The 55,909-nt window shown below is 33.7% G+C and carries 64 protein-coding genes, 1 tRNA gene and 1 rRNA gene (1 of these 66 cut by a window edge); 30 read left to right on the forward strand and 36 right to left on the reverse strand.

Features of this window, described 5'->3' with window-relative positions; all coding sequences use genetic code 11:
- Positions 1-106, reverse strand: a 16S ribosomal RNA gene (locus F9279_RS17420); the annotation flags it as partial.
- A gap of 720 nt (positions 107-826) precedes the next feature.
- Here F9279_RS17420 and F9279_RS17425 point away from each other — a divergent pair.
- Together F9279_RS17425 and F9279_RS17430 are read left to right on the forward strand one after the other, a co-directional pair.
- Positions 827-1,513 carry an MgtC/SapB family protein gene (locus tag F9279_RS17425; protein WP_152115330.1) on the forward strand — a complete coding sequence of 229 codons (687 nt, stop codon included), beginning with the start codon at positions 827-829 and terminating at the stop codon, positions 1,511-1,513.
- A gap of 142 nt (positions 1,514-1,655) precedes the next feature.
- Positions 1,656-1,728, forward strand: a tRNA-Ala gene (locus tag F9279_RS17430).
- Between the two features lie 49 nt (positions 1,729-1,777).
- Here F9279_RS17430 and F9279_RS17435 read toward each other — a convergent pair.
- A complete protein-coding gene (locus tag F9279_RS17435) occupies positions 1,778-2,512 on the reverse strand; it encodes a class I SAM-dependent methyltransferase (protein WP_152115332.1) in 735 nt (244 codons plus the stop codon).
- Between the two features lie 273 nt (positions 2,513-2,785).
- On the opposite strand from F9279_RS17435, the gene F9279_RS17440 reads away from it, so the two are divergent.
- The gene (locus F9279_RS17440; protein WP_152115502.1) at positions 2,786-3,985 is read left to right on the forward strand and encodes a saccharopine dehydrogenase family protein; all 1,200 of its coding nucleotides are present in this window, start codon (positions 2,786-2,788) and stop codon (positions 3,983-3,985) included.
- A 10-nt stretch (positions 3,986-3,995) separates the two neighbouring features.
- Positions 3,996-5,135, forward strand: a complete 1,140-nt coding sequence (nspC, locus tag F9279_RS17445) for a carboxynorspermidine decarboxylase (protein ID WP_152115334.1) — start codon at positions 3,996-3,998, stop codon at positions 5,133-5,135.
- Between the two features lie 61 nt (positions 5,136-5,196).
- Here nspC and F9279_RS17450 read toward each other — a convergent pair whose 3' ends face one another.
- Positions 5,197-5,397, reverse strand: a complete 201-nt coding sequence (locus tag F9279_RS17450) for a ChaB family protein (RefSeq protein WP_152115504.1) — start codon at positions 5,395-5,397, stop codon at positions 5,197-5,199.
- Positions 5,398-5,538: 141 nt separating this feature from the next.
- Positions 5,539-5,772 (reverse strand): small acid-soluble spore protein Tlp, encoded by a 234-nt coding sequence (tlp, locus tag F9279_RS17455; RefSeq protein WP_152115336.1) that lies wholly within the window; start codon positions 5,770-5,772, stop codon positions 5,539-5,541.
- Positions 5,773-5,902: 130 nt separating this feature from the next.
- Between tlp and F9279_RS17460 the strand changes: the two genes are divergently transcribed.
- The gene (locus F9279_RS17460; RefSeq protein WP_193224616.1) at positions 5,903-6,286 is read left to right on the forward strand and encodes a FlxA-like family protein; all 384 of its coding nucleotides are present in this window, start codon (positions 5,903-5,905) and stop codon (positions 6,284-6,286) included.
- A 123-nt stretch (positions 6,287-6,409) separates the two neighbouring features.
- Here F9279_RS17460 and F9279_RS17465 read toward each other — a convergent pair whose 3' ends face one another.
- Positions 6,410-7,405, reverse strand: coding sequence for a zinc-dependent alcohol dehydrogenase family protein (locus tag F9279_RS17465; protein ID WP_152115340.1), 996 nt, complete (start codon positions 7,403-7,405; stop codon positions 6,410-6,412).
- 169 nt (positions 7,406-7,574) lie between these two features.
- Between F9279_RS17465 and F9279_RS17470 the strand changes: the two genes are divergently transcribed.
- Both F9279_RS17470 and F9279_RS17475 read left to right on the forward strand, forming a co-directional pair.
- Complete coding sequence (locus tag F9279_RS17470; RefSeq protein ID WP_152115342.1) at positions 7,575-8,357, forward strand: SDR family oxidoreductase; 783 nt, start codon at positions 7,575-7,577, stop codon at positions 8,355-8,357.
- Between the two features lie 92 nt (positions 8,358-8,449).
- Positions 8,450-9,193, forward strand: coding sequence for an NADPH-dependent oxidoreductase (locus F9279_RS17475; protein WP_152115344.1), 744 nt, complete (start codon positions 8,450-8,452; stop codon positions 9,191-9,193).
- A gap of 83 nt (positions 9,194-9,276) precedes the next feature.
- On the opposite strand, the gene F9279_RS17480 is transcribed toward F9279_RS17475, so the two are convergent.
- The 3 genes from F9279_RS17480 to F9279_RS17490 all read right to left on the reverse strand — a co-directional run bounded on the left by F9279_RS17480 (position 9,277) and on the right by F9279_RS17490 (position 11,665).
- Positions 9,277-10,509 carry a sensor histidine kinase gene (locus F9279_RS17480; protein WP_152115346.1) on the reverse strand — a complete coding sequence of 411 codons (1,233 nt, stop codon included), beginning with the start codon at positions 10,507-10,509 and terminating at the stop codon, positions 9,277-9,279.
- A 15-nt stretch (positions 10,510-10,524) separates the two neighbouring features.
- Complete coding sequence (locus tag F9279_RS17485; RefSeq protein WP_152115348.1) at positions 10,525-11,196, reverse strand: response regulator transcription factor; 672 nt, start codon at positions 11,194-11,196, stop codon at positions 10,525-10,527.
- Positions 11,197-11,320: 124 nt separating this feature from the next.
- Positions 11,321-11,665: a hypothetical protein gene (locus tag F9279_RS17490; protein ID WP_226793666.1), complete on the reverse strand. Its 345-nt coding sequence runs from the start codon at positions 11,663-11,665 to the stop codon at positions 11,321-11,323.
- 149 nt (positions 11,666-11,814) lie between these two features.
- On the opposite strand from F9279_RS17490, the gene gsiB reads away from it, so the two are divergent.
- Positions 11,815-12,183: a glucose starvation-inducible protein GsiB gene (gene gsiB, locus F9279_RS17495; RefSeq protein ID WP_152115352.1), complete on the forward strand. Its 369-nt coding sequence runs from the start codon at positions 11,815-11,817 to the stop codon at positions 12,181-12,183.
- A gap of 125 nt (positions 12,184-12,308) precedes the next feature.
- Here the strand turns inward: gsiB and F9279_RS17500 are convergent, their stop codons facing one another.
- Positions 12,309-12,920 (reverse strand): alpha/beta hydrolase, encoded by a 612-nt coding sequence (locus F9279_RS17500; RefSeq protein WP_193224621.1) that lies wholly within the window; start codon positions 12,918-12,920, stop codon positions 12,309-12,311.
- A gap of 321 nt (positions 12,921-13,241) precedes the next feature.
- Between F9279_RS17500 and F9279_RS17505 the strand changes: the two genes are divergently transcribed.
- Positions 13,242-14,147, forward strand: coding sequence for an HD domain-containing phosphohydrolase (locus tag F9279_RS17505; protein ID WP_152115355.1), 906 nt, complete (start codon positions 13,242-13,244; stop codon positions 14,145-14,147).
- Between the two features lie 15 nt (positions 14,148-14,162).
- A complete protein-coding gene (locus F9279_RS17510; protein WP_152115357.1) occupies positions 14,163-14,345 on the forward strand; it encodes a hypothetical protein in 183 nt (60 codons plus the stop codon).
- Positions 14,346-14,409: 64 nt separating this feature from the next.
- Here F9279_RS17510 and F9279_RS25755 read toward each other — a convergent pair whose 3' ends face one another.
- Positions 14,410-14,562 carry a hypothetical protein gene (locus tag F9279_RS25755; RefSeq protein ID WP_226793669.1) on the reverse strand — a complete coding sequence of 51 codons (153 nt, stop codon included), beginning with the start codon at positions 14,560-14,562 and terminating at the stop codon, positions 14,410-14,412.
- Between the two features lie 307 nt (positions 14,563-14,869).
- Complete coding sequence (ade, locus tag F9279_RS17515; RefSeq protein ID WP_152115359.1) at positions 14,870-16,600, reverse strand: adenine deaminase; 1,731 nt, start codon at positions 16,598-16,600, stop codon at positions 14,870-14,872.
- 331 nt (positions 16,601-16,931) lie between these two features.
- On the opposite strand from ade, the gene F9279_RS17520 reads away from it, so the two are divergent.
- Together F9279_RS17520 and F9279_RS17525 are read left to right on the forward strand one after the other, a co-directional pair.
- Positions 16,932-17,504 (forward strand): chromate transporter, encoded by a 573-nt coding sequence (locus tag F9279_RS17520; protein WP_264298261.1) that lies wholly within the window; start codon positions 16,932-16,934, stop codon positions 17,502-17,504.
- Positions 17,501-18,040, forward strand: coding sequence for a chromate transporter (locus tag F9279_RS17525; RefSeq protein ID WP_152115361.1), 540 nt, complete (start codon positions 17,501-17,503; stop codon positions 18,038-18,040). The genes F9279_RS17520 and F9279_RS17525 overlap by 4 nt, the downstream gene beginning before the upstream one ends.
- Before the next feature lie 226 nt (positions 18,041-18,266).
- On the opposite strand, the gene F9279_RS17530 is transcribed toward F9279_RS17525, so the two are convergent.
- The 4 genes from F9279_RS17530 to F9279_RS17545 are packed head-to-tail and all read right to left on the reverse strand — an operon-like array spanning position 18,267 to position 21,827.
- Positions 18,267-18,827 carry a 5' nucleotidase, NT5C type gene (locus F9279_RS17530; RefSeq protein ID WP_152115363.1) on the reverse strand — a complete coding sequence of 187 codons (561 nt, stop codon included), beginning with the start codon at positions 18,825-18,827 and terminating at the stop codon, positions 18,267-18,269.
- Between the two features lie 12 nt (positions 18,828-18,839).
- Positions 18,840-19,952: an FAD-dependent monooxygenase gene (locus tag F9279_RS17535; RefSeq protein ID WP_152115365.1), complete on the reverse strand. Its 1,113-nt coding sequence runs from the start codon at positions 19,950-19,952 to the stop codon at positions 18,840-18,842.
- Between the two features lie 24 nt (positions 19,953-19,976).
- Positions 19,977-21,071: a bifunctional diaminohydroxyphosphoribosylaminopyrimidine deaminase/5-amino-6-(5-phosphoribosylamino)uracil reductase RibD gene (gene ribD, locus F9279_RS17540; protein ID WP_152115367.1), complete on the reverse strand. Its 1,095-nt coding sequence runs from the start codon at positions 21,069-21,071 to the stop codon at positions 19,977-19,979.
- Between the two features lie 12 nt (positions 21,072-21,083).
- A complete protein-coding gene (locus F9279_RS17545) occupies positions 21,084-21,827 on the reverse strand; it encodes a GTP cyclohydrolase II (RefSeq protein ID WP_152115369.1) in 744 nt (247 codons plus the stop codon).
- Between the two features lie 375 nt (positions 21,828-22,202).
- Here F9279_RS17545 and F9279_RS17550 point away from each other — a divergent pair, with 375 nt between their 5' ends.
- Together F9279_RS17550 and F9279_RS17555 are read left to right on the forward strand one after the other, a co-directional pair.
- Positions 22,203-23,078 carry a TetR/AcrR family transcriptional regulator gene (locus F9279_RS17550; RefSeq protein ID WP_152115371.1) on the forward strand — a complete coding sequence of 292 codons (876 nt, stop codon included), beginning with the start codon at positions 22,203-22,205 and terminating at the stop codon, positions 23,076-23,078.
- Between the two features lie 262 nt (positions 23,079-23,340).
- Complete coding sequence (locus F9279_RS17555) at positions 23,341-24,330, forward strand: potassium channel family protein (protein WP_152115373.1); 990 nt, start codon at positions 23,341-23,343, stop codon at positions 24,328-24,330.
- Between the two features lie 198 nt (positions 24,331-24,528).
- Here the strand turns inward: F9279_RS17555 and F9279_RS17560 are convergent, their stop codons facing one another.
- From F9279_RS17560 to F9279_RS17570, 3 genes are all read right to left on the reverse strand, one after another.
- Positions 24,529-24,861: a four-helix bundle copper-binding protein gene (locus tag F9279_RS17560; protein ID WP_152115510.1), complete on the reverse strand. Its 333-nt coding sequence runs from the start codon at positions 24,859-24,861 to the stop codon at positions 24,529-24,531.
- Positions 24,862-24,993: 132 nt separating this feature from the next.
- The gene (locus F9279_RS17565) at positions 24,994-26,340 is read right to left on the reverse strand and encodes a glucose-6-phosphate isomerase (RefSeq protein ID WP_152115375.1); all 1,347 of its coding nucleotides are present in this window, start codon (positions 26,338-26,340) and stop codon (positions 24,994-24,996) included.
- A 218-nt stretch (positions 26,341-26,558) separates the two neighbouring features.
- Entirely contained in the window at positions 26,559-27,722 is a 1,164-nt protein-coding gene (locus F9279_RS17570) for an iron-containing alcohol dehydrogenase (protein ID WP_152115378.1), read from the reverse strand.
- 206 nt (positions 27,723-27,928) lie between these two features.
- On the opposite strand from F9279_RS17570, the gene F9279_RS17575 reads away from it, so the two are divergent.
- The gene (locus F9279_RS17575; RefSeq protein ID WP_152115380.1) at positions 27,929-28,162 is read left to right on the forward strand and encodes a DUF378 domain-containing protein; all 234 of its coding nucleotides are present in this window, start codon (positions 27,929-27,931) and stop codon (positions 28,160-28,162) included.
- Positions 28,163-28,345: 183 nt separating this feature from the next.
- Here F9279_RS17575 and yugI read toward each other — a convergent pair whose 3' ends face one another.
- From yugI to F9279_RS17595, 4 genes are all read right to left on the reverse strand, one after another.
- A complete protein-coding gene (yugI, locus tag F9279_RS17580; protein WP_152115381.1) occupies positions 28,346-28,750 on the reverse strand; it encodes a S1 domain-containing post-transcriptional regulator GSP13 in 405 nt (134 codons plus the stop codon).
- 255 nt (positions 28,751-29,005) lie between these two features.
- Positions 29,006-30,178 (reverse strand): aminotransferase, encoded by a 1,173-nt coding sequence (locus tag F9279_RS17585; protein WP_152115383.1) that lies wholly within the window; start codon positions 30,176-30,178, stop codon positions 29,006-29,008.
- Positions 30,178-30,678, reverse strand: coding sequence for an Lrp/AsnC family transcriptional regulator (locus F9279_RS17590; RefSeq protein WP_152115385.1), 501 nt, complete (start codon positions 30,676-30,678; stop codon positions 30,178-30,180). The genes F9279_RS17585 and F9279_RS17590 overlap by 1 nt, the downstream gene beginning before the upstream one ends.
- A gap of 239 nt (positions 30,679-30,917) precedes the next feature.
- Complete coding sequence (locus F9279_RS17595; protein WP_152115387.1) at positions 30,918-31,178, reverse strand: DUF1871 family protein; 261 nt, start codon at positions 31,176-31,178, stop codon at positions 30,918-30,920.
- A gap of 407 nt (positions 31,179-31,585) precedes the next feature.
- On the opposite strand from F9279_RS17595, the gene F9279_RS17600 reads away from it, so the two are divergent.
- Positions 31,586-32,860 carry an Nramp family divalent metal transporter gene (locus tag F9279_RS17600; RefSeq protein WP_152115389.1) on the forward strand — a complete coding sequence of 425 codons (1,275 nt, stop codon included), beginning with the start codon at positions 31,586-31,588 and terminating at the stop codon, positions 32,858-32,860.
- 165 nt (positions 32,861-33,025) lie between these two features.
- Here the strand turns inward: F9279_RS17600 and F9279_RS17605 are convergent, their stop codons facing one another.
- Positions 33,026-33,538: a superoxide dismutase family protein gene (locus F9279_RS17605; RefSeq protein WP_152115391.1), complete on the reverse strand. Its 513-nt coding sequence runs from the start codon at positions 33,536-33,538 to the stop codon at positions 33,026-33,028.
- Positions 33,539-33,695: 157 nt separating this feature from the next.
- Between F9279_RS17605 and F9279_RS17610 the strand changes: the two genes are divergently transcribed.
- Positions 33,696-34,121 (forward strand): kinase-associated lipoprotein B, encoded by a 426-nt coding sequence (locus F9279_RS17610; RefSeq protein WP_152115393.1) that lies wholly within the window; start codon positions 33,696-33,698, stop codon positions 34,119-34,121.
- Positions 34,122-34,286: 165 nt separating this feature from the next.
- Here the strand turns inward: F9279_RS17610 and kapD are convergent, their stop codons facing one another.
- Positions 34,287-34,904 (reverse strand): 3'-5' exonuclease KapD, encoded by a 618-nt coding sequence (kapD, locus tag F9279_RS17615; RefSeq protein WP_152115395.1) that lies wholly within the window; start codon positions 34,902-34,904, stop codon positions 34,287-34,289.
- 236 nt (positions 34,905-35,140) lie between these two features.
- Between kapD and F9279_RS17620 the strand changes: the two genes are divergently transcribed.
- The gene (locus F9279_RS17620) at positions 35,141-36,997 is read left to right on the forward strand and encodes a transglycosylase domain-containing protein (protein WP_152115397.1); all 1,857 of its coding nucleotides are present in this window, start codon (positions 35,141-35,143) and stop codon (positions 36,995-36,997) included.
- A gap of 199 nt (positions 36,998-37,196) precedes the next feature.
- Here F9279_RS17620 and F9279_RS17625 read toward each other — a convergent pair whose 3' ends face one another.
- Positions 37,197-37,778 (reverse strand): DUF5366 family protein, encoded by a 582-nt coding sequence (locus F9279_RS17625; protein WP_152115399.1) that lies wholly within the window; start codon positions 37,776-37,778, stop codon positions 37,197-37,199.
- 294 nt (positions 37,779-38,072) lie between these two features.
- On the opposite strand from F9279_RS17625, the gene F9279_RS17630 reads away from it, so the two are divergent.
- Together F9279_RS17630 and F9279_RS17635 are read left to right on the forward strand one after the other, a co-directional pair.
- Positions 38,073-38,249 (forward strand): asparagine synthase, encoded by a 177-nt coding sequence (locus F9279_RS17630; RefSeq protein ID WP_152115401.1) that lies wholly within the window; start codon positions 38,073-38,075, stop codon positions 38,247-38,249.
- Positions 38,250-38,384: 135 nt separating this feature from the next.
- The gene (locus tag F9279_RS17635; RefSeq protein WP_152115403.1) at positions 38,385-38,771 is read left to right on the forward strand and encodes a hypothetical protein; all 387 of its coding nucleotides are present in this window, start codon (positions 38,385-38,387) and stop codon (positions 38,769-38,771) included.
- Positions 38,772-38,870: 99 nt separating this feature from the next.
- On the opposite strand, the gene F9279_RS17640 is transcribed toward F9279_RS17635, so the two are convergent.
- The gene (locus F9279_RS17640; protein ID WP_152115405.1) at positions 38,871-39,062 is read right to left on the reverse strand and encodes a hypothetical protein; all 192 of its coding nucleotides are present in this window, start codon (positions 39,060-39,062) and stop codon (positions 38,871-38,873) included.
- A 206-nt stretch (positions 39,063-39,268) separates the two neighbouring features.
- Between F9279_RS17640 and F9279_RS17645 the strand changes: the two genes are divergently transcribed.
- The 3 genes from F9279_RS17645 to F9279_RS17655 all read left to right on the forward strand — a co-directional run bounded on the left by F9279_RS17645 (position 39,269) and on the right by F9279_RS17655 (position 41,627).
- Positions 39,269-40,036, forward strand: coding sequence for an SDR family oxidoreductase (locus tag F9279_RS17645; protein WP_152115407.1), 768 nt, complete (start codon positions 39,269-39,271; stop codon positions 40,034-40,036).
- An 81-nt stretch (positions 40,037-40,117) separates the two neighbouring features.
- Complete coding sequence (locus F9279_RS17650; RefSeq protein ID WP_152115409.1) at positions 40,118-40,612, forward strand: hypothetical protein; 495 nt, start codon at positions 40,118-40,120, stop codon at positions 40,610-40,612.
- 1 nt (position 40,613) lies between these two features.
- Entirely contained in the window at positions 40,614-41,627 is a 1,014-nt protein-coding gene (locus tag F9279_RS17655; protein ID WP_152115411.1) for an alpha/beta fold hydrolase, read from the forward strand.
- A 46-nt stretch (positions 41,628-41,673) separates the two neighbouring features.
- On the opposite strand, the gene F9279_RS17660 is transcribed toward F9279_RS17655, so the two are convergent.
- Complete coding sequence (locus tag F9279_RS17660) at positions 41,674-43,179, reverse strand: leucyl aminopeptidase (RefSeq protein WP_152115413.1); 1,506 nt, start codon at positions 43,177-43,179, stop codon at positions 41,674-41,676.
- 300 nt (positions 43,180-43,479) lie between these two features.
- On the opposite strand from F9279_RS17660, the gene F9279_RS17665 reads away from it, so the two are divergent.
- Positions 43,480-43,953, forward strand: a complete 474-nt coding sequence (locus F9279_RS17665; RefSeq protein ID WP_152115415.1) for a divergent PAP2 family protein — start codon at positions 43,480-43,482, stop codon at positions 43,951-43,953.
- A 61-nt stretch (positions 43,954-44,014) separates the two neighbouring features.
- Here the strand turns inward: F9279_RS17665 and F9279_RS17670 are convergent, their stop codons facing one another.
- Both F9279_RS17670 and F9279_RS17675 read right to left on the reverse strand, forming a co-directional pair.
- Positions 44,015-44,719, reverse strand: a complete 705-nt coding sequence (locus tag F9279_RS17670) for a 3D domain-containing protein (RefSeq protein ID WP_152115417.1) — start codon at positions 44,717-44,719, stop codon at positions 44,015-44,017.
- A 213-nt stretch (positions 44,720-44,932) separates the two neighbouring features.
- On the reverse strand, positions 44,933-45,298 hold the full coding sequence (locus F9279_RS17675) for a HesB/IscA family protein (protein ID WP_152115419.1): 366 nt from the start codon (positions 45,296-45,298) through the stop codon (positions 44,933-44,935).
- A 220-nt stretch (positions 45,299-45,518) separates the two neighbouring features.
- Between F9279_RS17675 and F9279_RS17680 the strand changes: the two genes are divergently transcribed.
- Complete coding sequence (locus tag F9279_RS17680; RefSeq protein WP_152115421.1) at positions 45,519-46,211, forward strand: DUF2225 domain-containing protein; 693 nt, start codon at positions 45,519-45,521, stop codon at positions 46,209-46,211.
- A gap of 49 nt (positions 46,212-46,260) precedes the next feature.
- On the opposite strand, the gene F9279_RS17685 is transcribed toward F9279_RS17680, so the two are convergent.
- A complete protein-coding gene (locus F9279_RS17685; protein WP_152115512.1) occupies positions 46,261-46,500 on the reverse strand; it encodes a YuzB family protein in 240 nt (79 codons plus the stop codon).
- A gap of 320 nt (positions 46,501-46,820) precedes the next feature.
- Here F9279_RS17685 and F9279_RS17690 point away from each other — a divergent pair, with 320 nt between their 5' ends.
- From F9279_RS17690 to F9279_RS17700, 3 genes are all read left to right on the forward strand, one after another.
- Positions 46,821-47,105 carry a late competence development ComFB family protein gene (locus F9279_RS17690; RefSeq protein WP_226793672.1) on the forward strand — a complete coding sequence of 95 codons (285 nt, stop codon included), beginning with the start codon at positions 46,821-46,823 and terminating at the stop codon, positions 47,103-47,105.
- A 119-nt stretch (positions 47,106-47,224) separates the two neighbouring features.
- On the forward strand, positions 47,225-47,737 hold the full coding sequence (locus tag F9279_RS17695; protein WP_152115423.1) for a GNAT family N-acetyltransferase: 513 nt from the start codon (positions 47,225-47,227) through the stop codon (positions 47,735-47,737).
- Between the two features lie 363 nt (positions 47,738-48,100).
- Positions 48,101-49,171 carry an NAD(P)/FAD-dependent oxidoreductase gene (locus tag F9279_RS17700; RefSeq protein WP_152115425.1) on the forward strand — a complete coding sequence of 357 codons (1,071 nt, stop codon included), beginning with the start codon at positions 48,101-48,103 and terminating at the stop codon, positions 49,169-49,171.
- Between the two features lie 49 nt (positions 49,172-49,220).
- Here F9279_RS17700 and F9279_RS17705 read toward each other — a convergent pair whose 3' ends face one another.
- Positions 49,221-49,544, reverse strand: a complete 324-nt coding sequence (locus F9279_RS17705) for a YuzD family protein (RefSeq protein ID WP_152115427.1) — start codon at positions 49,542-49,544, stop codon at positions 49,221-49,223.
- A 149-nt stretch (positions 49,545-49,693) separates the two neighbouring features.
- On the opposite strand from F9279_RS17705, the gene F9279_RS17710 reads away from it, so the two are divergent.
- Positions 49,694-49,930 carry a NifU family protein gene (locus tag F9279_RS17710; RefSeq protein WP_152115429.1) on the forward strand — a complete coding sequence of 79 codons (237 nt, stop codon included), beginning with the start codon at positions 49,694-49,696 and terminating at the stop codon, positions 49,928-49,930.
- 37 nt (positions 49,931-49,967) lie between these two features.
- Here the strand turns inward: F9279_RS17710 and thrB are convergent, their stop codons facing one another.
- From thrB to yutH, 4 genes are all read right to left on the reverse strand, one after another.
- A complete protein-coding gene (gene thrB / locus F9279_RS17715; RefSeq protein ID WP_152115431.1) occupies positions 49,968-50,888 on the reverse strand; it encodes a homoserine kinase in 921 nt (306 codons plus the stop codon).
- The gene (gene thrC / locus F9279_RS17720; protein WP_152115433.1) at positions 50,885-51,946 is read right to left on the reverse strand and encodes a threonine synthase; all 1,062 of its coding nucleotides are present in this window, start codon (positions 51,944-51,946) and stop codon (positions 50,885-50,887) included. Before thrC ends, thrB begins: the two co-directional genes overlap by 4 nt.
- Positions 51,946-53,241: a homoserine dehydrogenase gene (locus F9279_RS17725; protein ID WP_152115435.1), complete on the reverse strand. Its 1,296-nt coding sequence runs from the start codon at positions 53,239-53,241 to the stop codon at positions 51,946-51,948. The genes thrC and F9279_RS17725 overlap by 1 nt, the downstream gene beginning before the upstream one ends.
- A gap of 323 nt (positions 53,242-53,564) precedes the next feature.
- Positions 53,565-54,566 carry a spore coat putative kinase YutH gene (gene yutH, locus F9279_RS17730; protein ID WP_152115437.1) on the reverse strand — a complete coding sequence of 334 codons (1,002 nt, stop codon included), beginning with the start codon at positions 54,564-54,566 and terminating at the stop codon, positions 53,565-53,567.
- Between the two features lie 193 nt (positions 54,567-54,759).
- Between yutH and F9279_RS17735 the strand changes: the two genes are divergently transcribed.
- Positions 54,760-55,251, forward strand: coding sequence for a phosphatidylglycerophosphatase A (locus tag F9279_RS17735; protein ID WP_152115439.1), 492 nt, complete (start codon positions 54,760-54,762; stop codon positions 55,249-55,251).
- A gap of 64 nt (positions 55,252-55,315) precedes the next feature.
- Here the strand turns inward: F9279_RS17735 and F9279_RS17740 are convergent, their stop codons facing one another.
- Positions 55,316-55,909: the 3' portion of a TIGR01457 family HAD-type hydrolase gene (locus tag F9279_RS17740; protein WP_152115441.1), read on the reverse strand. Its footprint extends 180 nt past the window's final position; the window shows 594 of its 774 coding nt (coding positions 181-774); its start codon lies beyond the right edge, outside the window — the gene reads right to left on this strand; the stop codon is at positions 55,316-55,318.

Raw genomic sequence — 55,909 nt, forward strand, 5'->3', positions numbered from 1 at the left:
CCGTCCGCCGCTAACTTTAAAAGCAAGCTTTTAAAGTCCGCTCGACTTGCATGTATTAGGCACGCCGCCAGCGTTCGTCCTGAGCCAGGATCAAACTCTCCAATAAAGAGTAAGATTAGCTCAAATGCTAAACTCTAGCTTTTGTAATACTTGTTTCGTTCTATAAGAACGATTTATTGTTGACGTTTATTGTTCAGTTTTCAAGGAGCATTTCGTTTGTCGCCTTCGAGAAGCGACTTGATTATCATAACATTTGTTAACTTTGTTTGTCAACATGTTTTTTTGAGATAATTTTTCCGTCGTTTAGTTCAACGTTTTGTGTTGTTTCAGCGACGGATATAAATATAACAATAATTAAATCAAAGGTCAATACATTTTTAAAAAAATATTCCCCTCATTCTTCAACATACCAATAAATAGAAAGCATACCTTCTCTAACAGCTTACTTATTCAATAGTTCCAATAGATAATTATTAATAAGAACCTTTTTATCCCTTTCCATTATTCTTTCATATATAACCAAAGCTCTATCAAACTTATTCCTTCCTTAACAAAAAGAACATGCCTCCTAATTTATTTTTGATTGCTCTCCTTCTATATAAATAGCATCTTACTTCCATTATTCTTTTTTAAAATTATTAATAATAGGATTAGTAGGAAACAATAATTAAAATTGATTCATTATTTTAATTCAGATTTCATATTATTTTAGGAAATAAGTTTTTAATAATATGAAATAGGTTATATGAACATAATCGGATTCTTTTTCAGTTCCGTTTTAATCACGTGAGAAGAAATCATAATTAAAGCAGGGGATAACATTAATATGGAAATGGATTTTCTATTAAAACTAGGCATTTCTGCTGGGTTAGGACTAATTATTGGATTAGAAAGAGAAATTAAACGTAAACCAGTAGGACTAAAAACTAGTCTAGTTATAAGTATCGTAAGTTGTTTACTAACTATTATATCTATTGAAGCAGCATATAAGTTTCCAGGTAGCGATCAAGTAAATATTCAAATGGATCCATTACGATTGCCAGCTCAGATTGTCTCTGGAATTGGTTTCTTGGGAGCAGGTGTCATACTTCGTAGGGGGAACGACAGTATTTCAGGCTTAACTACAGCTGCATTAATATGGGGAGCAGGAGGAATTGGAATTGCTGTAGGTGCAGGATATTATATAGAAGCACTAACAGGAGTTACTCTCCTATTAATAAGTGTTAAATTCATCCCCTTTCTTATGAGTTTAATTGGACCACGTCAACTAAGAGAAAAAGAAATACGTGTTAAACTTAAATCTCATGAAAAAGAAAATGTCACCACTATTATTTCCGAGATAAGGAAATTAAAAACTGGTATTAAGCATCTCAGAATTAAAGATCTTGAAAATGGCGATCATTCTATATTACTCATTCTAATTGTCAATCAAAAAAGAGAAGTGACAGAGGTATATAGAGAAATATCCGAGATTAAAGGAGTAAGTGAAATTGAAATTGAAAGCATAGGTTAATTACCATGTACTTAATATAAATTCCCACATACCATTTAGTTAAATCTGATAAGCGAAAGAGAGATATCATTTTCGCTTATCACTACAAAAAACACAGCTTGAAAAATTTAACCATTCTTGTATAATAAATATATAGTAATATGGGGGCTTAGCTCAGCTGGGAGAGCGCTTGCATGGCATGCAAGAGGTCGTCGGTTCGATCCCGATAGTCTCCACTCATAGAAGAAGCACTTCAATATTGAAGTGCTTCTTCTATTTATATCACTATTGTTTGCTACATGAAAAGACAAGTACCAAGGGAATTCGTAATCGTCTATTATATTCATCCTCATTCGTGAAATACTCACGTTTAGGAACTCCTTCTCGTAAATGATTTATAGTAAACCCTACTTTAGTTAAAGTAGTAAAATATTGTTCTATTGTTCGATGGTACTTTACTACAATGCTCCCTATCCACGGCTCTTTTCTTTCACCTTCCATAAAGTAATCATCTACAATCCAATTTTCTCTTTTACTACCTGACTGTGTACTTAAAAAAGAAGAAGTAGTAAGTGGGTGTTGGACACTAAATATGAAGTTGCCATTTTCTTTAAGTGTAGTATGTATTTCGGAAAACAATGAAAAAATATCTGATACATAATGAATAGCCATTCTAGATGCTACAACATCATATCTATTTACTGGAAATTGATAACTCTCCATCGTGTCATGATGAATAAATCCATTTAAATTAGTTACATTATTTCTAGCTACATGCACCATTTTTTCCGATCCTTCTATGCCAACATAACTTCCTGCACCGTTGGTTAAAAGTTCTTTTCCGAAATGTCCATCTCCACAGCCTAAATCTAGTATATCTTTTCCTCGAAAATCTTTAAGTAAATCAAATATGATAGGACCCTCAATTGCATTATTAGGACTATCTTCTCTCTCTCTTCTACTTAAATAACGTAAGAGGAAATCTTCTTGGTCATAAGCACTTGACCCTCTATGTTCCATAAACGCTCTCCTCCTCATCTTCTTTTTACATATTCATCCATTATCATAACACACTAACAGAGTTTATTTTTTCTTCTGTCTTATACGACAACTTCCTCCCTAACCTTTCTCCAATTCTCCTTGTTTTTTTTGTTTTTTTGAGATAATAATAAGAAATAAGTAATTATTTTTATTTAAAAATTTATATTTTGTCGGATTATATGGATTATTTGTCGCACATTATGTATAATCAGCCTATTGAATTTTTTAGGTAGTATTAAGGAGGTTTTCATGTTGGGTAAAGCATTAATTATTGGTGCTGGTGGTGTTGCAAGCGTTGTAGCGCATAAATGCTGTCAAGTACCGGATGTATTCGAAGAAATTTGTATTGCTAGTAGAACTCTTTCCAAATGTGAAGCAATCAAAGATAAATTAGATGGTGGAAAAACTAAAGTATCAGTTGCGCAAGTTGATGCTGATAAAACAGAAGAAGTAATTGAATTAATCAATAGCTTTAAACCTGAATTAGTTATTAACGTAGCACTCCCTTACCAAGATTTAACAATTATGGACGCATGTCTTGCTACTGGTGTGCACTACTTAGATACTGCAAACTATGAGCCACCTGAAACAGCTAAGTTTGAATATAAATGGCAATGGGAGTACAAACAAAAATTTGAGGAAGCAGGCTTAACTGCTTTACTTGGTAGTGGTTTTGATCCAGGTGTAACTGGGGTTTTCACTGCATACGCACAAAAACATCATTTTGATGAAATTCATTATATTGATATTGTGGATGCAAACGGTGGAGATCATGGGTATCCATTTGCTACAAACTTTAACCCTGAAATCAATATTCGTGAGATAACAGCAAACGGAAGATATTGGGAAGAAGGGGAATGGGTAGAAACACCACCTCTTTCTGAGAAAAGAGAATATGATTTAGACCAAGTTGGTCCAAAAAACATTTACCTTTTATACCATGAAGAACTTGAATCCTTAGCAGTAAACATTAAAGGTCTTAAGAGAATTCGTTTTTGGATGACCTTCTCTGATAATTACTTAAATCACTTAAAGGTCCTAGAAAATGTTGGAATGACATCTATTGAACCTATTATGTATGAAGGAAAAGAAATTATTCCTTTACAATTCCTAAAGGAAATTCTTCCAGATCCAGCATCACTTGGACCTAGAACGAAAGGAAAAACAAATATTGGATGTATCATTCAAGGCGTTAAAGATGGTAAACCAAAATCTTATTACGTTTACAATATTTGTGATCACCAAGAATGCTATCGTGAAGTTGGCTCACAGGCAATTTCATACACAACTGGAGTTCCAGCAATGATAGGTGCAATGTTAATGATGAAAGGTGTTTGGAAAAAACCTGGCGTTTATAACGTAGAAGAATTTGATCCAGACCCATTTATGGACGCACTAAACAAACATGGTTTACCTTGGCAGGAGAACTTCTCTCCTACTCTTATAGATTGAGAGGAATCAAATGAAACAAATTGACTTTACAAAGGTTCCATCCCCATGTTATGTAGTGGATGAGCGTTTACTTACAAAAAATTTAGAAGTGCTAAATTCTGTTCAAGAGCGAACTGGAGCAAAAATCCTCCTAGCTCTTAAAGGATTTTCTATGCACTCTACTTTTCCCTTGGTTGGTAAATATCTAGCAGGTGTAACATCTAGTTCATTATTTGAAGCAAGATTAGGCTTCGAAAAAATGGGCAAAGAAGTACATGCATACGCACCTGCTTATGTGGATAGCGAATTTGATGAATTACTTCAATACACAGATCATATCGTATTTAATTCTTTCAACCAATGGAGTCGTTTTAAAGAGAAGGTACAAAATGCTGGCAAAAAGATAGAGGTTGGTCTTCGTATTAATCCTGAATACTCAGAAATAGAGACACAACTCTATAATCCATGTGCTCCATATTCTAGATTTGGAGTAACACTTGATAACTTTAAGCCGGGAGAATTAGACGGAATTGATGGACTTCATTTCCATACAATGTGTGAACAAAACTCCGACACATTGAAACGTACTATTGAAGTTGTCGACGCGAAATTTGGTGAACATTTGAAGAAAATGAAATGGATTAATTTTGGTGGAGGACATCATATTACTCGTCCTGACTATGATATCGAAACTCTAATTGAATCTATTCTTTTTATCAAAGAGAAATATGATATTGATGTATATCTAGAACCTGGAGAAGCTATTGCCCTTCATACTGGCTACTTAGTTTCAACAGTACTTGATATTGTTCACAATGGTATGGATATTGCTATCCTTGATACATCAGCAACATGTCATATGCCAGATGTTTTAGAAATGCCTTATCGTCCTATGATAATAGGGGCAGAAATGCCAGGGGAACAAGAATACACTTATAGACTTGGTGGTATGACCTGCCTAGCAGGAGATGTTATTGGAGATTATTCCTTCAAAGAACCTTTAAAACCAGGGGATAAAATAGTATTTACAGATATGGCTCACTATACAATGGTTAAAAATCATATGTTTAATGGCGTTAACTTACCTTCTATCGCATCTTACAATGAAGAAGAAGGCATTAAAGTTGTTAGACAGTTTGTCTTTGAAGACTATAGTAATAGACTTTCTTAAAAGAAAAGAACGCCAGTCATTTGACTAGCGTTCTTTTCTTTCCACCAAAAAACTAACTAAATTATGCTTTCTTCTCCCATTTCCCATCTTCATCTTTAGAATATGTCTTCTTTACAGCACTCCATGCTACTTTAAATGCAGTTTCTTCTTCCTCATACTCTTCTTCTGCAGAATTAAAGGCTTCTTTAAAGATTTCTTGTGCATGCTTCGGTAGGTAATCTTTTACTGTTTCAGGTAAATCATTAAGTGATTGGTATGGCATCATACAACCTCCTATTTTTCAAATTGTATTAGATTACATACCCTTCACCAAAAAGATCATAAACAAAAAGCCTTATATATGAAAAGGACATACAACAAAATCAGTCCTTTTACTTCTTAATTGGTCAGCAGTATAAATTTCTTATTGATACCCATTTTTTCTATCTGTAGCTTCATCTTTTATTTCTTCTCTAAAAGAATGGATAGAATCTTCTCTTCTACTATTTTTTTCTTTAATCATTTCTTTTTCTTCCGAACTTGCAAATTCCATTGTTTCTTCTGCTTTTTCTATATTTTCTAGTGTGTTTTGTACCATATCCTGTAATTTTTCTACATTATCTAAACGATCATCAGGGTTTGATTTATTATAGCTCATTTTATATCCTCCAACATATATGATGTGTTACCTATGTATTTTGGATGTCTTTCTTCCTTTTTATTCAGGAAACTAATAGGAATTCTTAAGTAAAAATTAAGGTTTCTTTAGTAGTATGATTTATTATTTAATGGAAGGGAAAGAAAAACGTATGATCAGTTCAATCTCAAGCAGCTCAACAAGCATTACTTCTAGTACAACAAGTAGTAGTTCATCAGATGTATCTATTCAGATAAAATCACTTGAAAGTCAGAAACAGCAATTAAAATCTCAGCAAACTCAAATTGAACAGAACAAGAATTTAAAAGAAGAGGAAAAAGAAAAACAGCTAGAGCAAATAAAAAAACAAATTTCTCAATTGGAAGAGCAAATTCAAGTACTTCAAAGCCAAAAGTCAGAATCTAGTAATCAAAGCTCTGTGTCTAAAATACAACAAGATAATGTCTCAATAAGTAAGGAAGCTTACTCATTATATAAAAACACTAAAACAGTAACTAGTGACTCAAGTAAATAATTTCATGAATATAGTATTTACATTTCAAATTAACAAAGGTTGATTGGCGTTTTTATTCGCTACAATCAACCTTTTGTTTTTCTAGATAACTTGCTACCTTTAGATAATACATACTTAATTATTCTACCATTTATTCACTAAGACAACCTTTCCAACCGCACTACCAGATGCTAAATAGTCATGTGCCTTTGCTACTTCTTCTATTGTGAATACTCGTTTATCTATTAATGGTTTTAATTTATTGTCTTCTGCAATAACTGATAATTCCTTTAATATAGCACCATGGTTGTCTCTTTTAGACTCATTTAATATCTTTAATAGCATAAAGGTTACATGAAGGGAAAGACCTTTGGCATGAAGAGGTGATAAATCATGTGTAGACCTTGCTGCAATATTTAATACTGTACCATTGATACTAGCTGCTTGAAAGGACTTGTCTAGATTATCACCACCAATTGTATCAAAAACGATTGGAAACCCCTCTCCGTTTGTATATTTTTGTACATATTCTTCCACCTTTTCTTCTTTATAGTTCAAGATGAAATTAGCTCCTAGTTTTTTTGCTATTTGTCCTTTTTCACCACTTGAAACAGTTGTATATATATCGGCACCAGCATATCTAGCTAGCTGTATAGCAATATGACCTACTCCTCCTGTTCCTCCGTGGATAAGAATTCTATCTGTCGATTTTAATTTCCCTCTCTCAAATAGTGCTTCCCATGCAGTAATTCCAACAAGAGGTAAAGCTGCCGCCTCTTCCATTGTAAGATTTTTAGGTTTTTTCGCTAATAAGCGTACATCTGCTAACATGTATTCTGCTAATGCTCCACCAGTTCCTTTAAAACCACCAGCACAACCGAACACTTCATCACCAACACAAAAATCCTTAACTCCTTCACCTACCTCTGCCACAACACCTGCTACATCACCATGTAGTACAGCAGGTAAACAAGGTGCTGCTGCTGGTACTGCACCACTTCGCACTTTGATATCAATAGGATTCACACTTGTTGCTGCTACTTCAATAAGAACATGGTTAGGCTTTAATGATGGTTTCTCTATCTCTTTTAATATAAATTCACTTGCTTCTCCAAATCCTTCTATTATCATCGCTTTCATTTATCTCAGCTCCTCTTCTCCATTGTACTAAAGTTCCAATTTTAGTCGAAGCAATAATTCTTACATCTTTATGAATTCTAATAGTACAGAAGGTTTCTTGTTAGTGCTTTATGGATATAAATATCATTAAGTACTTTACCATGCAAGAAACATAAGGAGGAGATTATACATGGAGGATTTAAAAGAAAAAGTAGCATTCATTACAGGAGCAGCATCTGGTATTGGCCAAGCTACTGCACATTCTCTTGCTTTAAAAGGCATGAAAATTGCTTTAGTAGATGTGAATAAAGAAAAACTAGAAGAAACGAAGTATTCTATTAATGAAAATGGGGGGAATGCTATTTCACTTCAAGCTAATGTTGCCGATCCTGAGTCTATTAATAATGCCATTAAAGCTACCATAGAAGAATGGAAAAGAATAGATACTGTATTCATTAACGCTGGAATTAACGGTGCCGTTTCCTCTATTGAAGACCTAACCCCATTAGAATGGGATACTACTATTGAGACAAATTTAAAAAGTACGTTCTTAACGGTTAAATATTCCATCCCTTATCTAAAGGAAAATGGTGGAAGTATTATTATTACAAGTAGTATTAATGGAAATAGAGTTTTTAAAAACTTTGGCATGTCTGCATACAGTACATCGAAAGCTGGACAAGTTGCCTTTGGAAAAATGGCAGCATTAGAATTAGCACAATTTAAAATCCGTGTAAATACAATTTGCCCTGGAGCTATTGACACAAATATTGAAAAAAATACCTTTAAAGATGAGAAGCACTTAGAAGAAATTATTATTCCAGTTGAGTATCCAGAAGGTAGTCAGCCATTGTCCCATGGATCTGGTAGTGCTAATCAAGTTGCTGATTTGGTTTGTTTTTTAAGCTCTGACTTGTCCAATCATATAACAGGTACAGAAATTTTTATTGATGGAGCAGAATCCTTACTATAAGGTGAGGAATTGATTATAAGCCACATATAAACAATCACATTGTAACTTATGCTAGAATTAAGTATTACTTATTGTTAAGGGGGAACAAGGTGATGAACGAGACAATAAAAACTTTAGCTAATCATCGCTCTTTCAGAAGCTATCAATATAAAGAGGTTACTATGGAGACGATTGAACAGATTATGCTAGCTGCACAATCAGCACCGTCATGGATTAACGGACAGCATGTTACAGCGATCCTTGTACAAGATGTAGAACGAAAAGATCGATTAGCGGAGTTATGCGGCAATCAAAAGCATATTAAAGAAGCACCAGTTTTTCTTGTGTTTTGTGCAGACTTCTATCGTGCTAACCTGGCTAGTAATTTAGAAGGTAAGGATTTTAAAGCTATTGAGGATATTGATACTCTTTTAGTTGCAGCTACAGATGTAGGATTAGCTATGCAAAACGCCATAACAGCAGCAGAATCTCTTGGACTTGGTACTGTACCTATCGGAGGTATTCGTAGAAATTCTCTGGAGGTAATTGAGTTTCTAAAATTACCAAAGTACGTTTTACCCATCTCAGGACTATGCCTTGGCTATCCAGAAGGAGATCCTGGTCTGAAACCACGTCTACCTTTACAAGCTATTTTACACGAGGAAAAATATGAACAAAACCAACAGCCCTTTTTAGAATCCTATAATCAAACCTACAAAGAATACTTAAAGGATAGAGGAGATAAAGAAGCCGATTGGACAGAGAGAATTGCTTCTTTTTATCATCAATCCTATTACCCAAGTAACGCAAAAAGTATTAAACAACAAGGATTTCTCTCTAAAGATATGAACCAATAATCATTTAGATTTCTCGATTATTAAAAATCCTAGCTTATTCTAATTGCTAAATATAGTAAGAATAAGCTAGGATTTTTAATTCTTTATTTTGGGAATGTAATTTCAAAAGAAGTTCCTTTACCTAGAATACTCTCCGCTTTAATAACTCCATCATGCTTCTCTACAATCCACTTAGCGATAGAAAGGCCTAAACCAGTTCCTTCTATGTTTGTTCTAGATTGTTCTACTTGATAAAATCGATTAAATATTTTAGATAAATCCTCTTTTGGTATACCCATTCCATTATCCTTTACTTCTATTACTACAGAGTTTGCCTTTTCTGTAGCTTGTAAAATAATTTCTCCACCCTCATCGGTAAATTTCATACTATTATCAACAAGAATAACAAGCATTTGATGAATTCTTTCCTTATCACCATTGAATGGAATTTGCTTTTTTGTCATGGAATAGATTTTTTTGCCTTGAAAGTCAGCAATATCTTCATATTGGAGCACTACTTCTTGTAATACTTCCTCAAGAGAAAACATAGTTTTTGTTATTTCTACCTGATTAGAATCTGATCGAGCTAATGTTAAAAGATTCGTAACAAGCTTACTTAAACGCCTTGTTTCTTTTGAAATGACAGAAATATCAACTGCTTTCTCCTGTACCGTTGCATCTGGCTCCCGAAATAATAAGTCAGTTCTTGATTGAATAACAGCAAGAGGGGTACGTATTTCATGAGAAGCATCCGAGACGAATTGTTGTTGAGCTTCCCAAGATCTCTGGATAGGCACTAACGCTCTCCCAGCTAACAAATAACCAGCTACTACCGCAAACAAGCTGCCTATTGCAACACCAATCGTCATTATCAAAATAAGTTGATGTAGCATACTTTCCTCTGAATCAATATTTCTAAGCAATTGAATGGTTTTTGTTTCTCCATCAATTTCAATAGTCGTGGAGATTGTTTGAAAAGTATATCCTTCTGAAGAAGTCCTTTTCTCTAGTTTATTTAATTCAATAGGACGAAATTGTTTCTCTTCACTCGTATAATCAATAATGGAATTTTCCATCATTCCTTCAATATGATCATCTTTATCCCATTGAATAAGATTTATTTGTGGTTCAAGCATTGGAGTACGATCAGAAGGAGTTCTCTCATTTCTTTCCAATACTAAGCTTATTTTCTTTATACCATTCAATAATGAATTATTAACTTCTCGGTAGGTTTGCTTTTCTGTATAATGATACACAGTAGAACCTAATACGATCATTAAAAGAATAAAAACAAGGGAGTTTAATATAGTAAGATTTATTCTAGTTTTACGAAACATGTTCCTTAATACTCCTTATACTTCCTTTAAAATGTAACCTACGCCTCTTACAGTCTGTATATCTTTGTGGTATTCAAAAGGCTCTAACTTTTTACGCAATTGATGGATAAAAACCTCCACAATGGCTATAGTTGTATCAGAATCAAATCCCCAAATACGATCAAACATTTGTTCTTTCGTTAAAATCTTACCATTATTTTGGATAAGGTACTCTAATAATTCATATTGTTTAATGGTTAATTTAATAGGTTCATTTTTCACTAGTACATCATTTTCTTTACCTGTAAGTACTATTTCTTTATATTTTAACCCCGCATCTAAATCAAGTGCTCCACTTCTTCTTAGAAGCGCTTTTATCCTTGCTAGTAACTCAGGTGCTTGAAACGGCTTAACTAGATAATCATCTCCACCATATTCCAAACCCTTTACTCGGTCTTCCAGTGAATCCTTAGCAGTTAAGAATAAGACAGGTGTATTTATCTTCTCTTTTCTAATTCGCTGTACAATTTCAAAACCATTCATATGTGGTAACATTACATCTAAAACAATTAAATCATATATATTTTGCTCAGCATAAAACATGCCATCCTCGCCATTATCTGCCGTATCAACCGTATACTCTGTTTCTAAGATGCTTTTTATGGATTCTAGTAAAGAAACATTATCTTCTACTACTAATAATTTCATCAGTTTTCTCCTTAACTACATTTCATTATATTTTATAGATGTTTAGAAAATTAAACAAGTCTATCCATATTTTAAATGGGTAGACTTAATTTTTCCTTAATGATGGAAGAATGCAAACTATCTGTTAAATGACTTCTGGTAAAAGAAAATAGTTACTCAATTTATCATTCACATGTGTTTGCCAGTGATCTAAGGGAATATTCAATTGTTTCAATACTTTATAAGCATGTACCCAAGCACTCATTTCTGCATTAACGCGATAAGACCAATCATTTAGCCAATAATCATGATCTAACTCTCCATTCCTAAAGTCGATTACATGACCAATTTCATGAGCCAACGCATATGTATTCTCTAAAGTAAACTCATAGGGAACGGTTATATGCATGTTTGTATTAAAACTAATTTTTTTCGTAGGATGATAAACCACACTACAACCTAAATCTTCTGCGACCTTAACAACCTTCATAAATTCATTTTCAGTTAGCATTCTAATAATCAAAATCCCCTTTACCAATAATTTCTATCTTTTTTTTATTTAGGACATGTTTATGTTATTAAAAATCGGCTATATAACAAATGTACAATTTATTAAAAATCTTTTAAGGAGTGATAACTATGGCAGACAACAAAATGAGTAGAGAAGAAGCAGGTAGAAAAGGCGGAAAAGCTACATCAAAAAATCACGATAAGGATTTTTATCAAGAAATTGGACAAAAAGGTGGAGAAGCCACTTCCAATAATCATGATAAAGAATTTTACCAAGAGATTGGTAAAAAAGGTGGAGAAACTACTTCAGAAAATCATGATAAGGAATACTACCAAGAAATCGGTAAAAAAGGTGGAGAAGCTACCTCTGATAATCATGACAAAGAATTTTACCAAGAAATCGGTAAAAAAGGCGGAGAAGCTACTTCCAATAACCATGACAAGGATTTCTATCAAGAAATTGGTCGAAAAGGTGGAAATTCCCGTAACGACGATTAAAAGTTAATGGAATATAGTTATAATTAAAATGACGAATGAATTGCTAGAAGAGTCTGGTTTCCACTTATTACTGGTAACCAGACTCTTCTTTATTATACGAGAAAACAACCTTTTATTCAAAAATATTATAACATTTTCTCCTGGAACCATTTTCCTGCTTCTTCTACTTCACTTCTAGTGAGTTGATGGCCATAATTTTCATAATGCACCTTAACAGCTGCTCCAGCACTTCTTAACAATTCCTCTAGCTCTTCTGTTTCCGAAACTGGACAAATAGGATCATTCTTACCTGCAGCGATAAAGACTGATAACTCATCCATTGAAGGTAGAGCTACTCCTCTTCTTGGAACCATTGGATGATGAAGCATTGCTCCTTTTAAACTATTCTCATAATGAAAAAGTAAACTAGCTGCAATATTAGCTCCATTGGAATATCCTATTGCTACTATATTCTTTCGATCAAAATCATATTCTTCTGCCGCATTATTCAAGAATTCATTTAGCTCTTTAGTTCGATAAATTAAATCTTCTTCATCAAATATTCCTTCTGACAATCTGCGGAAAAATCTTGGCATGCCATTTTCTAATACATTACCGCGTACACTTAAAATAGAGCAAGCAGGATCTATTAATTCAGCAAGAGGCAACAAATCATGCTCCGTTCCTCCCGTACCATGTAATAACAAGAAAATCGGCTTCGTTAAATCAGTACCTTTTTTAAAAATATGTTGCATCATCATTTCCCCTTCCTACCTTAAATAGATAAATTGAATATATTTAATGTTTTATCTTGAATTCGAGATAATAATACTATTTTAAAAGCTTTAAGTCAAGGAGTAGATTCTCTTGGAACATTATCCAAAAAAATCTATTATTTCCTATTATTTTCTGCTAGAATAATATTTGTAAATAATCATTACTCTCTCTTTTTTCATGCCCAAATTTTAATAGTATTTACCTATTACAATTACCTTAACTTTGAATTAAAATAACTATGATTAGATTCTTTTCTTTATGAATCTTTTTTGTTTTTTTAATACACGAGAGAGGGAAAAAAAGTGGGGATTATTAATATAGGGGATTTTATAGAAACCGTTCATTTTAAGGGACTTCAAATATCCTTAATGGCTTCAGGTGATGGCACCGAAGTTATCTATCATAAGTTACAACCAGAATCTAGTTGGGCAATGGGACCAGAGGAAGATTGGACTGGTTTAGAGTTTTTATATGTTCTATCTGGAACACTCATTTATCATACAGATAAAGAAACAATCACTTTGACATCTGGACAAGCCTTTTCAGCTGCTCCAATAAGAAGATACACTAACTTTCAATCTGTCGGAGTTAGTGAATTTATATATGTTTCTAGTCAACCAGTATTTCATCATTATAGTCATTTAACTAAAGATCTTTTAGACTTAGCCATCTCTATTGAAGAGAAAGATGGCTATACAGTTGATCATTGTGAAAGAATTAAGCACTACTCCATGTTGGTTGGTAAGGCTTTAGAATTAAGTACAAAGCAAATTACACTTTTAAATTTAGCTTCTTTCTTCCATGATGTAGGAAAAGTTAGAGTTCCTCTTGAAATTCTCCAAAAACCAGGAAAGTTAACTTCTGAGGAATGGGCAGTAATGAAAAAGCATCCTACCTTTGGAAGGCAATTGTTAGAAGAGACACATATCCCGCTCCTTACAGATATTGGTCTAATAGTGGAGCAGCATCATGAACGTTACGATGGGAAGGGGTATCCCAATTGCTTACAGAGAGAGCAAATCTCTATAGAAGCTAGTATTATTTCAGTCGTAGATTCATTTGATGCGATGACAACTGAAAGAGTTTACAAAAAAGGAATGCCACCTGAAAAGGCATTTGAAGAAATCATTAATAATAAGGGTACTATGTATCATCCATTAGTTGTTGATACTTTTATAGCATTAAAAGAAGATATTTTAAATTATTGAAAAGGGGTCAAACACATGAAGAAATTAGTATGGAGCTTTTTAGCAGTATTATTGATTACATCTGTTCAAGTGACAGCTACAGATGCAGCTGTTTTATCAAATACAAAGGAAGAAGTTAAAACACTAGCAATCAGCGAACAATCTTCCAATAATGTATTCCAAATTAGAAAAATTGTACCACCAATTCCTCAAGCATAATTATTCATAAAGCATCATTTGGATGAACATTATCCTTATGATGCTTTTTTTAATTATATGCTGTTTACCGTATATGAACCAATATCTTAATCCACCCAAGAAGTGAAATCCAGAGTGGTACACTAAGGACAATACCCCATTTTAACCCATTAAAAAAATTTGTTTGTTCCTCCATCATATCCACTCCTTTTACTAAGTAGATCTTTGTATATTTCATTATAACAGATTAGGAAAACGCTTTCATTATCTTTATTTATTGTAAGATGTATTGATGAATACGATATGTTTTAATAATATTATTAACTTATTCTTGTATTTTAAACATCTATATTTTTATTAATATTATTTTATGAGTACTGTTTGTATTTTGACATAAAAAAAGGCCCGAAAAAAATTTTTCGGGCAAAAATCTATTTTAAGAGGGGAAACTCTTAACATGTTTATATAATAACGAGTAATTATGAACAAATGATGAACAAATCATTAAAATTTAAATAAAATGTTTTTTTAGTTACGCTTATACATTATGTTGCTTCTATCCCAATATAAGAGAAGGAAGCAAAATTAAATAAACCCTTATCAGTTAATTTTAATGTAGGTATCACTGTTAAAGATAAAAAAGATAGAGTTAAAAATGGATTAAATTCTAAACTACCTTTTAACCGTTTAACTCTCTCATTAAGTTCTTTCATTTCTTCATATAAAGTTAAGTAAGACTGATCTGAGATTAATCCAGCAATTGGTAAAGATAATTGAGCAATAATTTCCCCTTCTGCTACTACAACAATTCCCCCTTCTATCTCTTTTAACCTCTTTATAGCAAGTAAGATATCTTTATCGTTGGTACCTACCGATACTATATTATGGGAATCATGGGAGATAGTTGTTGCAATTGCTCCTCTTTGAATACCAAATCCTTTTACGATAGCTTTTCCTATATTACCCGTTTGATGATGCCTTTCTACTACTATTAATTTCAATTGATCTTTTTCAACAGATGGTACAAAGTAGCCATTTTCCAAATTTACCGATTCTATTGTACTATTTGTCACAATACTATTTGGGATTATTTCTATTAAGTGACAGAAGTTAGACTGTAATGGAACTAGTAAATCCTCTATCTCCAATTCAGCACTATTTATTAATGGTATTCTACTATCCTTATAATCATGTATAACCATTTTTTCTAATAGCAGCTTCCTATCTTTAACAATCCAATCACCATTTTTAAACACAGAATGCACGCTAAACTCTTCTAAGTTCTCTACAAAAAGAAAATCAGCTTTATATCCTGGTGCAATAGCGCCAATATCATCTAACTTATAACACTCTGCACTATTAATGGTAGCCATTTGAATCGCCGTTATTGGATCTAGCCCTTCCTTGATCGCTAACCTAATACAATGATCCACGCTTCCCTCTTCTACCAAATCATTAATTAATTTATCATCCGTTACAAATAAACATCTTCTTGCGTTTCTTTCTGTAACGATGGGTAGTAATGCTTTCAAGTCTTTCGCTACAGTACCCTCTCTTATCATTAAGTACATGCCTAAATCTAATCGATCCTTAGCTTCTTGAATAGTTGTTGCTTCATGGTCATTACGAATATCTGCTGCTGCATATACATTCAGTTTCTCTCTTTCTATACCCGCAGCATGACCATCAATAAGACGGTTATGTTGTTTCGCAGAAAGAAGTTTATTCATCATATCGGGTGTCGTGTGATAGACAGAAGGATAATCCATGACTTCTGCTAACCCTAACACTCTTTCATGGTTGTAAAATCCCTCTAAATCCTCTGAATAAAGGTTTGCTCCATTGGAATCCTTAGGAACTGCAGGTACACAGGATGGGAGCATAACTTTTATATCTAGTGGCAAGCCTTCCGATTTTTCTAGCATATACTGAATTCCCTCTACTCCAGCCACATTAGCTATTTCATGAGGATCTGTTACAACAGTTGTTACTCCATGTAATAAAGACACTTTAGCAAATTCTTGAGGAGTCAGCATGCTACTTTCAATATGTACATGACCATCAATTAAGCCAGGAATGACAAATTTCCCTTTAGCATCTATAACATTGCTTCCACTATACTTTCCTATCCCTGCAATATAATGATCAGCAATAGCTATGTCTTCTTCCATTATTTCGCCTGTAAATACATTAACAATCTTCGCATTTCTTATGATAAGGTCTGGTTGAATTTGTTTTCCTGCAACTTTTATGCGTTTTATTAATTTATCTTTCATTCTGCCACCCTCTTTTTTTCAAAATATTCAGTATTTATGTTTTAGCATCAATGTACTATCTTTTTTTATTTTGATCTTCTTTACAGAAGGTGAATAAACACAAGATCTTAACAAAAATTATGTATATAGAGTATGGAGAAATGCATATTTTTATTATTTTAATATAAATAGAAGTAAATTACAATTTATTATTTGTGAAAATATCTCCTTACTTTTTGTAGATATTTTTCATTTTGCTCCTAAATTCAGCTACAAAAAGATGGTATCATAGTAGGTATTATAACTATCTTTACCTTGGATTGTTATAAGATGGTGAGAGAGGAGAATTTTTTTGTATAAAGAATTAATTATAGCGATGCTTCGTTCTGGGTTATTCGGATTTGGTGGTGGTCCATCTGTTATTCCTTTAATTAGATACGAAGCTGTTACGAAATTTAAATGGCTTGACAATGAGGAATTTGGAGAGGTTTTAGCGATAGCGAATACTTTACCTGGTCCCATTGCTACCAAAATGGCGGCTTATTTAGGCTATCGCCAAAAAGGAAGTATCGGTGCCATTGTAGGTGTATTAGCACATATTTTACCAACTTGTTTAGCCATGGTTTTCTTATTCTCTTTTATTACCTATCTAAGTCATTCTACTATCATAACAAGTATGATTTCTGCAGTAGTACCTGTGATCGCTGTTATGCTTGGATTAATGGCATATGAGTTCGGAGAAAAGGCAATAAAGGGATTAGGGATATATGTAGGAATTGGGTTAACGGTCGTGTGCATAATTCTGCTACAGGGGTTATCTATTCATCCAGGAATTGTGGTCCTTATTTTTCTTACTTATGGAGCTTTCCATTTTAAAATAAAAAATAAACTATCAAAGAAAAAAGAAAGAGGCCATTCATCATGATAATTGTTAGTATATTTTTAAGCTTCCTAGTAGCAAATATTCTTGGTTATGGTGGTGGACCTGCTTCTATTCCTTTAATGTATGAAGAAATAGTCAATCGTTATAATTGGTTGTCGAATACAGAGTTCTCTAATATGCTAGCACTAGGAAATGCCTTACCAGGACCAATAGCAACTAAAATTGCTGCATATGTAGGTTTTGGTGTAGGTGGAACAACTGGGTTTATTGTAGCCTTAATTGCAACAGTTGTCCCTTCCGCTATTGCTTTAATTTTATTAATAAAGGTAATGAGTAAACATAAGGATTCTTCCATTGTTAAAGGTATGACCATATTAGTTCAGCCAGTTATCACGGCTTTAATGCTTGTGCTAACATTTGAAATGTTCCAAGACTCCTATCATTCAATGGGGATTTTCCAATCTCTAATCATTGCATTAGTTGCCTTTCTTTTACTGCAAAAATGGAAAATACACCCGGCATTTGTTGTCCTGCTTGCATTTTTATATGGCGGCCTAATCATACCACACTTTAGCTAATCGGTTTATTTACATATAGATAATCAAAAAGCATGTTATTAGCAATCTAATAACATGCTTCAGCTTGTTTTGAAAGTAGTGATTTAGGGAGATTTAACAGTAATTTTATGCAGCTGATTGTAGTGGGTCCTGGTCACTATAACCAAAGGCCGAAGCAGCTCAGCGCGAGCCCCTACCCCTGTATCGGAAATCAGCCCCCTATTCACTCTTGAATCTCTTTTAGCTCTTATTTTATAAGCTGTCTTAATTCAGACCAATTATTTATTCTATTCCAATTATACGCTTTATTATATGATTGATTTCTTACAAAGAATTGTACTGGGATATCTTGCAAGGTTTCTAGAACAGCTGGCTTATCATCAAAATAGTAATCTAGCTTTAGCTCATGAATAATAGGTAGCTTTTCGTGATCCTCCATTCCGCAGTAAAAATGATTGTCTTGTATAGGAAAACCAGCATCCTTCATCCATTGCTTTGTTTGCTCTGCAAATTCTTTCTTACGTGCAGTAATATAGTACACTTCATGTCCACTATCAACTAACTCATTAAGTATCTCAACAGCAAAAGGGAAAGGTGGACATTCCTTAAAGTAAATATCTTCTCTCAAGGAATTCCATAGTTTCTTTCCTTCTTCCCTCGTTAAACCAAAAGGTTCGTGAATCTCTACTGTTTCTAGATTTTGAAAAACACTAATATCAATTTTCTTATTAAGCATTTCATTATAAAGATGAAAAGCATATTCTCTTAAATTTATTAATGTATCATCTATATCAAAACCAAATCTCATGGAAACCTCCTATTACATACCAACTTTCTCTCGATTATCAAACAAGAAATGATTCTTAAAGTTTGCTTCTCTTTGCAATTGTTCCATTTGTATAGCATCAACCTTGGACATTCGCCTTTCTTCATACCGCTTAAGTGTTCTAATATCCTGTTTATTAGAAATGATGTCTGGAATAATCTTTGCCAATACTTCTGCATCTTTCAAAGCACTATTTAATCCAAATGCACCAGTTGGACTCATCGTATGCGCAGCATCTCCTAATAACACAACATTATCTTGCACCCAAGTTGAGCTTTTAGAACTAACTACTTTAAGCAGAACAAAGTCTTTCCATGATTGAATATGTTTCCTAACAGTTTGTTCTAACTCTGGTACTTCTCCCACTAGGGTTTGAATAAATGGTTGAAAAGACTCTTTTCGAATAGATGAGAAACTATTTTCAGGAATATTCCATCCAATTTGAATATAATTTCCATACTGTGTAAAAAGAGCTAGTTGTTGATCTTTCGCTAGCACCATTTTAATAGTAGGTCTCCAATTGGCTGGAGCTGGAACTCTTGCCCATAATAAATCATATCCATGACTTATAGAAGTAACAGGGAAATTCGCTTTCTTCCTAATAGTAGAAAAGCGTCCATCTGCTCCAACAATAATTCTACTTCGAATTTCTGTTTTTACTCCATTCATTAAAACTATTACACTAGTTGATTCTTTGTTTTCGAAAGAGAGAATGTCCATTACTCTACTGTTCAAAAAAAGTTGAAAAGTAGGTACACGCTTTGCCTCATCTAGAATAACCTTTAATAAATGGCTCTGAGGAACATGGATTCCAGTATGTGTTAGTCCCTTGTCAGGAAATACTTTTTTTATGGTTCTTCCCTTTTGCACATACTCTACTTCTTCCATAGGTAAAAGACCCATTTTTTGTAAAGAAGCATACAAGCCAGCTTCTTCTAATATTTCTTTTCCTTCTTGATTTAAGTGCTCGCCTCGAAACTCTTTATTAATTGATTCATGGCGTTCTAATAATACGGTAGAAACACCTGCACGTGCTAGCAACAGACCAAGTAATGCACCCCCTGGCCCCGCACCTACTATACATACATCTGTATCTAGTACCGTCATACTCTCCATCTTCTTTCACACATGCTATTTTTCTGGATATGCTGTTATTTTAATATCAGGACCAACCATTTCGGTTTTTGTAAAAATCAATGGCACAGATTCATTAATATCCTCAATATCCTTCCCTCTAAACGGGGTATATGAATTAGCGCCTCCTGCTAGTTTAGGTGCAATATACACTATATACTTTTGAATAAATCCTTGACGCATAAAACTGGCATTCACATCACTGCCGCCTTCTAATAAAATATCTGTTATGCCTTTTTCATATAGCTGTTTAAGCATATCGTCAAGATTAAGTTTTCCCTCATGAGAGCTTACTCGAAGTATTTCTACGCCTTTTTCTTCTAACTCCAAGGCTTTATTTTGGTCAGAATTCATACTAGTTATAATAATAGTACGAGCATCGTGACAATGTGTAATATTAGCATGAAGAGGAGTTCTAAGGTTAGAATCCAATATAATTCTTATTGGATTCTTAGAAGGTTTATCTAATCTAGTTGTTAATCTCGGATTATCAGCTAATACAGTGCCAACCCCCACCAAAATAGCATCAACATCATTTCTCAATAGATGAACTTCTTTTCGTGCAGCTTCGCTCGTAATCCATTGACTATGACCATTATATGTTGCTATCTTCCCATCTAGTGTCATCGCAACTTTAGAAATAACAAAAGGTTTTTCATGAATCATATTATGAATAAATCGTTCATTTAAACTTTGGGCTTCCTTTTTCAGTATCCCAACTTCTACTTCAATACCTGATTCTCTTATTATATTTATCCCTCTCCCTGCAACCATAGGATTAGGATCTTCTGTCGCAACTACTACTCTTTTTACTCCTGACTTGCTAACAAGTAATGCACAAGGAGGTGTTTTTCCGTAATGAGAACAAGGCTCTAATGTTACATACAGTGTAGCACCTTTAGCATGATCACCTGCCATGTTAAAGGCATGAACTTCTGCATGCGGTTCTCCTGCCTTGCGATGGAGTCCCGATCCAACAATCATTCCATCCTTTACAAGTACAGCGCCTACCACAGGATTAGGATTCGTTTTTCCTAATGCTGAGGCAGCAAGATCTAAAGCCATTTTCATAAAATCTTGATCTTGTTTCATTCTATTCACCCCTTATATGGTTAGTGGTTCTTCTTTCAATGGGATATGACCAGATTTCTTCACTTTCGTTTCTAGGTAGCCCTCATTAAAAATAGATACATCTCCCCATAATGGAACATTCTCATCTGCGGCTAAGCCAAGCTCTTGTAATGCTTTTAATTTTTTAGGATTGTTAGTAATTAACTTTACTTCCTTTATACGAAGTGCTTGTAATACTCTAATAGGTGCACCGTAGCTTCTAATATCATCAGGAAAGTCTAAAGCGTTATTTGCTTCCACTGTATCAAACCCTTGTTCTTGTAGGAGATAAGCAAGTGATTTTGTAAATAAGCCAATTCCTCTTCCTTCATGGTTAGCTAGATAGAATAATGCTCCGCTACCATTTTTCACAATCATACGCATGGATTCTTTCAATTGAAAGCCACAATCACATCTTTTACTTCCAAATATATCTCCTGTATGACAAATACTATGCATACGTATTAGTGTCTCTTCTGCATTTTTAAAGTCACCATAAACAAGAACAGAAGATTGCTGATAATCTGCTAAATGTAAAGATGGTAAAGATTGAAGCAATTCTTCCTTCGTTTTTGTTTTATCTATTTCAAGCCATGTATACCATTGGAAGGTTACTACTTCCTCGTCTAACTGCACGGGTAGTTTTATGGGACCAACCAAACTTAAATTTTGTTCTTCATTATAAGAAATAATTTGTATTTTATCTTGAAGAAGATTGATTACATTTTGTTCCATTATAAAATCTCCTTTATACGTTTACTGTACTTACACATTATTTATAATAGTTAACTTACTATATGTAAGTAAGTTTATTATGATAATGAAATAACGTCAAGTAATGCGTTTGCTCCGATATTTTATTGATAATTCTCATTGAATTACTCACCTTTAGTTAGCTTAATGACTAATTAAGTGATAATAGTTATCATAAATCAAAAATGGCCTTAGTACAATCTCCTAAAAATACCCTAAGTTCCTTTCCGTACACCTTTTCTTAAGCTAATTGATTTTCACACAAAATTAATATATAATTTGACTACCTAGTCAGAAATACAAAATTTATTGACTATTCAGTCATAAGATAACTCTTCCTACGAATCAGGAGGTTTACACGTGAAGGAAAAAGAAAAAGTAATCATAGATTCTGCATTGAAGTTTTTTGCCCAAAAAGGGTACTCTTCCACTTCAGTCCAAGAAATTGCTAATGATTGTGGTATTTCCAAAGGAGCATTTTATTTATATTTTAAATCAAAAGACTCTCTACTATATACTATCATGCATTATTTTTATGAAGAAGTTGTGAGTGCCTTTAAGGACATAGCAGAAAAAGAATCAACACCTAGGCAAAAAATGATAGAACAAATGACTTTTATGCTAGATCATTCTTTAAAACACAAAGATGTTATTATTATGCAAACAAGAGAACAAGCTATTCCTTTAAATGATTCCATTAAACAATTAATTGTGCAAATGCAAACAGAGCTACAGCAAAATACCATTAAAACCATCTATGAGATATATGGTGATGATAGTCAAAAATATCTTTATGATCTATTAATTATACAAGAAGGTCTTTTTCATTCTTTTTTAAAAACACTTTTCTTAAATCAAGCAATGGTAACAACTCAAGCAGCAGCAGAATATATTCTTAAAAGACTGGATTCCATGTATCTCGATATTAAAGAATCCAAGGAAGAGCCTTTAGTATCTAACCAGTTTTTATCTCAATTAATGAGAAAACCCAAAATTAATTTTATGGAACATAATAATGAAAAAATAATAATTACCATTGATACCATTCGTAGTAAATTGGAGTACTCAGCCAATAAAGAGGATCTTGAGGTAAGTTTAGATGTACTACTAGAAGAAGTAAGAAACACGGAACCACGATTACCTATTATTAAAGGCATGTTATCCAACTTACATGAACACAAGGCTTCAAGAGAAGAACAAAAACTTATTGCTGATTTTTATCATATTTCTATCTGAACATAATTCCAGACATAAAATAGACGCTTTTACGCTTTATTTCACTTACCATCTAAGCATAAACAGATATGTCAACAGAGCTTCCCATACATAAAGAAAACAAAAGCAATCTGTACAAGCTTAATGCAACTCCACATTAGAAGATTTTTAAACCCTTAAAACTGTATTGCTGATAGCCTTCCACTTTATTGACTTTCATTCCTTATGAAAGTTTTTTTATTTGTCTATAATGGTACTATTCAAACTTTACGGGGGGTTAAATTTGCCTAATTCTATGCTCTCTAGATTTCTACGTTTACCTCTAAGCCTTAGAATACTGTCTATTTCATTAATAATAATTTCTACATTTGGACTTGCTATTAGTGTCATTGAACCAGAGCAGTTTCCTACATTATTTGAGGGAATTTGGTGGGCTATCATCACTACATCAACAGTTGGATATGGCGACTATGCTCCAACAACAGTGTTCGGAAGAATTACTGGAATCTTACTCATATTAACAGGAGTAGGCTTTCTATCCACCTACTTAGTTACGCTAGCAACAGCTGCTGTCGCAAAGCAAAATGCTTACCTAGAAGGAAAGGCTACATTTAAAGGAATAAATCATGTTATTATAATCGGATGGAATGAGCGTTCTCGTACATTAATTCACTCAATGAGAAAAGAAAGAAACTCCTTCCCCATTACTTTAATCGATGACTCTCTAGCCAATAACCCTATTCCAGAATCCATTCACTTTATAAAAGGAAATTCTAACTTAGATGAAGTGCTTATAAAAGCAAATATAACATCTGCTAGCAAAGTCATTATTACTGCGGATCAAGGAAAGGAAGAACTACAAGCAGACATGCATTCCATACTAAGCCTTCTTGCTATAAAAGGATTGAATCCCTCAGTACCTTGTATTATTGAAATCTTAACAGATGAACAAGTTTCTAATGCCAGTAGAGCTGGAGCAGATGAGATTGTTCAAACTAATAGTCTAACTAGCTTTGTAATGCTTAGTAGCTTGAATTCTCAGGATGCTATGATTGCCTTTTTAGAACTTCTTAAGCACTTGAAAGAGAAGAACTTACGTTTCCTACCAGTTGAGGATTACGCAATAGATTCCATGGATTTTATGACGGTAGGAGCCTACTTACTAGCAGAGGGAAAAATATTGATGGGGATAAAAAGGGGAGAGCATAGCTATCTTAATCCAGGTCCAACTTTTTCCATAGAAAAACAGGATGAACTAATCATTATTTCTTAGGTGAGAGGGAGAGATATACCTAAAAAGGCAGTCTCGAATACCAATCATGTCCCATTTATTCTAATAGATGTTTAATTATATAGGATTCAAACCAACAAAACCTGACTATTAGGCGCAAGAATCATTTAAAAAACACCTTATAGTTCAGGTTTTCCATTTACTTATAATACTGATGTTCTATCCTTTAATGAAAGACTCTTATACTTCTAAGTATTTTTTACAATTCTCAACACATTGTGTACAGATTTCTGCACAATATTGGCAATGTTTATGATCGTGTTTCTTACATTCCTTTGCACAGTCTTCGCATACAGCTATACATATTTTAGCTAATTCTTTCGCATAAAGTGATTTTCGAATAATAGCTTGTTCTAAATGGCTGCAAATCTCTACACATTCTCTATCTAAATAAATACAGTCTAACATCCTACCTACATGCTCTTCTGCTAAGCATTCATTCATACAATGATTTGCAACAATCATACATTCTTGTAATGATTTAATAACTAATTGTTCTTTTTCCACTAACATCTTCAATCCACCTCTTTCTACAGCTTTCCTTTCTCTTTATTTATCCTATTTCTAAAGCTTCAAACATGTAAGTAAGAAATGAAATATAAAGAGCATAGTATCATGGATACTATGCTCTTTGGGCTTACAATTTTATAGGCGACTTTCTAATTCTGCTTTTTTCTCTTCAAAGCCTGGTTTACCAAGTAAAGCAAACATATTTACTTTATATGCCTCAACTCCTGGTTGATCAAATGGGTTTACTCCTAATAGATATCCACTCACTGCACAAGCTTTTTCGAAGAAATACACTAAATAACCAAAAGTATATTCATTCATTTCTGGAATAGTAACAACTAAATTTGGTACTCCTCCATCTGTATGTGCAAGTAGAGTTCCTTCAAATGCTTTGTTATTTACAAAATCTACTGTTTTACCAGCTAGGTAGTTTAAACCATCTAAATCATTTTCTTCTGCTTCAATTACTAGCTCATGACGAGGCTTGTCTACTTTTACGATTGTTTCAAATAGATCACGACGTCCTTCTTGAACATATTGTCCTAAAGAGTGTAAGTCTGTTGAGAAGTTAGCAGAAGACGGATAAATACCTTTTTGGTCTTTTCCTTCACTTTCTCCAAATAACTGTTTCCACCATTCAGAGAAATATTGAAGACCTGGCTCATAATTGATAAGCATTTCAATTGTTTTACCTTTATTATAAAGAACATTACGAACTGCTGCATATTGATAAGCGATATTATCTTTTAGCTCTGAAGTACCAAAATCTGTGCGAGCAGCTGCTGCGCCTTCCATCATTGTAGTAATATCTGCACCACTAACTGCAATTGGTAATAAACCTACAGGAGTTAGAACAGAGTAACGACCACCAACATCATCTGGAATGACAAATGATTCATAGCCTTCTTCTGTTGCTAGTGTTTTTAGTGCACCTCTTGCTTTGTCTGTTGTTGCATAAATTCTCGTACGAGCTTCTTCCACACCGTATTTTTGTTCTAATAATTTGCGGAAAACTCGGAAAGCGATTGCAGGTTCAGTAGTAGTACCAGATTTAGAGATAACATTAATAGAGAAATCCTTATCTCCTAGGAAATCAATAACATCAGTCATATAAGTAGAACTAATATCTTTACCAATGAAAATAATTTGTGGAGTTTTTCTCTTTTCTTTTGACAAGCTATTGTAAAAGCTGTGATTTAGCATTTCAATTGCTGCACGAGCTCCTAGATAAGAACCACCAATACCAATAACTAATAAAACTTCTGAATCACTTTTTATTTTTTCTGCTGCTTTTAAAATTCTTGAAAATTCTTCTTTATCATAATCTACAGGAAGGTCAATCCATCCAAGAAAGTCGTTCCCTTGTCCTGTTTTCTCATGTAGGGAATGATGCGCAACTTTTACTGCATCTTCTAAATATGTAATTTCGTGTTCTCCAAAAAAGCTAAGTGCCTTTGAGTAATCAAAACGAACGTGTGTCATAAATGATCCTCCATACTTATATTTATTTATGTTTCAATTACACTTTATCGAATGTGGGAAAAGTAATCAAGAAAGAACTTCATTGAAAACGTATACATTTTTGTTTTTTTCATATTTTGTTCAAGTATTTTTCTATCTTTCTTGTTTTTCAAGTGAATTGTATTAAAAAATGCACGATTATCTCCTAAGAAACAATCGTGCATTCTCTAAGTATTCTATTATAGAGATGCTTTATATATCTCCAAGACATCTTTTTCATTTAGTATTTTAAATCTTCCAAAATCACCATTCATCATTGCTTTTTCTACCATTAATTCCAATTTGCTATCATCAATATCATAATCTGCTAAACGGGAAGGAGCTCCTAATTCATTCCAAAACTCTCTTAACGTATTGATTCCTTCTAAACCTACTTCTTCTGCAGACTTTCCTTCTGGATCTATTCCAAACACTCTTACAGCTAATTGTTTAAATCGTTCTGGTTTTACAGAAAGATTATGCTTCATCCAATTAGGGAAGAGAATAGCTAATCCGCCACCATGCGGAATATCATAAACCGCTGATACAGCATGCTCGATATTATGTGTTGCCCAGTCTCCCTGATATCCCATATTAACCATTCCATTTAAAGCCATTGTACCACTATAAAGGATAGCTGCTCTGTACTCATAGTTCTCCAGATCGTTTACTAATTTAGGACCAAATTCCATAACTGTTTTCAATACTGATTCACACATATAATCTTGAAGCTCAGTGTTTTCTGTTAAATGGAAATAATGTTCTAATACATGTGACATCATGTCTACAATGCCATAAATGGTTTGATCTTTTGGTACTGAATATGTATTTTCAGGATCAAGAATAGAAAAGACTGGGAATGTAAATGGACTTCCCCATCCTACTTTTTCTTGTGTTTCCCAATTTGTAATAACAGATCCAGCGTTCATTTCAGAACCAGTTGCTGCTAATGTTAGAATAGTACCAAATGGTAGTGCATCTGTTACTGGGGCTTTTTTCGTAATAAACTCCCAAGGGTTTCCTTCGTATTTAGCACCAGCTGCAATTGCTTTCGTACAGTCAATAACACTTCCGCCACCCACTGCTAAAATAAAGTGAATTCCTTCCTTCTTACAAATATCAACACCACGTTGCACAGAAGTTAGACGAGGATTTGGTTCTACACCAGATAATTCAAAAACTTCCTTATTTCCTTCTTTTAATAGCTGCATTACGTTATCATATAGGCCATTTCGCTTGATACTTCCGCCACCATATACAACTAGTATCTTATCACCAACATTTGCTAACTGAACCTTTAATTGCTCTAATTGTCCTTTTCCAAAAATTAGCTTTGTTGGATTATAAAAAACAAAGTTATCCAATATTATTTCCTCCCTATTAATCAGTTCTTTTTAATTCCTATTCTGCCTTATTATTAATCAAAGTGTCACGAAAATCAAAGAATTGACCTTCAAACAAAAGTAGTATGTGCAAATATTTAATTGTTTAGAAAGAGTAAGATTAGGAAGGTATAATTTTTAATGGATATCACAAGCTATTAAAGATTCTACTATAAGGAGGAAGAGAAATGAGCGCAATCCAAAGAATTGCATTAGTTTTAACAATAGTAGGAGCAATAAACTGGGGACTAATTGGATTCTTTCAATTTGATCTAGTAGCAGCGATCTTTGGTGGGCAAGGTGCTGCACTTTCTAGAATCATTTATGGTCTTGTAGGAATCGCAGGAATAATTAACCTTGGTCTACTATTCAAGCCGAGCACTGCAGTTGCAAGAGAGCCTGAACCTCGAACAACTCGATAATTCAAAACAAGAAAGATATAAAGCTGGCTTGAGAGCATAGAACTCTTTTGTCAGCTTATATCTTTATTTTTTTACACATTATGTCGTTCCCTTTCTTTTGAATTCATTAATATTTATCTATACACGTAAAAAAAGCATAATCGCTTAGAAAGGCGATTATGCTTCTTTTACTAGTAACCAATATTATTTATTGATTAAGTCATTACGATTAGATTGTTCAATCCACTCTTGTAGCTTATCTTTTAAAGTGTTGAAGCCTTGCGTGTTGTCAGCTTCTACTACTTGTGGAGCTGGACGTTTTGCACGAGGCTTTTTAGCTTTTGGTGCTTCTGTTTGTACAGGTGCTTCTTCAGTAGCACGAATAGAAAGACCAATTTTTCCAGCAGCTTCGTCAATAGAAAGAACTTTAACGTTTACTTCGTCTCCAACTTTTAAAAACTCATTGATATCTTTTACAAAACCATGTGTTACTTCTGATATATGAACTAAACCTTGCGTATTTTCGTCTAAAGAAACAAACGCTCCATAAGGCTGAATTCCAGTAACCTTTCCTGTAATAACACTTCCAACTTCGATTTTATCTGACATGAGAACACTCCTAATTTATGATTGTAATTTTCCTTTTATATGCATTATAAGATTATACCATATATTTAGCCTTTTTACAAAGTAATTATTCCTTATGCACAATATTGGCTTAATGTTCCATCACAAAACAATTAAAAAAGACCACTTTTTATAAGCGGTCCTAGTCAATATTCATCATGTATAAATGATTTATTATTTTTAAAGGGAGTATAAATAATTATCCAACCACTAAACCTGGTAATCAAAATCTATGATTTATTTCTGATGCTTTTCTACAAATCGTTTCATTCGCTTCATTGCTTCTTGAAGTTGTTCTAAGGAAGATGCGTAAGAACAGCGAACATGACCTTCTCCACTTTCACCAAAAACACTTCCTGGTACTACAGCTACTCTTTCTTCTTTCAATAAGTTTTCCGCGAATTCCTCAGCAGTCATACCTGTTGATGTAATGTTTGGGAATGCATAAAAAGCTCCTCCAGGCAAATGACAGGTTAATCCCATATCATTCAAGGATTGTACGATATAGTTTCGTCTGCGGCGATAGCTTTTCTTCATTTCTTCCACGTCGTTTTCTCCGCTTCTTAGCGCTTCTAAGCCAGCATATTGTGCCATAGTAGGTGCACACATTAAGCTATATTGATGAATCTTCAGCATTGCTTGAATAAGTTCATCAGGTGCACATACAAATCCTAGACGCCATCCTGTCATAGCAAAGCCTTTTGAAAATCCAGAAATTAAAATAGTTCGATTCCAAGCTCCGTCAATAGCAGCTGTACTTGTATATTCTTCGTCATAACACAGCTCTGCATATATTTCATCTGAAATAATAAGTATGTCATGCTTTTTAGCTACAGTAATCACTGCCTCTAGTTCTTCCTTAGACAGTGTAGTACCAGTTGGATTATTTGGTGAGCAAATCATTATTGCTTTTGTTTTTTCTGTTATCACTTCTTCTATCTGATTTGGTTGAATTTTAAAGTCATTTTCTTTTAGACTTTGTACAGGAATTGGATTACCACCTGCTAGCGTTACTAATGGTGCATATGATACAAAGCAAGGCTCTACAACAATTACTTCTTCACCTAAATTCAAAATAGCTCTTAAAGCGATATCAATTGCCTGACTAGCTCCAACTGTTACAATGATTTCAGAAGTAGGTTTATAAGAAACCGTAAATCTTTTTTTCATATATTGAGCAATTTCTTCTCTCAATTCTATAAGACCAGGATTTGCCGTATAGGAGGTATACCCTTGTTCTAAAGAAAGAATTGCTGCTTCTCTCGCAGACCAGCTCGTTACAAAATCTGGTTCACCAACACCTAAAGAAATGACACCTTCCATTCCTGATGCTAAATCAAAGAATCTTCTAATCCCTGATGGTTTCATTTCTTCTACTTTTTTTGCAATATAACTCTTTGTTTGATTCATTAAGGTGACACCACTATTCTCTTATCTTCATCTGATGGTTCAAATATTGTTCCATCGTGCTTATACTGTTTTAATATAAAATGAGTCGTAGTTGATAGTACGGAATCTAAGGTGGAGAGCTTCTCTGATACAAATCTAGCAACCTCATTCATGGATTTACCTTCAATAATAACAGATAAGTCATAAGCTCCAGACATTAAGTATAGAGATTTCACCTCTTTAAAACGGTAAATTCTTTGTGCTACTTCATCAAAACCGACTCCTCTTTTCGGTGTTACCTTCACATCAATCATAGCAGTAACTCCTTCATGGCCTTCCACTTTGGACCAATCAACAATAGAGGTATATCGAACAACAATGTTTAATTCTTCTAGCTTAGATATCATTCTTTTTGTTGCTTCCAAGTCTTCTTCTATCATTTTAGCGATATCTTCATCTGATATTCTCGCATTTTTTTCCAATATCTCTGCAATTTCTACTTCTTTATCTGTTAATTTCATCCTTCAACCTCCTCAAGTCTTTTAAGTCTTAAAAATATTCTCATTATATCAAATAATACGGAATCAGAAATGGTCTTTTTCCCTATATCCTTTTAATATTTGCTTATTATATATATATAACTGTTTTCACAATTTTTTCACCTTACATTTAGCTCACATTCAAAACTTTACTTATCTTAGAGCAAAGGCTTTCATTAGATCTTTATCAGTCCTGATAAAAGACTTAGTAAAAGCATTCATTATATAGAGCATGAATCATTATCTTTTACATCCAATAATCTTTTAGCTATCTGCAGACATTTCTCCATGGGTATGAGTTCCTCAAATGAAAAATCATAAATAGCTTGAATTTTCCTTGCTAAGGCATCCTCATCATCTATTAGAAAAAGTGCTTGCACACTGTCAGCTACCTCTGTATCATAATTACCTTCCCCAATATTAAATGGATCCCATTCATTTAATAATCGAACAAATTCCAAGTTCTTCTTTTGATCATCCATGATAATTCTTCCTTTACACCTATAATTTTCTGCATTTATTCTACCATATTTCTAGATGGATTCACATGTAATAACAGACAGATTGTTTTTCATTATACGTTTTCTGTATGTAGCTTAAGAAATTTGTTGTATCTTTCTTATTCCCCTTGAATTTTTATATACGGTTACAATTATATGCCTATTCTTATTTCAGAGAAATTAACTGGCATATAATCCACTGGATAACGAAGCAAAAAGTAAAAGGATAGCTTGTCTTTATAAGAAGTAATAAAAAAGATAAAAACAGGGAAATATTTTTATGACTTTTACATTGACTTTATACAGAATTAGGAATATGTTATATATAAAATTTGCCCTAGAGAAACTTTTTAATATTGGGTAAAATTCTAATAAGTAAGGTGAGTAACATGGGGAAACAATTATTAAAAACAAATAAACATTCTACTACATTAGAAGAAGTTCTAAATGGAAACAAAAAAGGTTTTAAAAAGCTGCTTCCATTCTTAGGTCCAGCTTTTATTGCTGCTATTGCCTATATAGATCCAGGTAATTTTGCAACAAACATTGCTGCTGGCTCAAAATATGGATACCTTCTTCTTTGGGTCATTCTTTTCTCTAATATCATGGCATTAATAATTCAATCCTTATCCGCTAAACTCGGAATAGCTACAGGAAAAAACCTCCCAGAAATAGCAAAAGAAGAATTTCCAAAACCTGTTTCCATAGGCCTATGGATTCAAGGAGAAATAGTTATCATCGCAACAGACCTAGCAGAATTCATTGGAGCTGCACTAGGAATTTATCTTCTTTTTGGAATTCCTCTTTTGGAAGCAAGCATTATTGCCGCTATAGGCTCTTTTGCTATTCTTGAGCTTCAAAGACGAGGTTACCGGTCATTAGAAGCTGGAATAACAAGCATGTTATTTATTGTTGTTCTTTCCTTTGTTGTTCAAATGTTTTTTAGTAAACCTGATATAAATTCTGTTTTTAATGGATTACTAACTCCTAAATTTGAAGGGGTGGATAGCGTCGTATTAGCTGCGGGTATTCTTGGTGCAACCGTTATGCCGCATGCCATTTACTTACACTCAGCACTAATTCAGAATAGAATAGTTGGGAATACTTTAAAAGAAAAGAAACAAATTTTTCGTTTTGAATTTCTGGATATACTAATCGCCATGTTAATTGCTGGATTCATTAATGCTGCTATGTTGATTGTTTCTAGTGCATTATTTCATAAAAATGGATTATTTGTAGAAGATTTAGATGTAGCGTTTCATTATTTTGGAGAATTACTGAATCCTTTATCTGCTACTCTATTCGGTTTAGGGTTACTCATTGCAGGATTATCAAGCTCTTCCGTTGGTACCATGTCTGGTGATGTGATTATGCAAGGCTTTATCAATTACCGTATTCCTATTTACTTGCGTCGAGTCATCACTATGGTACCACCTATCACCATTATCGCTATAGGAGTAAATCCAACTACTGCCTTAGTAGTAAGTCAAGTAGTGCTGTCATTTGGTATTGGATTTGCGCTAGTTCCTTTAATTCTCTTTACAAGTTCTCGCCGAATAATGGGTGGATTAGTAAATCGATTATGGTTAACTATTGTTTCTTGGATAATTGCTATTGTTATTATTTCCTTAAATATATTTATTCTAATTCAAACTTTTATGTAGGCAATTTTTAATTCATTTAAGATAGGAATGCCTCTAACAAAGAACTCACAGACTATTTTACTTTACAAGTAAGTTAAAAAAGGAAACAACGACTTTCAGAAAAGTTGTTGTTTCCTTTTTTATTGTTCCATATTGTCTTGCCTTAAAACCAAAATGTATAAATTCTTACTTCTTCTTAATAGCTCCACAGGCAATTCTAGCTCCTGAATCTCCTGCTGGCTGAGTCATTCCATCATCTTGTTGTTCGGTAATGACTATAGAAGTACCATCTTTCGTAAACAATGATTTTTTTCCAGATTTCATCGTTACCTTTGGTGCAATTAGTTCTGCTTTCACTGTTCCATCATCTTCCACGATAATATTAGGAAGATCTCCCGCATGAGCTCCTTTTGGATGAAGAAGTCCATGCTCTTTATTGTCTGGATTAAAATGATCTCCCGCATCTTTGAATTCTGGTCCCTTACATTTACTACTATTATGAATATGAATACCATGAACTCCCGGTGATAACCCTTTTAGATCAAGGGATAATTTTACGCCTGACGACTGTTCTTGTAATATAATCATTCCTAAAGAATCTCCAACCTCATTAAACATTTCTACTTCTAGCTTTGTCACTTCCACATTTGCACAACCAGCTAGAACTAGTATCATGGTGGCAATAATGATTTTTTTCATAGCTTTTCCTCCAATGACATATTGAAGTTATTATTTGTAATAGATTATTTTTTATACAAAACGATCTTTCAGAGAAATAGAACAATGCTTATGATAGATGGAGGCAGAGAATGATTGTGTTACTATATTAAGTAAGATTATAAGGGAGGCAAATTATATGTCAGAATTAACAGTTGGTTCCATTGTTACAGCTTTCTACAAGACTGGAAAATATATAGGTGAAATAACAGAAATACGTGCTCAAAGCTATTTGGTTCGCGTCTTTGCCGTTTTAAAGCACCCTATACAAGGAGACTTGCATCATCCCAAGGAAACAAGTGTGGGCATTTTTCATGAAAGAAAAGCCCTTTCTTATCGGGAACAAATGAATGCTCCTAAAAGTATGGTAAAACTTTATCAAGAAGAACAAATTCCTTCTTATCAAGATTCACTGGCGAATGCACTATACAAGCTAGAACAGGAATTAAGTAAAGAGAATACTGACTATTCTTCTATGAGCTTAACTAACTTGGACATACTAAAAAAAGAATATTATCGTTTTTTAGGCATAAAAAAAGACGATACCTTATTAGACCGTCAATAAACAGTGTATTATGTTTTCCTTTCTTTACTAAAATAGGGAAGTGGATTTCCGCTACAGGAGTTCACTTCCCTTCATGTAATGAGATCATTGTTTTCCAATTCCTTTAGAAGGTCCAATCCCTTCCTCTCCAATTCATTGCTGAAACATAACAGTTCATATAATTTTTTATGCAAATTTATTAAAAACCTTAGATAAGTCAATTAAATCACCGATAGTTGGTGGCTTAGGCTTACCTAAATAACGCTTATCTTTCTCTACCAGCTTATATATATGGTATGTGGTTAATGCATCATCAAGCGCACGATGATGTATTCCAGTACCCTCTCTTCCATATTCTCTAACAGCTTTCCATAAGCCAGTTTGATTTTGATCACCGAAAAAGCGCTTGTATTCCATAGATAAATCGATTTCTTCAAACTCAATAGTAAAGGGAATATTTTCTTTTAGACAGTTATCCTTGAGTACTTTAAGATCCATATTTCCCCATGTGATAATCGAGTTTTGAAACCCTTGACTTAACTCTTCCAACTTCTCCATTAATGTTAAAAGAGAAATCCCATTATTAACCTGTTGCTGTGAAATATGTAGAAAAGATTTGCATCTTCCTGAAAGAATTGGAAAACGATTTGGGATAACATAGGAGGAAAACTGTTCTTTAACTAAGTCATCTACAACTGCTACAATACCGACTTCAATTATTTCTGGATAAAACCCTTTAAAATTCTTGCTTTTCTCTGGCATCGTGAATTCAAAATCAATAAATAAAAACTGTTGCTTTTCCATCTTTTCACCTTCTTTCCATTTCACATAAATAAATGACTTTGTAGCCTTCATGTTAGGATGAGGGATATAATTTCATAAAAGTACCTAAATGTTCTGCCTTTATTATAACAGAATATACGTATAACCTTTTAAATTTTCTGTATTTTTATGATAATATTTTCCACTTTATTTCTATAACAAACAATAACTGATAAAATATATTCTTAGACAAAAAATTTTTAATTGAGGAATATGGCATGAAAAAAACATTAGGATACGTTATTACCCTATTAATGTTTTGTTTGGTATTTATTCTACTATCCTTAACTACTATTCAAATAAAAAATTATGTATCGTTTCCAGATTTACTTAAACAGAAAGTAAAATTAACTGAACAAGTGATAGCAAATACTAGCTATCTTCTTGATAGTAGTGGGAAAATATTTTCAGAAATTTATACTCCAACAAATAGCATTTATTTACAAGATGAAGAGATACCAACTATTTTAAAAGAAGTATTTGTTTTAACAGAGGATCAACATTTCTATGAGCATCATGGGTTTGACATAACCGCTATTGGTAGAGCTCTATTGGTTAACGCAGATGAAAATGAAATGGAACAAGGTGCTAGTACCATAACACAGCAGCTAGCTAGAAATAGAATGCAAGCATTTGAAAAAACGTATAACAGAAAATTAAGAGAGGTTCTTTATGCTTACCAAATAGAGAAAGTGTGGTCAAAAAAGAAGATTTTATCGGAATATATTAATACCATCTATTTTGCCAATAACACATATGGAATAGAAGCAGCGGCTAAGTATTATTTTAGTAAGTCTACACAACAACTAACCAATGCAGAAATTATTTTCTTAGCAAGCATTCCGAACAACCCGACTCTCTATAACCCCGTTACGTCTTTTAGTCACACAAAGGAACGTCAAGAACGTCTGATAGATAGCTTGGTAAGGAATAACCGACTTTCTGAAACGGATGCAATGGAATGGAAGAAGGAAATAATCACCTTAAACGTCCAGAAACGAATAGATTTATATCCTGATTATTCCACATACGTAGAAGCAGAATTTAGAGAATTAGTAGCTGAAAAGTATGGATATAAAGAACGACAAAATAATGCGGATGAGAAAACAAAAGCTATAGTAGAAAAAGAACTAGATAATCAAGTTCAAGATTTATTCAAAAGTGGAATATACATTCATACTGCTCTACAGCCAGATTTACAATCCTATGCTGTTAACTCCTTAAATCAAACACTTTCTAATATAGATGTTCAAGGTGCAGTGGTCGGAATGGATCAAAAAAATCATACAATTATCACATTAGTCGGAGGAAAGAATTATCATAAATACGACTTTAACCGTAGTTACCAAGCATTCAGACAGCCTGGTTCATCGATAAAGCCATTATTAGTTTATGGACCATTTATTCAAGAAACTCACAACTCCATTAGCAAAGAAGTAAATGCGGATGCATTCTGCAAAGGAACTTATTGTCCAAAAAACTATAGTGGAAAGAATTATGGAACTGTCACGTTAGAAACAGCTTTTAAAAACTCTTATAATACACCTGCTGTTAGATTAATGGACCAAGTTGGTATAGACACAGCCTTTTCTTACCTTCAAAAATTCCATTTTCAACACATAACGCAAGAGGATTACACTCTTGCTGCTGCATTAGGTGGATTTACAACAGGGATGTCCCTACTGGAAATGACAGATGCTTATACTACTTTTGGAAATAACGGGCAGTATCAACAAGCTAGAGCTATATTAAAGGTCACAGATTCTTCTGGTCATTCGATATTAGAATGGGGTGATAGTTCTGTGCCCGTATGGGATGAACCTACCAATCAAGCTATGAAAGATTTATTAAGTGCTACTGTCCAATCAGGCACAGCAATGTCAGCTAAGTTTCCTTCTGCCTATCTTGGAGGAAAAACAGGTACCACTAATGATTATCATGATTTTTGGATGATAGGTTTAACAGATGAAAAAACCATAGGTGTTTGGATTGGAAAAGACACCCCAGTTAACTTAAAAAACATAGAATCTCAAAAATTACAGCTTAAAATATGGAAGGATATTTTGTCAAAATAAATATCTTGATTGTCCCAAAATCTCAGCTCCTTGAAGTAAAATATGGAAAAATCATCTATATAGTTTTATAAAAAAGATTAAAAGATGCAAAAAAGTATTCTGTTTACGATCCTCTGGCTATAAGGCGATGGAATCTTTCTCCTTATAGCTAGGGGATTAATGCTAGGTGTTTAAATAAATCGGGGAATCGTCCACTTTTTTATAATGGCAAACTTGCCATCAGACCATTATACAAATTAATGCAAAGATACATAAAACCAATCAACAATAAAGACCATGTAAATACCTGAAAAAGAATAAAGAAAATCATACCTGACATACTTAAGTGTTCGCTAACAGCATTTACGTAATAAACAAAATAAACAAGTGTAGTTATGATAAAAATAAGACCAATAAGAGAAAAGCTTGAAATGGCAAACAAAGAAAGAATACTACCTATTATATAAATAATGCTCCCTTTTCTTACCTTAGTTAAACTGACTCCTTGATGATCTTCCGAGAAAAAAAGGAGTGATATCTCATTTAATGTTCCTGCAATTAGCTTCAAAGCAGATAAAACCATAAAGAATAATACACAAAAAAATAGCAATAAAGATAAGCGAATACCTGTTGCTGAAAAAAACTCTAACAAACCTTCATACATGCCAAGACTTTTCAATAAATCCATGACTGTTAGTTCTACTCGAATAGAAATAGATAAACTGAAAAAACTTATAGAAAAAAGTGGAAAATAACTTGTTAAGTATGTATTCATAAGCTCTCCTATACTAATACAATCCATAAAAAATATTCTTTTACATATTAGTTACTTCTCTCCTACTTGTAAAGTAAATCATCGATCTTTCGTAAAATCAATTTTAATGAAACCTAAGTATAAGCAGTTGATACTCACTGAGCCTAACTGCATTATCGCTTAAGATAATACAAATTGGCTTTTAACAACATATTACTCTAACTCCCTCACCGAGAAACAATTCCCTATATAACCAGAGATTCCTACGGCTACATTTTCCTCATTAGAAAATACTATAAAAGTCCTTTAAGAGGACTAATCCAAATTCGGGAGTGAATGGTAATGGAGCATATTCGTGAAGGATTAATACCAACTGTCTTAGGAACAGCTGTAACAACTGCTGGAATTGTTATGAAACAAAATCGTAAAATTGACTCCATGATTTCCAACACAGTATTTGGCTTTGGTTTAGCACATGTTGTACTAGGCACCATTGATTTAATCGAACACCGTAATTAAAAATCTAGAACAAACGAGAAAGTACCGCTTAAAAGAAGCCAAGCCCTTTAATCAGTGGTCTTGGCTTCACTTTAACATTCATAAATACTTCTTATGAAGAATAAAAATAAGGATAACTAAGTATATAAGAAGGGAATGTCACGTATGAGACGACCATATTACTATGGTGCTATTCCTACTCCAATAATCTATCATCCATATTTACACTATCCTTTTTTAGCAAGAGAGTTACCTGCTGTTAATCCAAATAAATTTATAGAATCCTCCAAAAAAACATTACCACTATTATCTGACCTAGAATTATGTATAAACAAATTAGCTAATTCTAAAGAGCTTTCTACAAACATTATGACTGCTGCACAACTATCACAAAAAGCAACGGTCGAACAACTCATTAAATCCACAGGAATCAAAAATATTCCAATCATCGATTATAATCCAGATGGAATAACTTTAAAGTTTGATCAAAAAAATAAACCTCCTTATTGCTGCTACTTATCTGTACAGCTAAGATGGAGTTAATGGATTAAGACACCACATTTAATGGTCAAGATTCTCCTTTAGTAGTAAAAGCAGAATCTTGACTTTTTTATACAATTTTTTCTACGATCCTAGATAATATTAATAATAAGGGTAAGGGCCATAAGGAACTGGACCGTACGGTACTGGTCCATATGGTACTGGTCCATAAAATGGTCTTGGTCTAACTAATGCTCCACCTATAACCCCACCAAGTAATCCACCAACAAATGGTGCTGCGAACCATGCTCTTGAATCTTGTTGCGGATAAGGAACTGGATATCCATGATACATAAGCTGTTACCTCCACTCTAGATTTTTTCTCTCTACACTATTTACTATGCATTTGCCCCTCATTTGGACTGGGCTATTGTCCTACTCTTTCTGTTTATATTAGACATTGATGTTTAGGCTTAGGTCTCCGCCTTATTTTAAGCACCCTTTGAAGTCAGCTTGTCTATACTATATGGAATATATAATCAAAGAGGAAGGGGAAAGAAATGAACGCATTATTTGAGCTTACCGGTAAAACTGCCATTATTACTGGAGGAAGTCGAGGATTAGGAGAACAAATGGCAACTACCTTAGCAGAAGCCGGTGCAAATATTGTAATTTGTTCAAGAAAGTTAGAGCAGTGTTTAAAAACAGAAGAAAAGTTAAAAGAAAAGGGAATAAAAACGCTTGCCATGGCATGTGATGTGTCCAATAAAGAAGATATTTCTGCTGTCATTTCAAAAACCATTGAAACATTTGGAACAATTGATATTTTAATCAATAATAGTGGAACATCTTGGATGGCACCATTCCAAGATTACCCAGAGGACAAATGGGAAAAAGTAATGAACGTGAATGTAAAAGGTTCTTTTCTTTTCTCGCAAGCAGTTTCTCAAAAAATGATGGAGCAAAAAAGCGGTAAAATTATCAATATTTCCTCTGTTACTGGCTTACAAGGAACTCACCCTATGGTTTTAGATGCCATTGCCTATTCAACTAGCAAAGGAGCAATCATTCACTTCACCAAAGATTTAGCTGTTAAGCTAGCTCCATACAATATCCAAGTTAATGCTATCGCTCCGGGATTCTTCCCTACCAAAATAACATCCGCTCTTGAAAAACATAAGCTTCCATTATTAGCAAAAATCCCAGCACAGCGTTTAGGTAAATTAGAAGATTTAAACGGAATTATCTTATTTTTAGCAGGAGATGCCTCCAATTATGTGAACGGCCAGACCATTGCTATTGATGGTGGACTTTCTTCTATGCTTTAAACAGGAGGTAAGTCCCTCCTTTATGGTTGATACGCCAATTGATTTAAAAAATAATTAATTAAAGAAAGAAGGTAATGAAGCATGGCTCAGGTTACAATTGATTTTTATGAGTTATTAAAAAAAGGAGGAAACTTACTACAGTATCGTATTAATGATAGCATTAAAAAAAATTTAAATCAGATTCCGTTAGTTGATTTTGCAAAATCTAAAACTGGTCTTCTTACTAAAAGAATGGATCAAATCCAACAATATACAGAACAAGCGACTAATTATATGAATCTCCCTACTAAAACAGATATCGCTAATACGACTCAGCTAATTTTACAATCAGAAGAAAAAATAGATCAACTTGATAATCAATTATACAGCATAACTTCTATGCTAACAGAAATGAAAGAAATGATGGGTTCCTTCCACCAACAGCCTTCTATGTCATTCGAACTGAATGCCAAGATTACAGAACAAGAAGAGCTCATCGTTTCTCTTCAAAGAGAATTAGTCCAAGCGAAAGAATTATTACAAACACAAATGGAATTAGTAACTGTATCTAATCCTACTTCCTACCAGGCGATGTAAAATGACAAATAATCGAATAACATCCTTTATTCAAGCATTAACGGTAGACCCAGTAGTTGGAACGTCGGAGAGATATGCTATTTGGAAGAAAAATAAAGCAACCCTTTGGTATTATCCTACTAAAGAAAAGAAATATAAAGAACCTATCTATTTAGTTTATTCCATTGTAAATAAGCCTTATATATTAGATTTAGGCCCCTCTATGAGTTTAATTGAAGCATTCAATAAAGCTGGATATGATACCTATTTAATTGACTTTGGTATCCCTGGCTATGAAGATCGTTTTATGACAATGGATGATTACATTGTTAAATATATCCATGAAGGTTTTAAACGAGCCATTCGACATGCTGGAGAAGATTTATTCACAGTAATTGGCTTCTGTTTAGGGGGAACACTGGCTACTATTTTTGCAGCTCTTGATAATAGATATATTAAAAATCTAATCTTAGCTGTTTCACCTATTGATTTTTCTGCATTTCCAGATTACGACAAATGGTTAACTGCTCTTCAAAATCAAGAAATACAGTTGGATGAAATGATTGATAAAATGGGTGTAATACCTCCAGAATCCATTAAATATGGAACTAGGTTAATAGTTGCTCCCGTTTCATTTAGTCACTATCTTGCCCTATTAAATCGAGCTAACAATGAACAGTATATTGATAAATGGACGAGAATGAATAAATGGACACTCGATCATATTCCAGTTGCAGGTGCAGCATTAAAACAAATTATGAATGATTTGATTCGAGATAATAAAATAGTAGAGGGTGGGCTAACTGTTTATGACAAGCCAATTGATTTTAAAGATATAAAATCAAATCTTCTTGTCTTTTCAACCATGTATGATCCTCTTGTTCCTAGTGCTCTATGTGAACCTATTATGGATTTAGTCTCAAGTGAAGATAAACTATTTGTACTGTTTGAAGGTGGACATGCGGCGCTTGTTGCTAAAGAGCATATGCCAGAGCCTATGGAGAAATGGCTTTTAGAACATACTACACCTTTATAATGAAAAAACTGCATTTCCAATGAAATGCAGTTTTTCCTGTTTTGCTTTATTGCTTATCAGCTTCAAATCTCTCCACAAATAACGCTAATGTTCTAGTCATTACTCCAGTGGCCCCTGATTGCCCTAAGCTACTAGCTTTATTAGTTGTAGATGTTCCAGCGATATCTAAATGAACCCAAGGTGTTCCCTCAGCAAACTCTCCAATAAAAGCACCACCCATAATCGCATGACCAGCAGTTCCAGGAGAATTATTTAAATCAGCAACGGGACTATTTCTAACTAACTTCTTATGACTTTCGAAAATTGGTAATCTCCACATTTGCTCTCCTGCTTCATAAGAAGCTTCTAAAACCTGTTCAAAAAGTGCTTCATCATTTGCCATAGCACCTGTTGTTTCCATCCCTAAGGCAGTAATGACTCCACCTGTTAATGTAGCAATATCTACTAAATAATTTGCTCCATGGTGTTTCGCATATGTTAATGCATCTGCTAATACTAGTCGACCTTCTGCATCTGTATTTAATACTTCAATCGTTTTACCGCTCATAGAAGTAATAACATCATCCGGTTTAAAGGCATTGCCGTTTACCATATTATCTGTAGAAGGAATAACAGCAACTACATTTTGCTCTGGTCTCAGTTCTCCAATGATCTCCATTGCTCCAAGGACCGCAGCAGCACCGCCCATATCTGTTTTCATCCCGACTATTCCAGTTTTTGGTTTAAGCGAATACCCACCTGTATCAAAAGTAATCCCCTTACCAACAAGGCCAATTACATCTTCCCAGTTTTCTTTTCCCTGGTATTTCAATACAATCATTTTAGGAGGCTCTGTTGATCCTTGATTAACTGCAAGCATTGCTCCCATGCCAAGTTTTAGCATATCTTCTTTTTCTAAAATTTCTGTTTCAAAGTTATATTTATTAGCAAGTTCTAAAGCATAGCTAGCAAGATCTGTGGCCGTTAACATATTACCTGGAAGATTTACTAATGTACGTGCAGAGTTGGTTGCTTTGCCATAAATATGACCTACTTGTAGAGCAGAAAGGACTATTTCTTCCTCCACATTACTAAAAACAGTTAACTCCGTGATTTTCTTTTCAGGCACATTCGATTTTTGCTTGTATCCAGTAAATTCATAAGTAGCTAGTGCAAATGCCTCTCCAAATGCATGAGCTACATCTTGCACTTCTACTTCTTCTGTAACAAAAGAATCTACAAACAAGGATGTTTCTGTCCATCTTTCTTGAGCAATTTGTTTAAAGGTTGCTCCAAAAGCTTCTCTTATATCATCAAATGTTAAATCCTTCTCTTTTCCTAAACCTACAAATACTAGGCGTTTTGCTGCTATCCTTCCAAACGTATGAATAATTCTTACCTTATTCTTTTTTGCAGATAAATCACCAGATTTAATCAGATTAGTTAATTCACCTTGAAATACATCATCTAACTCCGCTAGCTTGCCTTCAAATTTAATAGACTTATCAAACAAACCAACGATAATACTTTCAGGACTTTCAGAGAAATTCCATTCAGATTGATATGTAAACATACTATTACCTCCATTCTATTCTCTTCTATTATACCGAATTTAATCACTATTTCGTATAGCTAATTATTTTCAATACTATCTTTACAAAATATTAAAATCAATTTTTTATATTTTTAAATAAGGAAACATACGCATATGATATAATAAACAAAACTAAATGCAAGATGGTGATGAGTTATTCCATTAAAAATGAACTTATTGTAAAAGCTGAATACTTTATTTAATCCATTTTGATTAATAATACGATTTAAATGGTAAACAATACATATCATATCTTCTAGAAACCACGAGGTGATTTTATTGGAATTACTACATAACTTTCCGTTACTTGCTAGTTTAGCAGCAATACTATTTGCACAATTTGTAAAAGTCCCAATTACATTCTTTGTTACAAAAAAAATCGACTGGTCTCTTCTAACTAGTAATGGTGGTATGCCAAGTTCTCATTCCGCTGCAGTAACTGCTCTTTCCACAGGAGTTGCTCTAGAAACTGGTTTTGATTCTCCTATCTTTGCAGTAGCTGCAATATTCGCCATTATTACCATGTTTGATGCAGCAGGAGTAAGATGGCAAGCAGGGGAACAAGCCGTTGTTCTAAATAGACTTGTAGAAGATTTTAATAAGTTTATTACAGAAGCAAAAGGATGGCAAAACAAACCGGAAAAGGAAAAAAGAAAAGAATTAAAAGAATTACTAGGGCATAAACCTATTGAAGTTTTTTTTGGAGGTCTAACAGGAATCTTACTTACTTTAGTTTTAGGTTTATTTTTATAATACAAAACATAGCAAAAAGCAACAGGCTACAATTAGTACCCTGTTGCTTTTTTCATTATTCTTATCTATTTTCTGCTTTTGTATATTGCTGACGAAAGACTTGCATAGATTCATCCTCATTTAAACTACTTAGTGTTTCTTCTGTAAGCTTGCCTTCACCCATTTTTATTATGTATACGTCTACTGTCTTTTTACCCCATTGACTATAAACATCATCCACTGTTTCATAATATAAATCTACCTTATTTCCATTAATTGCTGATCCTGTATCTGCTACTACACCGAATCCATAGTTAGGGATAAACAGTACTGTTCCAATAGGAAAAACACTAGTATCTGCCGCAATAGTACTATATAAATCTCTTTTCACCTTAACTCCTGAATAGGTTATCCCATACTGTGGGTGACTAGGATTTTTGCCTGTTGATTCGACACCTGCAGTATAACCAGTTGCAACTACCCTTTTTGTCGGATACTGCGACCAATTTCTCACTTCCTCCAGTAATGGCGGTTGTCCTGCTACTTCTTCACTAGACGATATTTGCGTTGTTTCTACTAAAGCTGACTTGAAATTTTTTAAAGCCACACCAATTTGTTTAATCGTATGTTTGAATTGGTTATCCTCATCTGTTGTGATACTTTCATTTTTTGCAAAATCTATAGAACTGGCTTCTACTCCTGAAATTGACTGAAACGTTGTTAATAGAGCTACAATGAAAAGAAAAGTCATTGCTACTCTTCTAAAAAACTTTTTACTATTAATCATATTTTTCACTCCTCCCAAAACTATTCATTTCCCATATTCAAAGAAAATATTCATAAATAGTTAAAAAGAAGGAGTTTTTGCCTATTAAAATTCTACTTAGTGGTTAATTCTGCTTCCCAACTGCATAGTTTCTTCTAAAGCACGTCAAAATTTGATAACAAAAAAAACGTAAAGAAAGCACTCTGCTTCCTTTACATTTTTAATTACTTTCTCTTAGCATTCTTCAGGCGAACCAGCATTAACAGCTGTTCTAAAAGAAGACCCACATCCACACGATGCAATAGCATTCGGATTGTCGATGGTAAATCCTCCGCCCATTAGAGATTGTTTATAATCAATTTTTGTTCCTTTCAAGATAAGACCATCATTTTTATCCACTAATACTTGGATTCCAAAATGCTCAAAAACAAGATCACTTTCTTCCTTTTCGTGTGCAAATCCCATTCCATAAGAAAGGCCACTACAACCTCCGCCTCTTACAGCTACTCTTAAAAAAGAACCCTCTTCTTCATTTTCCTTCATCATTTCTTTCACTTGAAGTGCTGCAGCTTCTGTTATATTTAAAATTTCTTCCGTCATCACTCATTCTCCTTTCTTTCCCTATACTAATTTATATTATATACCTCCCTCCATTGCGACTCAACTCAGCGGTTTGATTAAAAAATGGAAATATTATCAACACTTTAACTTATAGGTATTAATACCTATTTAGATAATAACAATAGGAAATTTTACTTAATGAGTAGTATAATAAAACTATAAATTAAAACTTTTTACCTATGCAATAAGGAGTGAGAATATGACTAGTATAGAACCATTATATGATAAGCAATGTACTTGTTTACTTTGCCAAACTCCTTTTACCACCAAGAAAGTACGTTCTAGATTTGTAAAGGTAACGAGTTATGACACTGATTTTTTACCTTATTACTCAGAGCATAACCCTTTGCTTTATTACATTAATGTATGTCCATCTTGTGGCTTTTCTTTTCACAATGATACAGTTCCCTATTTTTCTCAAGAAGGAAAAATGCTATTAATAGAAAAGGTCTGTTCTCAATGGGTACCACAATCTTATAGTGGTGAACGGAGTATAGAAGATAGCATAAAAACCCATAAGCTTGCTTCCTACTGTGCAATTTTACGGAAAGAAAAGCATGTAATGATAGCTGGCTTATATCTAAGACTCGCTTGGCATTATCGTATGCTACATAACGATATACAAGAGATGCGTTTTTTAAATCTTGCTCTTTATGAATATGAATTATCTTATTCTACAGGAGATTATAGTGGAACTACAGTATCTGAATTAAGAACCATCTACTTAATTGCTGACTTATCCAGACGTACCAATAAATTAGAAGAAGCAACAAGGTATTATTCTAAAGTCATTGAGCAGCAAAGCAGAACGACGGAGCCACAAATAATTAAATTGGCAAAAGAAAGCTGGCAAGAAATGAGAGAAAAGCAACAAACCTTACTTGCAGAATAGATAAAAAGCAGATAGATCATTACTATCTGCTTTTCTCTATTTTCTTTATTTAAAACATTGGATTCTCTTCCAAATGTTTATACACATTCTGAACCAATTGATCTACTGTCTCTCCTTGAACCACTTCGCCATTTACTAGAGCAAACATGGCTTCTCCACATTGACCACAGAATCCTAAACAGCCATAATCAATTACTTCTAACTCATCATCTTGCTCTAATCTTTCTTTTGCTTCATAAGAGCCTGAAGATAAGTTACTTAAACAAAATTCAATAAGTGGTTTAAACAATTTTTTCACCTCATTACTAATCCTATAGTAAGTTCTTTTACAGTAAGAATCAAGAATATAGCTTACCTTAGTTAGAATCTCCTCTATATCACTCATTTTAAATTCTATCCTAAATATGATTAGTCACTTTACTCAAAAAACGAAGCACTTTTCGCCAAGCTCGAATGCTGGTAGTAACCTTTATCAAACTTTTACATAATGCTTGATTAAGAAAAACATACTAACTAAATAAAAGTTAGACCCACTATATTTTCTCCTATAAATACCATAAAAAATGCCGATATATTCTATACGGATAGAGAAAAGAAGGAGTCAAAAGGATGAATCGAAAATATATAAATGTCATGGAGGAAATTGTAGAATCACTTGTTATCATTCTTTTATTTAGTCCAGATTACCAAGTATTTTGTCATTGTGAAGAATGTAGAAATGACATAATTGCCTACAGTCTTAATAATCTTCCACACCATTACGTCACTTCTGAAAAAGGAAGAGCTGTAGTATTTGAACAATTAAACACAGAAGAAAATAGAAAATGGATTAATAAACGAATTATTAGTGCTATACATTTGGTAGGTAACTATCCAAAACATTCTCCTATATAATGGCATGCTTCTCTAATCAGAGGCATTGCTATTATATACAGCAAAGAAAATTTCTTCTATATATATCCTCGTTCTTCCTTTTCGTGTTACCATATTTATAAAAAAAGGAGAAATGAAGAATGGAGTTACGAAAAGCGACTATGCAAGACATTCCTGCAATTATGGAAATTATACGAGAAGCTCAAAGCTACTTCAAAGAAAACGAGATTAATCAATGGCAAAATAATTATCCTAATCATTCAACGATTGAGAAAGACATCGAAAATGCTTATAGTTATGTTCTTGTGGATAATAATAACACTATTCTAGCAACAGTATCTATTTCTTTTGATAGTGATACAAACTATGAACAGATAATAAATGGTTCATGGCTCACTAATGAAGCATATGCCGTTATACATAGATTAGCAGTAAAAAATACGGTTAAAGGACAAGGCATTTCATCAATTGTTTTAAGAGAAATCGAGAATATGTGTCACAAAAATAACATTCCGAGTATAAAGGTAGATACTCACGAACAAAATACCTCTATGCAAAAGCTACTCCAAAAGAATGATTTTCAATATTGTGGAATAATCTTTGTAGCTGATCAAAGTCCAAGGGTTGCGTTTGAAAAACTAATAAGTATTTAAAATACCAGACTTACCTTTCTATTCAATAAGTACTGGTATTTGTTATAACAAAAAAATTTAGGAAAATGATAAAAAATATAAGCCATTCAACTAAGTTACAGAGAAGAGACTTTTGTAAAGTCAGTGAGTAAACTCGATGAAAAAGTACTATAAGTACAGTTGACATGCTACAAAAGCTGATATTCTAACTGTGATTAGTTTTGCATCTTTATTTTTATACCTTATACACTTTTTTTATTTTTCCCATTCAATAAGAATATTCTTTCTCCTCCTTCTAATATACTTCTATAGATAAACAACTTTAAAAAGGTAGATTATTTTATTATTTACCTGAAGGATTTGCTATAGCATCGGAGGGAGTAAATGAAAAAGCTAGTTATTCTAGGTGGCGGTTATGGTGGCATGCGATTGCTGTCATTACTTATTCCAAATTTACCATACAATATCCTGGTAGTTCTAATTGATAAGGTTCCTTTTCACTTTCTCAAAACAGAGTATTATGCGATAGCGGCTGGTACTGTAACAGATTCTCATGTGACATTCCCATTTCCTAATCATCCACAAGTCACGATTATTCAGCAAGAAGTAGAAAGCATCAATCTAAATAAACAAATTGTCCATCTAGCAGAAGGAAATTATATGGAATATGATGACCTAGTTATCGGATTAGGATGCGAAGACAACTATCATCAAGTGCCAGGAGCCAATCAATTTACACAAAGTATCCAAACCATCTATAAGTCGAAACAATCCTATAAGATACTTCAATCACTCTCTGATGGAGAAAAAGTAGCTATAATTGGAGCAGGATTAAGCGGAGTAGAATTAGCTGCAGAATTAGCTGAAAGTACACATCTCGATATTAGTCTATTTGACCGTGGATCTTCTATTTTATCTTCCTATCCTCCTAAAGTTAGCAGCTATGTGGAAAAATGGTTGAAAGAGAACCAAGTCCACCTTATAAAACAAAGTAACATTACCTTAATTGAAGAAAATATGGTGTATAACCATGATTCTCCAATACCATTTAGTTGTATGATTTGGACTGCTGGTGTGAAACCTAACAGTATAGTTCGCTCACTAGATGTCGAAAAGGATGCGAAAGAGAGAGTGATATTGAATAGTTATCACCACTTACCAGATGATGAACATGTATTTGTTGTAGGAGACTGCGCAAGCTTAAATCATCCACCTAGTGCGCAGCTTGCAGAAGGACAGGCCGAACAAATTGCCACCATCTTAATAAGTAGATGGAAAGGTAAATTACCGCCACAAGAATTGCCTCCCATCAAAATAAAGGGAGTATTAGGATCTCTAGGTAAAAAACATGGGTTCGGACTTATTTTTAATACTGCTTTAACTGGTAGAATCCCTCGATTAATGAAACATGGAGTACTTTGGAAAGATAGAACCAAAAAAAGCAAATACTATTAACAGCAAGAGGCATTCAACACGAATGCCTCTTACTTATTCAAAGCTACTATTACAAGCAAGAATATCCGTATTTCTCAAACTCAGCATAAATGTTCTTTAACTTTGGGTTACCTTCCCCTACAATTTCCCCCTCTATAACAACTACAGGATAAAATAAATCTTCTTCTATAATCTTTTGACAAAAATCATTTTTTTCCTTTTCATAATCTGCTTTAAAAATATCATAATAATTAATTTCAAATTTTTGATTGGGAAACTTTCTTGTGATTGCTGCTTGAAGCCATTCGTATGTATCTTTTGAAGATGGTAAGTTGACACAGCTTGCACATATTTGCTCAGCACCGTAAATACTTACTTCAATTTCTTTTTTCATAAATAACTCCCTTCATGCACGTTTTACTCACTCTTATGTAACTATAATAATACAAAGAACCAATGAAGCCTACAATTTCCTGTTTCTAGATTCTAGATTTTTCACCTTAATGTGATTATAATAAAGGATAGGAAAGGAGTCGATATTGTATGGAAGAATTAGAAATGAAAGAACAAGTACAAGAAGTCCTAGATAAATTACGTCCATTCCTTTTAAGAGATGGTGGAGATTGTGAACTAGTAGATGTAGAAGATGGTATTGTAAAATTACGCCTACTTGGTGCTTGTGGTAGTTGCCCAAGTTCTACTATTACATTAAAAGCTGGTATTGAACGTGCATTATTAGAAGAAGTTCCTGGTGTAATGGAAGTAGAACAAGTATTCTAATATAAAAAGTAAAACGAAGAGGATAGCCTCTTCGTTTTTATTTTATACCTATGGACACAGAACCCATACAAACAGATCCCGTTTTGTCTATTTGTAAAGGTAAATACATCATCTCTGGTAATAGCTTAGTTAACTCAGCTATTATTGTATCCACATTCCCTTTATTTGTGAATAATAAAACGGTCGGACCAGCACCGCTTAACGCTGCTCCAAAAGCACCAAGAGAAGTAGAAGCTCGTTCTATTGTTTCTAAGTGTGGTACTAACTGTTTTCTATATGGTTGATGAAACTTGTCCTTTTGCATCATCTTACCGGCTAATTCATAATTACCAGTTACCAAAGAAGATACCAATACATTCGAAATGGCACTTGCTTCTACCGCATCTTGAAAAGACAAGGTACTTGGTAATACATTTCTAGCAGCCTTCGTTAATAGTTCTTCTTTCGGAACTACTGCGATAAGATCTAATTCCATAGAATGTATGACTTCTACATCTACTGCATCCTCTGATTGACAGCCAATGATTAGACCACCATAGATACTCGCGCCTACATTATCTGGGTGTCCTTCCATTTTAGAAGCAATGAGAAATTTTTCTTTCTTTGAAAGTTGAAACTCTCCTACTTGGTCAGCTAATTCAATCCCTGCTACAATGGCAGATGCACTAGATCCTAGACCTCTAGCTAAAGGAATTTCACTTGTCACTTTCACCTTACAAGGAGAAAGTACTTTAGAATACTGTTTAGCCACTTCTATCGCTGTTTCAATGATAAAATTACTCTCATCCCTTGGGAATAAGGAAAGTTCTTCCGTTAAAGGAATTACTTCCCACTTCTCAGAAGGTGTGACTTCTAGTGTCAAATATAAATTCAGTGCCAATCCTATACTATCAAAACCTGGACCAATATTGGCCGAGCTTGCTGGGACTTTAATTGTTAACATAGCCCCTTCGCTCATTGATGAACGACTCCTCTAATATGCTCTGCAACAGCTTCTTCTTTATTCGGAAGAACAATTGGTTTTATTGGACTAACATCAATAGCAGTATTAGGATCTTTAAGTCCATTACCTGTTAGGATAGCAACTACTTTGCTTCCTTTAGGGATTTTACCATTTTGAATATGTTTATATAATCCTGCAATAGATGCACATGATCCTGGCTCTGCAAATACTCCTTCTTTAGCTGCAATTGTTCGATATGCAGCAATAATTTCTTCATCTGTTACCTCATCAATAATGCCTTCAGACTCTTCTTGAGCTTGAACTGCTAATTTCCAACTTGCAGGATTACCGATTCTAATAGCAGTTGCAATTGTTTCCGGATTTTCAAATACTCGATTATGAACGATCGCAGCTGCTCCTGCTGCTTCAAAACCATGAATTTTAGGTAACCCAGTTTGTTTTGCCTCATTATATTCTTTAAATCCTTTCCAATATGCACTAATATTTCCTGCATTTCCAACTGGAATCGCTAAAATATCTGGAGCTTCACCTAATTGATCACAAATTTCAAAAGCCGCGGTTTTTTGTCCTTCTAGACGGTATGGATTTACAGAGTTAACGAGAGCAACTGGCTCTGTTTCACTTATTTTTCTAACCATTTGCAGTGCCTGGTCAAAATTCCCTTCAATAGCAATAATTTCTGCTCCATACATTACTGCTTGTGCCAATTTCCCCATCGCAATTTTCCCTTCTGGAATAACAACAATACAGCGCATTCCAGCTCTTGTTGCATATGCAGCAGCTGCTGCAGAAGTATTTCCAGTAGAAGCACATATTACAGTTGAATTGCCTTCTTCTTTTGCTTTAGCAACAGCCATTACCATGCCTCTATCTTTAAAAGAACCCGTTGGATTAGTGCCTTCCGTTTTTACGTAAAGCTCTACTCCCCATTCTTTCGATAATGTATCTAGCTTGATTAAAGGAGTATTTCCCTCATTTAACGTTAACATAGGTGTTGTATCATTTATTGGTAAATATTCCTTATATTCTTCTAATAGACCTCTCCATCTCATTACTTTGTTCCTCCCTCTACACGATATGAGCTTTTTACTTCTTTTACAGAACCTAAATCTCTTAGCTTTAATAATATATTTTCATAGTTTAACAAGGAAGCATGATGAGTTACTACTACAATTTCAGCAAGACCTTTTTCCTTCACTGGTAATTGAAGAATTTTCTCGAAGCTTACACCATGCTGTGAGAATATGGAAGTAATTTCTGCAAAAACACCAACTTCATCGACTACTTGTAAACGTAAGAAGTATTTTGAAAACATTTGATCTGGTTCTTTTAATTTCTTCTTAAACTGAGGAGTTACCGTACCTTTTCCATTAACTCCTAATCTCATATTTTTTAAAACATTCACTAAATCGGATACAACAGCAGTTGCAGTTGGCAAACTCCCAGCTCCTGGTCCATAGAACATTGTCTCTCCTACTGCCTCACCGTATACATACACAGCATTATATTCATTATGAACAGAAGCAAGAGGATGAGTATCAACAAGGAATGTAGGTTGAACACTAACCTCTACTTTTTCATCTTGTCTTTGCGCAATTCCTATTAATTTCATCGTATATCCAAGCTGCTTACCATATTGGATATCTTCATCCGTAACATTCGAGATTCCCTGTACCTTCACATCATCTAAACTAATATTCATAGAGAAACCGAGGGTAGCTAAAATAGTCATTTTTCTAGCTGCATCCAATCCTTCCACATCAGAAGTTGGGTCACTTTCAGCAAACCCTAACTCTTGAGCTTCTAGTAAGACATCTTCATATGATCTTCCTTGTTGACTCATCTTTGTCAAAATAAAGTTTGTTGTACCATTAACAATTCCCATTAGCTTAATTATCCGATCAGATGCTAATCCATCTACTAAACCTCTAAGGATTGGTATACCTCCTGCGACACTTGCTTCATAAAACAAATCACAGTTATTTTGAGCTGCTGTTTGCAATAGCTTTGCGCCATAAACAGCCATTAAGTCTTTATTAGCTGTTACCACTTGTTTTTTGTTCTGTAAAGCTTTTATTAATATATCTTTCGTTTCTTCAATACCGCCCATTACTTCAATCACAACATCTATATCTGCATCATTTAAAATGTCCTCAGGATTAGTCGTTAATTGAATATCTGAGACATTTACATCTCTTTCTTTGTGTACATTCTTTACTAGTATAGTCTTTACTTTTACTGGACACCCAACCTGGTGCATAATTTTATCTTGATGATTTTCAATTATTTTTACAACACCAGAGCCAACCGTTCCTAAACCGAGTAATCCAATTGAGATTGTGTTCATCTTTTTCCCCCTAAGGTGTTCTTGTAATAAATACAACTGTCTTTGTATAGTAGACATTATAGTGTTTGTTCTGTATTTTTACAAGAGGTGATTTGCACAACTTGTTTAAAAATCATCATATTATCCCTATTATAATGCTAAGATATAAAATCCCAAAGGCTTATTTCTGAATTTATACATTTTTCTACTTTTTTAGATAATACCATATAACTCCATAGAAACGTAACCATTTTCTTTCAATAGAAAAACTCAAAAACACAGGTAATAACCTGTATTTTTGAGCTAGTAGTCATTTATCCATTTCATCATTCAGGAATAACTATTCAGAGCCAAGATACTGTAGGGATTTTTAATTTCTTCACTGGAACTTCAGCTGAGTTATAAAATTGATTTAAGAATTCTTCTAAATCCGCTGATTGATTTAACATCTTTTTTAGACGGTCTTCATGAAATAGACGATCTGCTTCGTTTGTCGCAGAGTAGTAATTCTCTACACATTCTACATAATGAATAGGGAAAAGAAGTCTTGAGTAGATTAGTCTCCAGGAAAAGGAACTTAGTGGTGTTATACTTTGATAGTCATCGAAAAATACTTTCACTTCACGGTGATATGTCTTAATGTTTTTAAAATATCGCTCTCTTGTCCATTCTGCCAAATCTCTTCCACAATGATCAAATATCCAATCAAAAGGGTTCTTGATATAATAATCTTTAGCCCATGTGTTCTTTGTAAAACGATTATAACAAATAGTACCGCTATCTACTGCATTAGGTTCATCGTCTAATTCTGTATCAACTAAATACTGTATAGCATTTTCCGCCATACCCATATAATAAGGAAACGATTCTAGAAATAATCGGTCAAAGTCACTTTCTGGCTGTTTATATAACATTCCATTCCAGTACGATTCCATCTGATCTATTCTCTGTTCCCATAAACCTTTCCATTGTCCCATTAAACTAATTTTTTGTACCCCAAATGGAACAGCCCGACCTCTATAATGGAATTTCCCAAGCTTCTTACCCAATTGCCTTGAATGAAATACTTTTAAACGCTCATTGGCTAAAACACAAAAACGCTGATCTTCTAGTTCTGTAAGTATGCCACCTTCTTTTGCCTCTAAAAAAGTACTTACGGTATAATCTCCCGTTTGGTAAATATGGCTAGCAATTTGTTCTAATTCGTTGATTGTATCATCCTCTATTTGGGAAACAGGTATTAATGTATACAGCTTCCCTTCTGTTACACATGCTTCATATTGATCAATTCTTGTTTCCTCTTCGACATTAATTCCATAAAGACTTGTTAGAATATTTTTTATCATTCTCTTCCTCCTTAACCAAATCTTTCGTTGTTAAGAAGTATATGTGTCAACTGGTAAAATCTTGTTACATTATATAATTATGTTCCATTCATTTTCTGGAAATAATTATTCTAGGAACATATACAAGAATAGAGAGCATATAATAGTAAACACTGTGAATACATAGTGAATAAATAGAGAAAAGGTGAAGTTCATGTCATTAATGAAAACAACAGAACAAACCGCTAGAAAATGGTTACATGAACGAGGAGTACAAATTCAAGATATTGCGGATCTTGTTTTTCTATTACAAGAAAAATATCATACAGACTTAAAAATGTCTGATTGTATTCATAATGTTGAACGTGTTTTATCAAAAAGAGAAGTTCAAAATGCTATCATTACAGGAATTCAATTAGATATATTAGCTGAAAAGAAACAGCTTGCATCTCCTTTACAAGAAATTGTGGAAAAAGATGAGGGATTATATGGTGTCGATGAGGTGCTGGCCTTCTCTATTGTAAATGTATATGGTTCTATAGGTTTTACCAATTATGGTTATGTAGATAAGTTAAAACCAGGAATATTACAAAAATTAAATGATAAAAATTCCGGAGAGTGTCATACTTTCTTAGATGACATAGTAGGAGCAATTGCTGCTGCTGCATCTAGTAGGTTGGCTCATCGTGCAAAAGGCGAAGAATAATAAACATAATTTAAATGAAAAGAGCGTTTAACTAAGCATCGCTAGTTGAACGCCCTTTTGCTTCTTAGTTCAGCTTCCATTCCACTAAACTATCTACCGTATAAGTGGGTTGGATGGAATAAGCTAATAAATCTTCTTTTAATGTAACACCTGTATGTACTAACAAAGTATCTATTTCTGCATTAATTCCTGCCATGATATCTGTATGATAATTGTCGCCTACCATTAATATGTCTTTTTTAGACAATCCTAACAATTTAATGGCTTGTTCCACAATAATAGATTCAGGTTTTCCGACTACTAACGGCTCTTTTTTGGTTGATACTGTAATAACAGAGGAAAGGGCTCCATTTCCTGGAAGTAACCCTCTTTCTGTTGGCAATGCAGTATCTCCATTTGTAATAATATAGGATGCACCATTTCGTATAGCAAGGCATGCATTCGCTAACTTCTCATAAGTGATTTGTTGATCTAATCCTACCACTACATAATCTACTTCAACAGAATCCTGTTTGATGGATAATTTTTTTTGATTTAAAGCGCTAAGTAAACCTTGCTCTCCGATCATTAATACATCAGCATGTTGATTTTGCTCAGCAATATAGTTAGCTGAAGCCATCGCTGAAGTAAAAACTTGTTCTGCCTTTGCAGGAATGCC

The sequence above is a fragment of the Bacillus sp. B1-b2 genome (assembly GCF_009183415.1).
Lineage (GTDB): Bacteria > Bacillota > Bacilli > Bacillales > Cytobacillaceae > Niallia.

What these genes read in the sequence shown, in the direction of transcription:
- F9279_RS17500 (WP_193224621.1), bottom strand. Translation starts at nt 12,920, where the DNA reads ATGATGCAACATATTTTTAAAAAAGGTACTGATTTAACGAAGCCGATT.
- F9279_RS17475 (WP_152115344.1), top strand. Translation starts at nt 8,450, where the DNA reads ATGAACGAGACAATAAAAACTTTAGCTAATCATCGCTCTTTCAGAAGC.
- yutH (WP_152115437.1), bottom strand. Translation starts at nt 54,566, where the DNA reads ATGATAAAAAATATTCTAACAAGTCTTTATGGAATTAATGTCGAAGAG.
- F9279_RS17435 (WP_152115332.1), bottom strand. Translation starts at nt 2,512, where the DNA reads ATGGAACATAGAGGGTCAAGTGCTTATGACCAAGAAGATTTCCTCTTA.
- F9279_RS17460 (WP_193224616.1), top strand. Translation starts at nt 5,903, where the DNA reads ATGGAAGGGAAAGAAAAACGTATGATCAGTTCAATCTCAAGCAGCTCA.
- F9279_RS17660 (WP_152115413.1), bottom strand. Translation starts at nt 43,179, where the DNA reads ATGTTTACATATCAATCTGAATGGAATTTCTCTGAAAGTCCTGAAAGT.
- F9279_RS17450 (WP_152115504.1), bottom strand. Translation starts at nt 5,397, where the DNA reads ATGCCATACCAATCACTTAATGATTTACCTGAAACAGTAAAAGATTAC.
- ribD (WP_152115367.1), bottom strand. Translation starts at nt 21,071, where the DNA reads ATGAAACAAGATCAAGATTTTATGAAAATGGCTTTAGATCTTGCTGCC.
- F9279_RS17725 (WP_152115435.1), bottom strand. Translation starts at nt 53,241, where the DNA reads ATGAACACAATCTCAATTGGATTACTCGGTTTAGGAACGGTTGGCTCT.
- kapD (WP_152115395.1), bottom strand. Translation starts at nt 34,904, where the DNA reads ATGGAAAAGCAACAGTTTTTATTTATTGATTTTGAATTCACGATGCCA.
- F9279_RS17640 (WP_152115405.1), bottom strand. Translation starts at nt 39,062, where the DNA reads ATGTATCATGGATATCCAGTTCCTTATCCGCAACAAGATTCAAGAGCA.
- F9279_RS17595 (WP_152115387.1), bottom strand. Translation starts at nt 31,178, where the DNA reads ATGGATGATCAAAAGAAGAACTTGGAATTTGTTCGATTATTAAATGAA.
- F9279_RS17620 (WP_152115397.1), top strand. Translation starts at nt 35,141, where the DNA reads ATGAAAAAAACATTAGGATACGTTATTACCCTATTAATGTTTTGTTTG.
- thrC (WP_152115433.1), bottom strand. Translation starts at nt 51,946, where the DNA reads ATGAGATGGAGAGGTCTATTAGAAGAATATAAGGAATATTTACCAATA.
- F9279_RS17490 (WP_226793666.1), bottom strand. Translation starts at nt 11,665, where the DNA reads ATGAAGGTTGTTAAGGTCGCAGAAGATTTAGGTTGTAGTGTGGTTTAT.
- F9279_RS17655 (WP_152115411.1), top strand. Translation starts at nt 40,614, where the DNA reads ATGACAAATAATCGAATAACATCCTTTATTCAAGCATTAACGGTAGAC.
- F9279_RS17535 (WP_152115365.1), bottom strand. Translation starts at nt 19,952, where the DNA reads ATGACGGTACTAGATACAGATGTATGTATAGTAGGTGCGGGGCCAGGG.
- F9279_RS17690 (WP_226793672.1), top strand. Translation starts at nt 46,821, where the DNA reads ATGAATCGAAAATATATAAATGTCATGGAGGAAATTGTAGAATCACTT.
- F9279_RS17700 (WP_152115425.1), top strand. Translation starts at nt 48,101, where the DNA reads ATGAAAAAGCTAGTTATTCTAGGTGGCGGTTATGGTGGCATGCGATTG.
- F9279_RS17565 (WP_152115375.1), bottom strand. Translation starts at nt 26,340, where the DNA reads ATGACACACGTTCGTTTTGATTACTCAAAGGCACTTAGCTTTTTTGGA.
- F9279_RS17575 (WP_152115380.1), top strand. Translation starts at nt 27,929, where the DNA reads ATGAGCGCAATCCAAAGAATTGCATTAGTTTTAACAATAGTAGGAGCA.
- F9279_RS17675 (WP_152115419.1), bottom strand. Translation starts at nt 45,298, where the DNA reads ATGACGGAAGAAATTTTAAATATAACAGAAGCTGCAGCACTTCAAGTG.
- nspC (WP_152115334.1), top strand. Translation starts at nt 3,996, where the DNA reads ATGAAACAAATTGACTTTACAAAGGTTCCATCCCCATGTTATGTAGTG.
- F9279_RS17630 (WP_152115401.1), top strand. Translation starts at nt 38,073, where the DNA reads ATGGAGCATATTCGTGAAGGATTAATACCAACTGTCTTAGGAACAGCT.
- F9279_RS17525 (WP_152115361.1), top strand. Translation starts at nt 17,501, where the DNA reads ATGATAATTGTTAGTATATTTTTAAGCTTCCTAGTAGCAAATATTCTT.
- F9279_RS17485 (WP_152115348.1), bottom strand. Translation starts at nt 11,196, where the DNA reads ATGAAATTATTAGTAGTAGAAGATAATGTTTCTTTACTAGAATCCATA.
- F9279_RS17465 (WP_152115340.1), bottom strand. Translation starts at nt 7,405, where the DNA reads ATGAAAGCGATGATAATAGAAGGATTTGGAGAAGCAAGTGAATTTATA.
- F9279_RS17590 (WP_152115385.1), bottom strand. Translation starts at nt 30,678, where the DNA reads ATGAAATTAACAGATAAAGAAGTAGAAATTGCAGAGATATTGGAAAAA.
- F9279_RS17470 (WP_152115342.1), top strand. Translation starts at nt 7,575, where the DNA reads ATGGAGGATTTAAAAGAAAAAGTAGCATTCATTACAGGAGCAGCATCT.
- F9279_RS17605 (WP_152115391.1), bottom strand. Translation starts at nt 33,538, where the DNA reads ATGAAAAAAATCATTATTGCCACCATGATACTAGTTCTAGCTGGTTGT.
- F9279_RS17710 (WP_152115429.1), top strand. Translation starts at nt 49,694, where the DNA reads ATGGAAGAATTAGAAATGAAAGAACAAGTACAAGAAGTCCTAGATAAA.
- F9279_RS17600 (WP_152115389.1), top strand. Translation starts at nt 31,586, where the DNA reads ATGGGGAAACAATTATTAAAAACAAATAAACATTCTACTACATTAGAA.
- F9279_RS17635 (WP_152115403.1), top strand. Translation starts at nt 38,385, where the DNA reads ATGTCACGTATGAGACGACCATATTACTATGGTGCTATTCCTACTCCA.
- yugI (WP_152115381.1), bottom strand. Translation starts at nt 28,750, where the DNA reads ATGTCAGATAAAATCGAAGTTGGAAGTGTTATTACAGGAAAGGTTACT.
- ade (WP_152115359.1), bottom strand. Translation starts at nt 16,600, where the DNA reads ATGAAAGATAAATTAATAAAACGCATAAAAGTTGCAGGAAAACAAATT.
- F9279_RS17480 (WP_152115346.1), bottom strand. Translation starts at nt 10,509, where the DNA reads ATGTTTCGTAAAACTAGAATAAATCTTACTATATTAAACTCCCTTGTT.
- thrB (WP_152115431.1), bottom strand. Translation starts at nt 50,888, where the DNA reads ATGAGCGAAGGGGCTATGTTAACAATTAAAGTCCCAGCAAGCTCGGCC.
- F9279_RS17680 (WP_152115421.1), top strand. Translation starts at nt 45,519, where the DNA reads ATGACTAGTATAGAACCATTATATGATAAGCAATGTACTTGTTTACTT.
- F9279_RS17645 (WP_152115407.1), top strand. Translation starts at nt 39,269, where the DNA reads ATGAACGCATTATTTGAGCTTACCGGTAAAACTGCCATTATTACTGGA.
- F9279_RS17585 (WP_152115383.1), bottom strand. Translation starts at nt 30,178, where the DNA reads ATGAATCAAACAAAGAGTTATATTGCAAAAAAAGTAGAAGAAATGAAA.
- F9279_RS17425 (WP_152115330.1), top strand. Translation starts at nt 827, where the DNA reads ATGGAAATGGATTTTCTATTAAAACTAGGCATTTCTGCTGGGTTAGGA.
- F9279_RS17670 (WP_152115417.1), bottom strand. Translation starts at nt 44,719, where the DNA reads ATGATTAATAGTAAAAAGTTTTTTAGAAGAGTAGCAATGACTTTTCTT.
- gsiB (WP_152115352.1), top strand. Translation starts at nt 11,815, where the DNA reads ATGGCAGACAACAAAATGAGTAGAGAAGAAGCAGGTAGAAAAGGCGGA.
- tlp (WP_152115336.1), bottom strand. Translation starts at nt 5,772, where the DNA reads ATGAGCTATAATAAATCAAACCCTGATGATCGTTTAGATAATGTAGAA.
- F9279_RS17650 (WP_152115409.1), top strand. Translation starts at nt 40,118, where the DNA reads ATGGCTCAGGTTACAATTGATTTTTATGAGTTATTAAAAAAAGGAGGA.
- F9279_RS17625 (WP_152115399.1), bottom strand. Translation starts at nt 37,778, where the DNA reads ATGGATTGTATTAGTATAGGAGAGCTTATGAATACATACTTAACAAGT.
- F9279_RS17510 (WP_152115357.1), top strand. Translation starts at nt 14,163, where the DNA reads ATGAAGAAATTAGTATGGAGCTTTTTAGCAGTATTATTGATTACATCT.
- F9279_RS25755 (WP_226793669.1), bottom strand. Translation starts at nt 14,562, where the DNA reads ATGAAATATACAAAGATCTACTTAGTAAAAGGAGTGGATATGATGGAG.
- F9279_RS17530 (WP_152115363.1), bottom strand. Translation starts at nt 18,827, where the DNA reads ATGAGATTTGGTTTTGATATAGATGATACATTAATAAATTTAAGAGAA.
- F9279_RS17735 (WP_152115439.1), top strand. Translation starts at nt 54,760, where the DNA reads ATGTCATTAATGAAAACAACAGAACAAACCGCTAGAAAATGGTTACAT.
- F9279_RS17705 (WP_152115427.1), bottom strand. Translation starts at nt 49,544, where the DNA reads ATGAAAAAAGAAATTGAAGTAAGTATTTACGGTGCTGAGCAAATATGT.
- F9279_RS17610 (WP_152115393.1), top strand. Translation starts at nt 33,696, where the DNA reads ATGTCAGAATTAACAGTTGGTTCCATTGTTACAGCTTTCTACAAGACT.
- F9279_RS17560 (WP_152115510.1), bottom strand. Translation starts at nt 24,861, where the DNA reads ATGTTAGTGGAAAAAGAACAATTAGTTATTAAATCATTACAAGAATGT.
- F9279_RS17695 (WP_152115423.1), top strand. Translation starts at nt 47,225, where the DNA reads ATGGAGTTACGAAAAGCGACTATGCAAGACATTCCTGCAATTATGGAA.